Annotated in this window: 38 protein-coding genes, 1 tRNA gene and 1 other RNA gene; 19 read left to right on the top strand and 21 right to left on the bottom strand. The window is 65.1% G+C overall.

The genetic code is table 11. The annotated features are described in order from the left end of the window. Positions 1-58: 58 nt before the first annotated feature. The 12 genes from lapB to gyrA all read right to left on the bottom strand — a co-directional run bounded on the left by lapB (position 59) and on the right by gyrA (position 14,587). Complete coding sequence (gene lapB / locus U5782_RS27590) at positions 59-1,234, bottom strand: lipopolysaccharide assembly protein LapB (protein ID WP_322047058.1); 1,176 nt, start codon at positions 1,232-1,234, stop codon at positions 59-61. 65 nt (positions 1,235-1,299) lie between these two features. Beyond that, a complete protein-coding gene (locus tag U5782_RS27585) occupies positions 1,300-1,593 on the bottom strand; it encodes a LapA family protein (protein ID WP_322047057.1) in 294 nt (97 codons plus the stop codon). Between the two features lie 357 nt (positions 1,594-1,950). Further along, positions 1,951-2,274, bottom strand: a complete 324-nt coding sequence (locus U5782_RS27580) for an integration host factor subunit beta (protein WP_028226806.1) — start codon at positions 2,272-2,274, stop codon at positions 1,951-1,953. Between the two features lie 25 nt (positions 2,275-2,299). After that, entirely contained in the window at positions 2,300-4,030 is a 1,731-nt protein-coding gene (gene rpsA, locus U5782_RS27575; RefSeq protein WP_027817383.1) for a 30S ribosomal protein S1, read from the bottom strand. 182 nt (positions 4,031-4,212) lie between these two features. Continuing rightward, positions 4,213-4,935 carry a (d)CMP kinase gene (gene cmk, locus U5782_RS27570; RefSeq protein WP_322047056.1) on the bottom strand — a complete coding sequence of 241 codons (723 nt, stop codon included), beginning with the start codon at positions 4,933-4,935 and terminating at the stop codon, positions 4,213-4,215. Between the two features lie 28 nt (positions 4,936-4,963). Continuing rightward, positions 4,964-6,268: a 3-phosphoshikimate 1-carboxyvinyltransferase gene (gene aroA / locus U5782_RS27565; RefSeq protein ID WP_322047055.1), complete on the bottom strand. Its 1,305-nt coding sequence runs from the start codon at positions 6,266-6,268 to the stop codon at positions 4,964-4,966. Positions 6,269-6,350: 82 nt separating this feature from the next. Next, positions 6,351-7,310 (bottom strand): prephenate dehydrogenase, encoded by a 960-nt coding sequence (locus tag U5782_RS27560; protein ID WP_322047054.1) that lies wholly within the window; start codon positions 7,308-7,310, stop codon positions 6,351-6,353. Positions 7,311-7,340: 30 nt separating this feature from the next. Further along, on the bottom strand, positions 7,341-8,453 hold the full coding sequence (gene hisC / locus U5782_RS27555; protein ID WP_322047053.1) for a histidinol-phosphate transaminase: 1,113 nt from the start codon (positions 8,451-8,453) through the stop codon (positions 7,341-7,343). 171 nt (positions 8,454-8,624) lie between these two features. Beyond that, on the bottom strand, positions 8,625-9,707 hold the full coding sequence (gene pheA, locus U5782_RS27550) for a prephenate dehydratase (RefSeq protein WP_322047052.1): 1,083 nt from the start codon (positions 9,705-9,707) through the stop codon (positions 8,625-8,627). 54 nt (positions 9,708-9,761) lie between these two features. Further along, positions 9,762-10,844 carry a 3-phosphoserine/phosphohydroxythreonine transaminase gene (gene serC, locus U5782_RS27545; RefSeq protein ID WP_322047051.1) on the bottom strand — a complete coding sequence of 361 codons (1,083 nt, stop codon included), beginning with the start codon at positions 10,842-10,844 and terminating at the stop codon, positions 9,762-9,764. Positions 10,845-11,074: 230 nt separating this feature from the next. Next, on the bottom strand, positions 11,075-11,680 hold the full coding sequence (locus U5782_RS27540) for a DUF2059 domain-containing protein (protein WP_322047063.1): 606 nt from the start codon (positions 11,678-11,680) through the stop codon (positions 11,075-11,077). A 303-nt stretch (positions 11,681-11,983) separates the two neighbouring features. After that, complete coding sequence (gene gyrA, locus U5782_RS27535; RefSeq protein ID WP_322047050.1) at positions 11,984-14,587, bottom strand: DNA gyrase subunit A; 2,604 nt, start codon at positions 14,585-14,587, stop codon at positions 11,984-11,986. A gap of 599 nt (positions 14,588-15,186) precedes the next feature. Between gyrA and ompA the strand changes: the two genes are divergently transcribed. The 4 genes from ompA (at position 15,187) to ssrA (ending at position 17,969) form a co-directional block, all read left to right on the top strand. Next, positions 15,187-15,831 (top strand): outer membrane protein OmpA, encoded by a 645-nt coding sequence (gene ompA / locus U5782_RS27530; protein ID WP_322047049.1) that lies wholly within the window; start codon positions 15,187-15,189, stop codon positions 15,829-15,831. 239 nt (positions 15,832-16,070) lie between these two features. Beyond that, positions 16,071-16,769, top strand: coding sequence for a bifunctional 2-polyprenyl-6-hydroxyphenol methylase/3-demethylubiquinol 3-O-methyltransferase UbiG (gene ubiG / locus U5782_RS27525; RefSeq protein WP_322047048.1), 699 nt, complete (start codon positions 16,071-16,073; stop codon positions 16,767-16,769). Positions 16,770-16,801: 32 nt separating this feature from the next. Further along, positions 16,802-17,527, top strand: coding sequence for a phosphoglycolate phosphatase (gene gph, locus U5782_RS27520; RefSeq protein WP_322047047.1), 726 nt, complete (start codon positions 16,802-16,804; stop codon positions 17,525-17,527). A 72-nt stretch (positions 17,528-17,599) separates the two neighbouring features. After that, positions 17,600-17,969, top strand: a transfer-messenger RNA (tmRNA) gene (gene ssrA / locus U5782_RS27515). Positions 17,970-18,127: 158 nt separating this feature from the next. Here the strand turns inward: ssrA and U5782_RS27510 are convergent. Both U5782_RS27510 and U5782_RS27505 read right to left on the bottom strand, forming a co-directional pair. Next, entirely contained in the window at positions 18,128-18,394 is a 267-nt protein-coding gene (locus U5782_RS27510) for a hypothetical protein (protein WP_322047046.1), read from the bottom strand. Positions 18,395-18,537: 143 nt separating this feature from the next. Further along, on the bottom strand, positions 18,538-19,623 hold the full coding sequence (locus U5782_RS27505; protein ID WP_322047045.1) for a substrate-binding domain-containing protein: 1,086 nt from the start codon (positions 19,621-19,623) through the stop codon (positions 18,538-18,540). A gap of 131 nt (positions 19,624-19,754) precedes the next feature. Between U5782_RS27505 and U5782_RS27500 the strand changes: the two genes are divergently transcribed. Genes U5782_RS27500 through U5782_RS27485 form a run of 4 tightly spaced genes read left to right on the top strand, consistent with a single transcriptional unit; the run spans position 19,755 to position 25,029 of the window. Next, entirely contained in the window at positions 19,755-20,267 is a 513-nt protein-coding gene (locus U5782_RS27500) for an NAD(P)H-dependent oxidoreductase subunit E (protein ID WP_322047044.1), read from the top strand. Continuing rightward, positions 20,264-21,823, top strand: a complete 1,560-nt coding sequence (locus U5782_RS27495; protein ID WP_322047043.1) for a formate dehydrogenase beta subunit — start codon at positions 20,264-20,266, stop codon at positions 21,821-21,823. The genes U5782_RS27500 and U5782_RS27495 overlap by 4 nt, the downstream gene beginning before the upstream one ends. Before the next feature lie 13 nt (positions 21,824-21,836). After that, positions 21,837-24,773 (top strand): formate dehydrogenase subunit alpha, encoded by a 2,937-nt coding sequence (gene fdhF / locus U5782_RS27490; protein ID WP_322047042.1) that lies wholly within the window; start codon positions 21,837-21,839, stop codon positions 24,771-24,773. Between the two features lie 4 nt (positions 24,774-24,777). Further along, positions 24,778-25,029, top strand: coding sequence for a formate dehydrogenase subunit delta (locus tag U5782_RS27485; protein WP_322047041.1), 252 nt, complete (start codon positions 24,778-24,780; stop codon positions 25,027-25,029). A 17-nt stretch (positions 25,030-25,046) separates the two neighbouring features. Here U5782_RS27485 and U5782_RS27480 read toward each other — a convergent pair whose 3' ends face one another. Next, positions 25,047-26,786: an FAD-dependent monooxygenase gene (locus tag U5782_RS27480; RefSeq protein WP_322047040.1), complete on the bottom strand. Its 1,740-nt coding sequence runs from the start codon at positions 26,784-26,786 to the stop codon at positions 25,047-25,049. 335 nt (positions 26,787-27,121) lie between these two features. Between U5782_RS27480 and U5782_RS27475 the strand changes: the two genes are divergently transcribed. Beyond that, entirely contained in the window at positions 27,122-29,044 is a 1,923-nt protein-coding gene (locus U5782_RS27475; protein ID WP_322047039.1) for a tetratricopeptide repeat protein, read from the top strand. An 87-nt stretch (positions 29,045-29,131) separates the two neighbouring features. Here the strand turns inward: U5782_RS27475 and U5782_RS27470 are convergent, their stop codons facing one another. Then, positions 29,132-30,427, bottom strand: a complete 1,296-nt coding sequence (locus tag U5782_RS27470) for an MFS transporter (RefSeq protein WP_322047038.1) — start codon at positions 30,425-30,427, stop codon at positions 29,132-29,134. A gap of 380 nt (positions 30,428-30,807) precedes the next feature. Between U5782_RS27470 and U5782_RS27465 the strand changes: the two genes are divergently transcribed. Next, the gene (locus U5782_RS27465) at positions 30,808-31,350 is read left to right on the top strand and encodes a GNAT family N-acetyltransferase (RefSeq protein ID WP_322047037.1); all 543 of its coding nucleotides are present in this window, start codon (positions 30,808-30,810) and stop codon (positions 31,348-31,350) included. A 250-nt stretch (positions 31,351-31,600) separates the two neighbouring features. After that, entirely contained in the window at positions 31,601-32,929 is a 1,329-nt protein-coding gene (locus U5782_RS27460; RefSeq protein WP_322047036.1) for a hypothetical protein, read from the top strand. A gap of 184 nt (positions 32,930-33,113) precedes the next feature. Here the strand turns inward: U5782_RS27460 and U5782_RS27455 are convergent, their stop codons facing one another. The 3 genes from U5782_RS27455 to U5782_RS27445 form a co-directional block, all read right to left on the bottom strand. Beyond that, positions 33,114-33,836, bottom strand: coding sequence for a DUF2968 domain-containing protein (locus tag U5782_RS27455; protein ID WP_322047035.1), 723 nt, complete (start codon positions 33,834-33,836; stop codon positions 33,114-33,116). Positions 33,837-34,046: 210 nt separating this feature from the next. After that, on the bottom strand, positions 34,047-35,579 hold the full coding sequence (locus tag U5782_RS27450) for a gamma-glutamyl-gamma-aminobutyrate hydrolase family protein (protein WP_322047034.1): 1,533 nt from the start codon (positions 35,577-35,579) through the stop codon (positions 34,047-34,049). A gap of 147 nt (positions 35,580-35,726) precedes the next feature. Then, a complete protein-coding gene (locus U5782_RS27445; protein WP_322047033.1) occupies positions 35,727-37,484 on the bottom strand; it encodes a cation:proton antiporter in 1,758 nt (585 codons plus the stop codon). Positions 37,485-37,669: 185 nt separating this feature from the next. On the opposite strand from U5782_RS27445, the gene U5782_RS27440 reads away from it, so the two are divergent. From U5782_RS27440 to guaD, 5 genes are all read left to right on the top strand, one after another. After that, complete coding sequence (locus U5782_RS27440; protein WP_415914416.1) at positions 37,670-39,073, top strand: amidase; 1,404 nt, start codon at positions 37,670-37,672, stop codon at positions 39,071-39,073. A 154-nt stretch (positions 39,074-39,227) separates the two neighbouring features. Continuing rightward, complete coding sequence (locus U5782_RS27435; RefSeq protein ID WP_322047032.1) at positions 39,228-39,758, top strand: disulfide bond formation protein B; 531 nt, start codon at positions 39,228-39,230, stop codon at positions 39,756-39,758. A 507-nt stretch (positions 39,759-40,265) separates the two neighbouring features. Beyond that, a complete protein-coding gene (xdhC, locus tag U5782_RS27430; RefSeq protein ID WP_322047031.1) occupies positions 40,266-41,378 on the top strand; it encodes a xanthine dehydrogenase accessory protein XdhC in 1,113 nt (370 codons plus the stop codon). Positions 41,379-41,411: 33 nt separating this feature from the next. Next, complete coding sequence (locus tag U5782_RS27425) at positions 41,412-42,467, top strand: adenosine deaminase (protein ID WP_322047030.1); 1,056 nt, start codon at positions 41,412-41,414, stop codon at positions 42,465-42,467. Between the two features lie 194 nt (positions 42,468-42,661). After that, positions 42,662-43,969: a guanine deaminase gene (gene guaD / locus U5782_RS27420; protein ID WP_322047029.1), complete on the top strand. Its 1,308-nt coding sequence runs from the start codon at positions 42,662-42,664 to the stop codon at positions 43,967-43,969. Between the two features lie 106 nt (positions 43,970-44,075). Here guaD and U5782_RS27415 read toward each other — a convergent pair whose 3' ends face one another. Next, positions 44,076-44,786: a DUF4136 domain-containing protein gene (locus tag U5782_RS27415; protein WP_322047028.1), complete on the bottom strand. Its 711-nt coding sequence runs from the start codon at positions 44,784-44,786 to the stop codon at positions 44,076-44,078. Positions 44,787-45,234: 448 nt separating this feature from the next. Here U5782_RS27415 and pepN point away from each other — a divergent pair, with 448 nt between their 5' ends. The 3 genes from pepN (at position 45,235) to U5782_RS27400 (ending at position 49,332) form a co-directional block, all read left to right on the top strand. Continuing rightward, positions 45,235-47,925, top strand: coding sequence for an aminopeptidase N (gene pepN, locus U5782_RS27410; RefSeq protein ID WP_322047027.1), 2,691 nt, complete (start codon positions 45,235-45,237; stop codon positions 47,923-47,925). Positions 47,926-48,174: 249 nt separating this feature from the next. Beyond that, positions 48,175-49,191, top strand: coding sequence for a class 1 fructose-bisphosphatase (locus tag U5782_RS27405; protein WP_322047026.1), 1,017 nt, complete (start codon positions 48,175-48,177; stop codon positions 49,189-49,191). A gap of 65 nt (positions 49,192-49,256) precedes the next feature. Beyond that, a tRNA-Thr gene (locus U5782_RS27400) sits at positions 49,257-49,332 on the top strand. A gap of 103 nt (positions 49,333-49,435) precedes the next feature. Here U5782_RS27400 and U5782_RS27395 read toward each other — a convergent pair. Next, positions 49,436-51,262, bottom strand: a complete 1,827-nt coding sequence (locus tag U5782_RS27395; protein ID WP_322047025.1) for a tetratricopeptide repeat protein — start codon at positions 51,260-51,262, stop codon at positions 49,436-49,438. Between the last annotated feature and the right edge of the window lie 472 nt (positions 51,263-51,734).

Raw genomic sequence — 51,734 nt, 5'->3', positions numbered from 1 at the left:
ACGCGCTCCGGTGACAGATTCGGATGTTGATGTTGCATGGGCGCAGCGCTAGCGCCCCTCAGCTCGAAGCCGGAATGGGCTCGACGCGGCGCGGCGCGTAGGTTTCCCAACCGCTGCAGCCGGGGCATTGCCAGTAGAAGAGGCGTGCCCGGAAACCGCAGTTCTGGCAGGTGTAGCGCGGCAGATTCTTGGTGCGCTGCTGGATCAGCTTGCGCATGAGTTCCAGTTCGCTGCGCCGAGGCTCTTCGGCGCTGGCCTGCTGCGCTTCGAGCAGACGCGTCATGCCGGCGAGATTCGGCGACTTCTGCATCTGTGTGCGCGCAAGCGTGTGGGCGGCCTCCGGGCCGTTGAGCTCGGCTACATATTTATAGGCCACATCGAGCAGATCGTTCGACGAATGACGATCGACCCACTCGGTCATCAGTTGCGCGCCTTCGGGCGCGCGGCCCAGCGCGTCATAGGCCTTCATGACCTTTTCCGCGACGAGCGGCAGATAGGCGGGATTCTGCGCCTCGACACGCTTCCACTGGACGAGCGCGGCCTGCGCGTCGCTGCTCGCGGCGTCGACATCGCCCGCGAGGATCGTGGCGCGCACGTTCTGCGGATTCGCCTTGAGCGCGAGCGCGAGCTGGCGACGCGCCTCGTCCGGGTTCTTGCGCTGGAGCGCTTCCTGCGCGAGCTCACAATGGAACTGGGCGATTTCGAGGTCGAGCGACGGTGCGCCCATCGTTTCGAGCAGGCGCGCGGTTTCGATCGAACGATTCCAGTCCTTCTCGATCTCGTAGATCGTCAGCAGCGCGCGCTGCGCGCCTTGTGCATAGTCACCCGACTTGAGCGTGCCGAAGGTTTCCTCGGCGCGATCGAGCATGCCCGCTTTCAGGAAGTCCTGGCCCAGTTCGAAGAGCGCGTGGTCGCGCTCGTTCACCGGCAGGTCGGCGCGCGAGAGCAGATTCTGATGCACGCGGATCGCACGGTCGGTTTCGCCACGACGGCGGAACAGGTTGCCGAGCGCGAAGTGCAATTCGACCGTTTCCGGGTCGAGCTTGGCGACTTCGATGAACGCATCGATCGCCTTGTCCGGCTGCTCGTTGAGCAGGAAGTTCAGACCGCGGAAATAGGAACGCGGCAGGTTGGCGCTCTCGGAGAGCAGCGCCTTGAGGTCGTAGCGCGACGCCATCCAGCCGAGCGCGAAAGCGACGGGAATGACGAGGAGCCACCAGAAATCGAGATCCATGCGAGCGATGGTGAGAAGTATTCAGGCCGTGCGCCCAGCCAGGCGCGCGCGGCGGGCAATTCGAATCAAATGAGCGGCGGCAGCGGCGGCTCGGCGGGCACCACGGGCGTTTCGCGCGCCGTGCGCAGGTCTCGCTTGAGGCGGCCGTTCTCCATGCGCAGCCGGAAAATCGCCGGCAACGCCGAAAGCAGACCGGCCAGCAGCCCGACCACGAAGAACGCCAGCCCGATCAGAATGAGCGGGGCCTGCCACGCATAGCCGGCCAGAAAGTTCAGCGTCGTGGTTTGCGTGTTGGCCAGTGCGAGCACGAGCAGCAGCACGAACACCAGCACACGGATCACCCAGGCGATCAATCTCATGAAGGATTCTCTTGGCAGTTGCGGGAAAGCGCCGGCGCGACCGGCTTGCTGCACCGCAGCATCGAACGCGCCGAAGTGTCCCGTATTGTAATGGAACGGCTCACGCCCCGGCACGTGCGCGAAGCTACGCTGTAAGCCGATCAATGAGGGCCGACAAGGAGACCTTACACGGCCTCACCTTGCCTCACACCGCGAAAGAAACCGGCGCACAAGCGCTGCCCTGCACGCGGTCGTCAAAAAATGTAGACGAAAAAAAAGCGCCGGGTTTCGAAAAACCCTGCGCTTTCTTCGGTCCATGCACTGGCCATCTGGCATTGACCGCCAACGGCTGTAACCGCTGCAGCAACCCTGCGGCGCTTACAGATCGTCGTCCGGCTCGTCCGCCTTCAGCGGTTCGCCCGAACGACGGTCCACGCGCTCGCGCAACTCCTTGCCCGGCTTGAAATGCGGCACGAACTTCTCTGGCACCAGCACTTTTTCACCCGACTTGGGATTGCGTCCGACACGTGACGGCCGGCGATTCAGTCCGAAACTGCCGAAGCCGCGAATTTCGATGCGATGGCCCTTGGCAAGCGCCTCGGACATCGCATCGAGCATCGTTTTGACCGCGAAATCCGCATCCTTGAGGACAAGTTGCGGAAATCGCGTAGCCAGCTGCGCGACCAATTCAGATTTGGTCATACTTCAGCTTGCCCCCGTTTGAGGCTTACTGGTTCTGGCCGTCGAGCTTGGCCTTCAGCAGCGCGCCGAGGTTGGTCGTGCCGGTGGCAGCCGCACCCGTGTCCGACGACATGCTGCGCAGGGCTTCCTGCGTCTCAGCCGAATCCTTGGCCTTGATCGACAGGTTGATGCCACGCGACTTGCGATCGATGTTGATGATCATCGCGTTGACCTTGTCGCCTTCCTTCAGCACGTTGCGAGCATCTTCCACGCGGTCTTGCGCGATTTCCGAAGCACGCAGGTAGCCTTCGACGTCAGCGTTCAGGGTGATAACTGCACCCTTTGCGTCGACCGACTTGACCACGCCGTCGACCGTCGAACCCTTGTCGTTGACAGCAACGAAGTTGCTGAACGGGTCGCCTTCGAGCTGCTTGATACCCAGCGAGATGCGTTCCTTCTCGACGTCGATGCCCAGAACCACAGCTTCGACTTCGTCGCCCTTCTTGTACTTGCGAACAGCTTCTTCGCCCGTTTCCGACCACGACAGGTCCGACAGGTGAACCAGACCGTCGATGCCGCCAGGCAGACCGATGAAGACGCCGAAGTCGGTGATCGACTTGATTGCGCCTTGCAGCTTGTCGCCCTTCTTGAAGTTGCGGCTGAAGTCATCCCACGGATTCGGCTTGCATTGCTTCATGCCGAGCGAGATGCGGCGGCGGTCTTCGTCGATCTCGAGGACCATGACTTCGACTTCGTCGCCCAGCTGGACAACCTTCGACGGAGCAACGTTCTTGTTGGTCCAGTCCATTTCCGACACGTGAACCAGGCCTTCGATGCCCGATTCGACTTCGACGAACGCGCCGTAGTCGGTGATGTTGGTGACCTTACCGAACAGGCGCGTGCCCGACGGGTAACGGCGCGAGATGCCTTCCCACGGATCGTCGCCCAGTTGCTTGATACCGAGCGAAACGCGGTTCTTCTCTTGGTCGAACTTGAGGATCTTTGCCGTGACTTCCTGGCCAACCGACAGCACTTCCGACGGGTGACGCACGCGACGCCATGCGATGTCGGTGATGTGCAGCAGGCCGTCGATGCCGCCGAGGTCCACGAACGCGCCGTAGTCGGTGATGTTCTTGACCACGCCGTTGACGATCGCGCCTTCCTTCAGCGTTTCGAGCAGCTTTGCGCGCTCTTCGCCTTGGGTCGCTTCGATCACAGCGCGGCGCGACAGCACGACGTTGTTACGCTTGCGGTCGAGCTTGATGACGCGGAATTCGAGCGTCTTGCCTTCGTACGGCGTCGTGTCCTTGACCGGACGCGTGTCAACCAGCGAACCCGGCAGGAACGCGCGGATGCCGTTGACCATGACGGTCATGCCGCCCTTGACCTTGCCCGTGATCGTGCCGGTCACGAGTTCGTTGTTGTCGAGGGCCTTTTCCAGCGACAGCCACGAAGCGAGACGCTTCGCCTTGTCGCGCGACAGGATCGTGTCGCCGTAGCCGTTTTCCAGCGCGTCGATCGCGACGGAAACGAAATCGCCCGCCTGAACCTCCACTTCGCCCTGGTCGTTCAGGAATTCCTCGAGGGGAATGTAAGCCTCGGACTTCAGGCCAGCGTTGACGACCACGAAGTTGTGGTCGACGCGCACGACTTCAGCGGAGATGACTTCGCCGGCGCGCATGTCCTGGCGGGTCAGCGACTCTTCAAACAGAGCCGCGAAAGATTCGGTATTGGGGGTGGAGGTTTGCAGGTCGGACATAAAAATCTGGATTTGCATGGTTTTCGCTGCTCCGCCAGCCAGTTTTGACCGGTCGGGCGTTGAGGCCGGAGCGCTTACGTTCGCGGCACAGATGCAAAAGCCATACTAGGTTAAGGGGTTTAACACACGCCCCGCGATCTTCGCGAGGGCACCTTCAAGGTACAACTCATGCACAACTACTACGACTGCTCTTTATTGCGTCACTGAGTTTTGCCGTGACCATCGGGATGGCGCACCGCCTTCAGTTGATTCAGCTCCTGGTGCCACTGCACAACCTGCTCGACCGCCTGGTCGATAGATAGCGCCGAGGTATCCAGCAGCTTCGCATCCGCTGCGGGCTTGAGCGGCGCGGCCGCGCGATTGCTATCGCGCGCGTCACGTTCACGCAAATCCCGGAGCAAGTCATCCATATTAGCAGAAAAACCTTTTTGGATCAATTGCTTATACCGGCGGGCCGCGCGGGCCTCCACGCTGGCCGTCAGGAACACCTTCAGACCGGCATCCGGGAAGATCACCGTGCCCATGTCGCGGCCGTCTGCGACAAGGCCCGGCAGCTTGCGGAAGGCCCGCTGACGGGCCACCAGGGCCGCGCGCACCGACGGGTGCGCGGCGATCATCGAAGCGCGGTTGCCCACTTCCTCGGCGCGGATTTCGTTCGAAACGTCCGCGCCGTCGAGCTGGGCCAGGCCTTCGCGGAACGTGATGTGGAGATCGTCGATGAGCTTTGCAAGGCCGTCGGCGTCGTCGGCGGCGATCGTGTAGCGCAGGCTCGCGAGCGCGGCGAGGCGGTACAGCGCGCCGCTGTCGAGCAAGTGGAAGCCGAGATGCGCGGCGACCAGCGTGGCCACCGTGCCCTTGCCGGAGGCAGTCGGGCCATCGATCGCGATAACGGGCGTCGGGTAAAAGGGACGGGTCGATTTCATGCGGCGAAGATACTCGGCTGCGAAAGAATCAGGGTTGCGCGAGCGCCAGGAAGCGCTCGAAATAATCGGGGAACGTCTTGCCGACGCACTTCGGGTCGTTGATGCGCACCGGCACGCCGCCCAGGCTTACGAGCGAAAAGCACATGGCCATGCGGTGGTCGTCATAGGTGTCGATCGCGGCGTTCGGCGTGAGCTTCTCGGGCGGGCGCACGATCAGGTAGTCGGGGCCCTCTTCCACGTCGGCGCCCACTTTGCGCAACTCGGTCGCCATCGCCGCAATGCGGTCGGTTTCCTTCACGCGCCAGCTCGCGATGTTACGCAGCGTGGTCGCGCCGTCGGCGAACAGCGCCGCCACGGCGATCGTCATGGCCGCATCGGGAATCAGGTTGAAGTCCATGTCGATGGGGTCGAGCTTGCCGTGATCGTTGCCGATGCCGCGCACCTCGATCCAGTCGTCGGCCACCGTCACGTTCGCGCCCATGCGCATCAGTGCCGCCGCGAAGGCGACGTCGCCCTGGATGCTCGAACGGCCTACGCCCTCCACGCGCAACGGACCGCCGCCGATGGCGCCCGCCGCGAGGAAATACGACGCCGACGACGCATCGCCTTCGACCATGATCTTGCCGGGCGACTGGTAGCGCACGCCCGCCGGAATCTCGAAGCGATGCCAGCCGTGGCGCTCCACCTTCACGCCGAAGCGCTCCATCAGCTTGATCGTGATTTCGATGTAGGGCTTCGAGATCAGTTCGCCATCGACCTCGACGATGGTCACACCGCCTTCGGCGCGCACGAGCGGCAGCGTCATGAGCAGCGACGTGAGGAACTGGCTCGACACATCGCCGCGCACCTTGATGGGCGCGGTGACGTCGATCTGCGCCGGACGAATGCGCAGCGGCGGATAGCCCTCGTTCTCTTCGTAATCGATCTTCGCGCCGATCTGGCGCAGCCCGTCGACGAGATCGCCGATCGGCCGTTCATGCATGCGCGGCACGCCGTGGATGCGATAGTCGCCGCCGTTGACCGCGAGCGCCGCCGTCAGCGGGCGAACCGCCGTGCCGGCATTGCCGAGAAAGAGATCCGCGCGCACCGCCGTGAAGGCGCCGCGCGTGCCCTGCACGACGCAGGTGTCGTCGTCGCGCTTGAGCTTGACGCCGAGCGTTTCGAGCGCGTCGAGCATCACGCGCGTGTCGTCGGAATCGAGCAGATTCGTAATCGTCGTTTCGCCTTCGGCGAGCGCGGCGAGCAGCAGCACGCGGTTCGAGATGCTCTTCGAGCCGGGCAGACGGATCGTGCCGGACGCACGGGTGAACGGTCCGAGATCGAGGTGTTCCATGAGCGTGTCCTGATGGTGCGACATGAGGCTGAAATACAACGTGCAATGCGGCGAGTCCAGCGCCCTGCCGCATGACTGATGCTTACTTGTCGGGTCCTGCTTGCGACGGTGACGGCGCCGGCGCGGCATGCTTGCCGCCGCGCTCCTGCCACGCCTCGCGCGCCGCGCGCGAGCGCGCGAACACGGTTTCGAGCGCCGCGCCGTCACCGGCGTCGATCGCTGTGCGCAGCTTCGCCAGCACTTCAGTGTAGGCGTCGAGTTCCGCGAGCAGCGCCGTGCGGTTCGCAAGGCAAACGTCGCGCCACATTTCGGGGCTCGACGCGGCAATGCGCGTGAAGTCGCGGAAACCGCCCGCCGCGAACGAGAATTTCAGTTCGGCGTCGGGCGTGGCGAGAATCTGGTCCACCAGCGCGAACGACAGCACGTGCGGAAGATGGCTCACCGAAGCGAACACGCGGTCGTGCTGCTGAGCGCTCATCTGGCCGATCACGGCGCCCGTGGCGCGCCACATTTGCGCGATGCGCTCGACGTCGGCCGCTGCGTTTTCGGGCAGCGGGCACAGCACCACGTTGCGGCCCACGTAGAGATCGGGCAGCGCCGCTTCCACGCCGCTCGACTCACGGCCCGCGATCGGATGGCCCGGCACGAACTGGCCGATGCGCTCACCGAGCGCCGCGCGCGCGGCCGCGATCACGTCGCTCTTGGTGCTGCCCGCGTCGGTGATGATGGTCTGCGGCTGCAGATGCGGCGCGATGCGTTCGAGCAGCATCTGCGTCTGTGCAACGGGGGCGGCGATCAGCACGAGATCCGCGCCGTCGAGCGCCTTCGCCAGCGCCGCGTCATCGTCGAAGGTCGCGACGGCGTCGACGACGCCCAGCTCCAGCGCGCGCGCCACCGAATGCGCACGACGGCCTACGCCAATCACCTCGCCGACCGCATTGCCCGCCCCGCTCGCGCCACGTTCACGCAGCCCGCGCGCGAGCGATCCGCCGATCAGGCCGACGCCGAAAATCACCAGCTTCTTGAAAGAGAACGCGCTCACGCCATCACCAGAATAAGAAAGTTTGCACGCTCACGCCGTCGCGAGCGCACGTTCGAGCGCCGCGATGAAGGCCGCGTTTTCCTCGGCCAGACCGATGGTCACACGCAGCCACTGCGGCAAGCCATAACCGCCGACCGGGCGCACGATCACGCCCTGCTTGAGCAGCTCAAGATTCACGCGCTCACCCGCGCCATCTTCCTTGCCCACGCGCACGAGCACGAAGTTGCCGTCCGACGGCACGTATTCGAGGCCCATGCGCTCGAACGCGGCCGTGAGCGTGCGATAGCCTTCGGCATTCAGTGCGGCGCTCTGTTCGAGAAACTCCGAGTCGCCGAGCGCCGCAATCGCCGCGGCCTGTGCGAGCGTGTTCACATTGAAAGGCTGGCGCAGACGGTTGAGCAGATCGGTCAACGCCGGCTGCGCGATCGCGAAACCAATGCGCAGACCCGCGAGCCCATACGCCTTCGAAAACGTGCGCGACACCACCAGGTTCGGATAGCGCCGCACCCACGCGATCGAGTCGTAGCGCTTGTCTGCCGCGAGGTACTCGGTATAGGCCTCGTCGAGCACCACCACGACGTGATGCGGCACCTTCGCGATAAACGCTTCGAGCGCGGCGCCGTCGATGAACGTACCGGTCGGGTTATTCGGATTGGCGACGAAAATCAGGCGCGTGTCGTCGGCAATCGCCGCGAGCATCGCGTCGAGATCGTGGCCGTACTGCACCGCCGGCGTCACGATGTGTCGCGCGCCCAGGCCCTGAGTCGCCAGCGCATAAACCGCGAACGAATACTGCGAATAGACGATCGACTGGCCTCGCTCCACGCACGCGTGCGCCGCGATTTCGAGGATGTCATTGCTACCGTTGCCGAGCGTGACCCATTCGGGCGGCACGTCGTAGCGCGCAGCCAGCGCGGCCTTCAACTCGAACGCGTTCGAGTCCGGATAGCGACCCAGTTCGCTCGCCGCCTGGGCGATCGCGCGTTGCGCCGACGCAGGCATGCCAAGCGGATTCTCGTTCGACGCGAGCTTCACGATGCGCGCTTCGTCGAGACCGAACTCGCGCGCGACTTCGGAAATCGGCTTGCCAGCGACATACGGCGCGATCGCGCGAACGTAGGAAGGGCCGAATGGCGTGGTCATGCGTATCTCTCCAGTGCCGGCCAGAACAGGCGCTTGCGCGCCCCGCCCTGACCTCATGCAGGAAGCTGCGGGCCGACCGCGCCGCGCAACCTCATGGCGCGCGGTGCGGCGTGATCGAAGTGAAAAGCAACGAACGAAACGAAATGCGCCCGGGCAGGCCAGGCGTGCCGCTCAGCGCGAACGCGGATACGAACCGAGGATCTTCAGGAAAGCGGCCTTCTTGCCGAGTTCGTCGAGCGCGGCGGCCACAGCCGGGTCGTCGCGATGGCCTTCGAAGTCGATATAGAAGTAGTACTCCCACGTGCCGACGCGTGCCGGACGCGACTCGAAGCGCGTCATCGACACGCCGTGGCGCGCGAGCGGCTCAAGCAGCTTATAGACCGCACCCGGTTCGTTCTTCACCGACACGATCATCGAGGTCTGGTCATGGCCCGACACGCCCGCCGGCTGCTTGCCGATCATCACGAAGCGCGTGCGGTTATGCGGATCGTCCTGGATCAGCGCATTGGCGATCAGAAGACCGTAGTGCGTGGCCGCGCGATCGCCCGCGATGGCCGCGACCGTCGGATCTTCCGATGCGAGACGCGCGGCCTCGGCATTGCTCGACACGGCCTGGCGCTCGAGCTGCGGCGCATTCGCCGTGAGCCAGTGCTGGCACTGCGCAAGCGCCTGCGGATGCGCGCACACGCGCGTCACGCCCGCGAGCTTGCCGCTTTGCGTCATCAGGTTGTGCTGGATCGGCAGCGCGATTTCGCCGCCGATCACGAGCTGCGTCTGCAGGAACAGATCGAGCGTGCGCGACACCGCGCCTTCCGCCGAATTCTCGACCGGCACCACGCCGAATTCGGAAGCGCCCGACTCGACTGCGCGGAACACTTCGTCGATCGACGGGCACGGCAGGCCTTCGATCGACTGACCGAAGTACGCGAACATCGCCTGCTCGCTATACGTGCCCACCGGCCCGAGAAACGCGGCCGTGATGGTCTTTTCGAGCGAGCGGCTCGCGGCCATGATCTCGCGCCAGATCGCGCTGATGTGATCGTTGCCGAGCGGGCCGTCGCTCAGGTTCTGCAGGCGCTCGATCACCTGGAGCTCGCGCTCCGGGCGAAACACGGGCGCATTGAAGTGCTTCTTGACTTCGCCCACTTCGAGCGCGACCGAGGCGCGCTGGTTCAGGAGCGCGATGAGCTGCGCGTCGATGGCGTCGATGCGCTCGCGCAACGGCTTGAGTTGGGAATTAAGTTCGTCGTCCATGCGTGAAACCGGCAATCAGAAAGGATACGTGCGAGGCACTACGCGGCGCCTGTATCAGGCGCGCGTTGCCTCGAATTCCTTCATGTACTCGACCAGTGCCTGAACTGCTTCGAGCGGCACCGCGTTGTAAATCGACGCCCGCATGCCGCCGACGGACTTGTGGCCCTTCAGCTGCAGAAGCCCGCGCGCCTTCGCGCCGGCCAGGAAATCATCGTTACGTGTCTCATCGGCGAGGAAGAACGGGACGTTCATCCGCGAGCGCGCGCGGCGCTCCACCTTGTTGAGGTAGAAGCTGCTCGCGTCGATCGTGTCGTAGAGCAGCTGCGCTTTTTCGATATTGCGCGCTTCGATGGCTTCGAGGCCACCCTGGCGCTTCAACCACTTGAACACCAGCCCGGCGATATAGATCGCATAGGTGGGCGGCGTGTTGAACATGGAGTTGTTGGCGGCGACCGTCTTCCATTCGAACGCCGACGGGCAGATGGGCATCGCGCGGTCGAGCAGGTCTTCGCGCACGATCACCACGGTCACACCCGCCATGCCGATATTCTTCTGCGCGCCGCCGTAGAGCACGCCGTACTTGGCGATGTCCATCGGGCGCGAAAGGATGTGCGACGACGCATCCGCCACGAGCGGAATGTCGCCCAGATCGGGGATCTCGAAGGTCTCGACGCCGTCGATCGTCTCGTTGGTGCACAGATGCACGTAGGCGGGATCGTCGGAGAGCTGCCACTCGCTTACTGCCGGCGAATGCGTGAAGCCGGCCTCGGTGCGGCCCGTTGCAGCGATGTGCGAGGCGCCGTACTTGAGCGCTTCCTTCTGCGACTTCTGCGACCACGAACCCGTGATGACGAAATCCGCACGCGGCTTCGCGCCGAACAGGTTCAACGGCACGATGGCGTTTTCGCCGATACCGCCGCCTTGCAGGAACAGGATCTGGTGGCTCGCGGGCACCTGCATCAGGTCACGCAGATCGAGCAGCGCCTCGCTGTGGATGCGCATGAATTCCGGGCCGCGATGGCTCATTTCCATCACGCTCATACCGCTGCCATGCCAGTCGAGCATTTCGTCGGCGGCCTGACGGAGGACCTCTTCGGGCAATGCTGCCGGTCCGGCGGAGAAGTTGAAGACGCGCATCGTTTTGGGGATCCCCGAGGCGGGCGCTGCGGCAGTGGACGCCGGGACGCGCCGAAAAAAGAAAATGGCCGTCTGCGCTTATCGCGCAAACGGCCATTATCGCATTGTCGCCGGGAACCCGCCAACGCGCGGTTCCGGGCAAGGCGCCGCGATCTGGCCCGCGTTTTACCGGATTGCTCCGGCAAACGCGTGCCTGCGGGCGCCCTTTTACGATGCGTGTTACCTCGGTATTACTTTGCCGGCTTGACCGACGCGACTTCCTTGTCAGCCTGGTCGCGCGTTGCCTTGATCGATTGCGGCATGTACTTCTGCATCAGGCCGTTGACCACATCGCGGCCAACCTGGTCCTGAACCTGGATGAACTTGCGGCCGGTCGGGCTGCGGTAGAACGTCGACAGATCCTTGATTTCCTGCGTGCTGTAGTACTTTGCGTAGGCTTCGTACTGGGCTTCCATCGCATCTTGCTTGAAGCCGTCCGTGTTGAAGACCTGACCTGCCGAGTCAACCAGCTTCGGCACGGCGTTCTTTTGCAGCGTCGGGACGGAAGCCTGCTTCTGCTTGTCCGTCATCGTCTTGTTTTCCGACAGTGCGTCCGAGAGGATCGCCGGCACGAGTTGCTTGGCTTGCATCTGTGCGCTGTTGCCGATTGCGCCGACGAGCTTCTGCGCGTCGATTGCGTCCAGCAGGTCCTTGATCGCGGCTTGCTTGGCCGGATCGATCGGTGCTGCGGCAGCAGCCGGAGCCGTCGCGGGCGCCTGGTTCTGGAGCGCCTGAGCCATCGCGAACGTCGGCACGAGAGCGGCCAGCAACATAACCTGCTTGAATCGTTTTTGCATCATTACTCCCTCTGTGAAATTAATCGAATTGCCTGCCGTGCGGACTGCGGGGCGCGCCTGATTCGGCCTGGCCACGGACTGTTCCGCGACCCTTGCGCCCACTGCCCGATCCGCCCGGCACCATTCAGAACCTGCGGTGTCGTGCAGCTTGCATGAGCCACTGCGACACCCCCGGCGATCAACCTGCAAACAGCCCGCGAACCGCCTGCGAGCAAGCTGCAAATGCCCGACTACCAACAGACTACAAACGCCTGACACGACTCGGCCCGCTCGCGCGGGCCGTTCAATCCAGCGGGCGTAGCCTTACTCTTCGCTTTCGCCCTCGTCTTCAGCGATGTCACCTTCGGCATCTGCCTCCGCAACCTGCTGCAGGCCCGAGAGCTTCGTGCCTTCGTCAAGGCTGATGAGTGTAACACCTTGCGTTGCGCGGCCCATTTCGCGGATCTCCGAGACACGCGTGCGGATCAGCACACCCGTGGTCGTGATCAGCATGATCTGCGCTTCGGGGTCCACCAGCGTGGCCGCCACCACCTTGCCGTTGCGCTCCGACGTCTGGATCGCAATCATGCCCTTGGTGCCGCGGCCGTGACGTGTGTACTCGGTGATCGGCGTGCGCTTGCCGTAGCCGTTTTCGGTGGCGGTCAGCACGGACTGCTGTTCGTCGCCGGCCACCAGCAGGGCAATGACCTGCTGGCCGTCGTCGAGCTGCATGCCGCGCACGCCGCGTGCCTCACGGCCCATCGGACGCACGTCGTTCTCGTCGAAGCGCACGGCCTTGCCGGCGTCGGAGAACAGCATGACGTCGTGTTCGCCGTCAGTGATGGCCGCGCCGATCAGGTAATCGCCGTCGTCAAGGCCGACCGCAATAATACCCTTGCGCAACGGGCGGCTGAAGGCTTCAAGCGGGGTCTTCTTGACCGTACCCAGGGCCGTCGCCATAAAGACGAACTTGTCGGCCGAGAATTCCTTCACCGGCAGCACGACCGTGATCTTCTCGCCGTCCTGCAGCGGGAACATGTTCACGATCGGACGGCCGCGCGAGTTGCGCGAACCTTGCGGAACCTCATAGACCTTGACCCAGTACACGCGGCCGCGGTTCGAGAAGCACAGGATATGGTCGTGCGTGTTCGCGATAAAGAGCGTGTCGATCCAGTCGTCGTCCTTCATCGACGTCGCCTGCTTGCCGCGACCGCCGCGCTTCTGGGCGCGATATTCGGACAACGGCTGCGATTTCACGTAACCCGCGTGCGACATGGTCACCACCATGTCCTGCGGCGTGATCAGATCTTCTGTGTTGAGCTCGGTCGCGTTCATCTCGATCTTCGAGCGGCGGGCATCGCCGAATTCGCTCTTGATCGAGATCAGTTCCTCGGAAATCATCGTCGTTACGCGCTCGGGGCGCGCAAGGATGTCGAGCAGGTCGGCGATCTGCGCCATCACTTCGCGGTACTCGCCAATGATCTTGTCCTGCTCCAGCCCCGTCAGGCGCTGCAAACGCATTTGCAGGATTTCCTGCGCCTGCGTGTCGGACAGACGGTAGAGACCATCGCCCTGCATACCATATAGCGGGTTGAGGCCTTCCGGACGATAGGCTTCGCGACCACCCGCCGCAGCGTTGTCCTGCTCGGCGCGCTGAAGCATTTCGCGCACCAGCGACGAATCCCACGACTTGTTCATCAACTCCTGCTTCGCGATCGGCGGCGTGGGCGCAGCCTTGATGATGGCGATGAAGTCGTCGATGTTCGCGAGCGCGACGGCGAGGCCTTCGAGCACGTGACCGCGTTCGCGCGCCTTGCGCAGCTCGTATACAGTGCGCCGCGTGAGCACTTCGCGGCGGTGCGACAGGAAATGATCGAGCATTTCCTTCAGGTTCAGCAGCTTCGGCTGGTTGTCCACCAGCGCGACCATGTTCATGCCGAACGTGTCCTGCAGCTGCGTCGCCTTGTAAAGGTTGTTGAGAATGACCTCCGGCACTTCACCGCGCTTGAGCTCGATCACGACACGCATGCCGCTCTTGTCGGACTCGTCGCGGATGTCGGAAATGCCTTCGAGCTTCTTCTCGTTGACCAGCTCGGCGATGCGCTCGAGCAGCGAACGCTTGTTCACCTGATACGGCAGTTCATCGACGATGATCGCCATGCGCTGACCGCGGTCGATCTCTTCGAAGTGCGTGGCGGCACGCATCACGACGCGACCGCGCCCCGTGCGATAGCCGTCGCGCACGCCCGCGACGCCGTAGATGATGCCGGCGGTCGGGAAATCGGGGGCGGGAATGATCTCGATCAACTCGTCGATCGTGGCCTGGGGATTTTTCAGCAGGTGCTGGCAGGCATCGACAACTTCGTTGAGATTGTGCGGCGGGATGTTCGTGGCCATGCCGACCGCAATCCCCGACGAGCCGTTGATCAGCAGGTTCGGGATGCGTGCGGGCAGGATCAGCGGCTCGCTTTCGCTGCCGTCGTAGTTCGGCCCGAAGTCGACCGTTTCCTTGTCGATGTCGGCCAGCAGTTCGTGGCCGATCTTCGCCATGCGGATTTCGGTGTAACGCATGGCCGCGGCGTTGTCGCCGTCGATCGAGCCGAAGTTGCCCTGGCCGTCGACCAGCATGTAGCGCAGCGAGAAGTTCTGCGCCATCCGGACGATGGTGTCGTAGACAGCCGTGTCGCCGTGCGGATGGTATTTACCGATCACGTCGCCGACAATACGCGCCGACTTCTTGTAGGCACGGTTCCAGTCGTTATTCAACTCGTGCATCGCGTACAGCACGCGCCGGTGCACGGGCTTGAGGCCGTCGCGCACATCCGGAAGCGCCCGCCCGACGATCACGCTCATCGCGTAATCGAGATACGAGCGGCGCATTTCCTCCTCGAGGGAGATAGGCAGAGTCTCTTTGGCGAATTGATCCATTATCGATGTCGTTGTCAGGCACGCGCGATGCTTGCGGCATAAGCCGCCGGAAGCATCGCGACACACCCTGCTGTCGCATGGACGCCGCAGACGCAGCGCAATCTTCCGATTCTATCATGCGCGGCACCCCCGCCCGCCGCCTGGGCGCGATGCACGTATACCTATTAGAGGGATGACCACGAGCGGCGCAGAAACGCGCAGAACGACATTCACGCGCGACGAATCATTGAGTCTCGAGAGTGTCCGGCGCGCGACAAGAAACGCGCATTTACCACCTGAATATGACAATGCGCAGATCGCAATGCGGGATGACTTGCGCTTGCCCAACTACCAGGCACACTACCAGGAGATCGAGCGGGAACTTTTTGTTGCGGGTGTACCACATTCGACAAGCCCCTCAGAAAAGGGGCGGATTTTTTTTATCGTCGGAAGGGAACGATATGGCAAAATGCCAACGCACAAAGAGTTAGACACCGCTCGAAGTCTACACAAGACGTGCCCCACAACGCGCCAATGTTATACTTCGAGCAATGTATGACTTGTCTTCGTCATATGGCTCGCAGTAAACCTGCGGTAATCTCAATTTCGAGAGGAGAAATATGAATAAACTTTCAAAGCTCGCGTTCATTGCAGCTACCGCAGTAGTCGCTGCAACCGCCCAGGCACAATCGGTGCCGGCGTCGCGACAAGCCGTCAATGACAACTGGGTGAATGGTACCGGCGAATACGTGTGGATGAACGGCACGAACGAACTGTGCTGGCGCGATGCATTCTGGACGCCGGCCACGGCCAACGCCAAGTGCGATGGCGCACTGGTCGCCCAGGCACCGACGCCGCCGGTCGCTCCGGTTGCTCCGGCTATCACGAGCCAGAAGATCACCTATCAAGCTGACGCCCTGTTCGACTTCGACAAGGCTATCCTGAAGCCGGCTGGCAAGGAAAAGCTGGACGATCTGGCAAGCAAGATTCAAGCGCTGAACCTCGAAGTCGTCGTCGCGACCGGCTACACGGACCGCATCGGCTCGGCTGCCTACAACGACCGTCTGTCGCTGCGCCGTGCGCAAGCAGTCAAGTCGTACCTGGTCAGCAAGGGCGTTCCGGCAGAGCGTATCTACACGGAAGGCAAGGGCAAGCGCAACCCGGTTACGACTGGTTGCAACCAGAAGAACCACAAGCAACTCATCGCCTGCCTCGCACCGGATCGCCGCGTGGAAGTCGAAGTCGTCGGCACGCAAAAGCAGTAAGCTGCTCGCTGCGACAGCAAGTCTCAAAGCCCCGCTTCGGCGGGGCTTTTTTTATGCGGCGATTGAATTGAATCGCGCAGGCTTTTGCATGCATCAGGCGATCAACACGCCTGAAGCCGCCCGGGCATGCGAACTGCGGCCGCTCATGCAGACTTGGCGCGCATTTTGCCGCCATCGCCCCCCGCCCTTATACTCTGGGCTTGTTCCACCCTCACTGGCGCGCTTCACGCCAATCCGACATGACGAATGCCGATCCCCACGAACTTCAGAAATTCAGCGATCTCGCTCATCGCTGGTGGGACCCGAACGCGGAGTTCAAGCCGCTGCACGAGCTGAACCCCATCCGTCTCGGCTGGATCGACAGCCATGCTCAACTGACGGGCAAGCGCGTACTCGACATCGGTTGCGGCGGCGGCATCCTGTCGGAATCGATGGCGGGACTGGGCGCGAATGTGAAAGGCATCGACCTGTCCAGCGAAGCGCTGGGTGTGGCCGACCTGCATAGCCTCGAAAGCGGCATCACGGTGGACTACGAGGAGATCGCGGCCGAAGCGATCGCGGCGCGCGAGCCCGCCTCGTTCGACGTGGTCACCTGCATGGAAATGCTGGAGCACGTGCCCGAGCCGCTGAGCGTGGTGAAAGCTTGTGCAACGCTTGTGAAGCCGGGCGGCTGGGTGTTCTTCTCGACGCTCAACCGCAACGTGAAGTCCTATCTGCTGGCCGTGATCGGCGCCGAATACATCGCGCAGATGCTGCCCAAGGGCACCCACGACTACGCGCGCTTCATCCGTCCTTCTGAGCTTGCGGGCTTTGTGCGCCAGGCGGGTCTGACGGCAGCCGAGATCAAGGGCATCACCTACAATCCGCTCACGCGTCGCTTCGCGCTGTCGAACGACTCCAGCGTCAATTACATGATCGCCTGCCGGCGCGGCGCCTGAACCGGCGCGCCCTCTTCTCCGTCTTCCCTGACATGACCCAGAACACGTCTGAAAGCGCGTCAGCCTCGGCGGACGGCGCTGCGCTCCTTGCCTGCGACGCCGTCTTGTTCGACTTCGACGGCACGCTCGCCGATACGGCGCCCGACCTCGCGGCCGCCGTCAACCAGATGCGCCATGCGCGCGGCCTCGCGCCCGCGCCCTACGAGAAACTGCGCCCGCTCGCCTCGGCAGGCGCGCGCGGCCTGATCGGCGGCGCCTTCGGCATTGGCCCCGACGACCGCGAGTTCGCCGCGATGCGCGAGGAGTTTCTCGCCAACTACGCGGCCAACCTGCGCGTGGAGACGGCCTTGTTCCCGGGCATCGACGCCGTACTCGACGACCTCGACGCCCGTGGCGTGCGCTGGGGCATCGTGACCAACAAGGTCGCGCGCCTGACCGATCCGCTCGTGAAGCTCATGCACCTCGACACGCGCGCAGCCTGCGTGGTGAGCGGCGACACGACACCCTATTCGAAGCCCCACCCCGCGCCGCTGCTGCACGCGGCGCAGGCGCTCGGCATCGACGCGACGCGCGTGGTCTATGTCGGCGACGACCTGCGCGACGTGCAGGCCGGCCACGCGGCCGGCATGGCGACGATCGCCGCGGCCTACGGCTACTGTGGCAATGTCGAGCCGCCCGAGCAGTGGAACGCCGACTTCGTGGCCGACACGGCCGAAGCGCTGTTCGCCCTGCTCCAGCACGTGCGACCGCGCACCTGAGGCCGCCGCGCCCCTTGAAAAGGGCACGGTTCGCCTCATCTGCCGAACTATGGGATAATTGATCCTTCCTCTGGGGCCGACCTGGTTTCGACAGGGGTTATGAAGTAGGCAGGGCATGCCGAGGACCCGTCACCTCGTTAATCAATGGGAAAAACGTAACTGCAAACGACGATACGTTCGCACTGGCAGCCTAAGGGCCGCCGTCCTCTGCCTAGCTCACTGACGGGCTAGCGTCGCAAGACCGGTAGCAATACCGCCAGAGGTCATATACGTCAGTTAAGCTCTGTCGGCGTCACGACGCCAGGGTCGAAAATTTAGTGAATCGCCGTAGCGCAGCGTGTTCGTCCGCGACGCTCCGGTTAAATCAAATGACAGAACTACGCATGTAGAACTGTTTATGGACTGCTTCTGGACGCGGGTTCGATTCCCGCCGGCTCCACCAGAATTTGTTGCAGAAAAATAAAAACCCGCGAAAGCTTTTAAAGCTCTCGCGGGTTTTTTGTTTTTGCGGTGCAATAAATTCGTAAAAATCTGCAAAGGAATTTACAAAAAACAAAAGGCGACGCAAACACGCCGCCTTTCATTATCAATACCGCAAAGTTAATTATCCTGCGGGCATTGCAGATTACAGCCATTCGGATCGCCGAGATCGCCTTTCTTGCGCATGGCGGACGCTTTACCGTGCTGATATTTGCTGGACGGCGCGGACGCCGCGAACTGCATCTGCGGATGTTCCTGGAGGCGGAACTCGTCGGTCAGGATGCCGCCCGGGACGCCGGGCGAGTTCTGCGCGAAAGCGATGTTGACGGTGGCAAACAGCGCGCCCGCGGTTGCGGCGGCTGCACAAACATTGAGCAAATATTTCATGGTCGATCGGCGCGGACTGCGCGCATCTGGAACGGGGGAGCGGTTACAGATCGAAAGTATCACAAAAAGCCGCCCACTCTGCAGCGCAGACCGACGCTCATGTTGCTCCGCATTACAACGCACGCGCGCTCCGGCAACACGGCTCAGGCAGCGAACGCCCGCCCCGACCAGCCCTCGCCGAGCGGCACGACCGTGCCGCACGCGCCCGGATCATAGCCCTCGAGCCGCGCCACCGCCTCGCGGAACGGCGCACCGCGCAGCAGTTCGAGCACAGCGGCCAGCGGTTCGCGCTCGAGCTGGCCGCGCTCGCAGGCAAAGTAATAGTCCTCGTCGGCGATCGGGATGAAGTCGAGCCCAAAGTGATGCGCGGCCGGCTCGACGCCGAAGCCCACATCGGCCATGCCGCTCGCGACGAATGCCGCGATCGCCGAGTGCGTGAGTTCCGACGAGGCATACCCATTCACGCGATCCGGATCGACGCCGATGCGCGTGAGCAGCAGGTCGATCAACAAGCGCGTGCCCGAGCCCGGCTGACGGTTCACGAAACGGATATCCCCGCGCGCGAGATCGGCGAGCCCCGCAATCTGGCGCGGGTTGCCCCGTTCGACGAAGAGACCTTGCTTGCGGCGTGTGAGGTGGATCAGCACATGGCGCTGCGGATCGAGCCAGTTGCGGTAGGCGTCGGCGCAGGCCGAGCGAAACTCGCCACGCGGCAGATGGAAGCCCGCGAGATCGCACTCGCCGCGCGCGAGCGCGGTGATGGCATCGGCGCTATCGCGGTACTTGATGTCGACCGGCACCTGATCGCCGACCAGGGCCGTCACCAGCGCCGCCACCGCATAGCCGTGCGAGGCATGGATGCGCAGATCCTGCACGTCGGGCGCGAGCCAGCGGTTGAGGTCGCTCGCCACTTCGCTCGCGAGCGCCTGGAGGTTGCCCTGCAAACGCTCGGTGCACAGACGCTGCGAGCGCAGAACCGCCTCGCCCAGTTCGGAGAGCACCGAGCCGCGGCCGCGCGCCTTGGCGATCAGCGCGCCGCCCAGGCGCTCCTCGACATCGCGCAACAATCCCCACGCGTGGCGATAGGACAAACCCTTACGCTGTGCGGCCTGCGCAATGCTGCCTTCCTGCGCGACGAGCGCGAGCAGCGGCACCACGTCCGTCAGGCTTGCCTCGCGGCCTTCCACGTCGCGCACGACCAGTTGCGCCTGGCAATCGACCTTGATCATTATGAAGTCTTCCTTCCTATTGCATCGGCCATTCTACGGGCCTATTGTTCGTCCATACAACAAGACAACCCCAGCATAGATGCACACTTTATGAATAACAAGTGCATATATGCCCCTGGAGGAGCCTCACAATGGATGAGACAAATCCGCAGTCCGCGGAACTGGCCGAGGCGCTCGTACAGCGTCACGCACGACCAGCCCGCACCCTGCTCGCGATCCTGCACGCGATTCAGGACGAACTCGGCTTCGTGCCGCCCGCCACGGTGGCGCCGCTCGCGAAGTCGTTGAATCTCTCGCGCGCCGAAGTCCACGGCGTGCTCACCTACTACCACCATTTCCGCACCGCACCGCCCGCGCCCGTGGTCGTGCAGCTTTGCCGTGCGGAGGCCTGCCGCAGCATGGGCAGCGAGGCGCTGGCGCAGCACGCCGAGTCGCATACGGGCTGCCGCTTCGGCGGCCACGCTCACGACGGCGCGCCGCAGGACACCGTTGCGCTCGAATCGGTCTACTGCCTCGGTCAATGCGCGCTGTCGCCCGCCATGACGATTAACGGCACGCTGCACGCAAAAGTGACCCCGCAGAAGTTCGACGCGCTGCTCGCGAAAGCGCTCGCCGCCGTCGTGCCCACCGAGGAGGCCGCATGACGCGCATCTATGTTCCCCGCGATTCGTCCGCCTTGGCGCTCGGCGCCGATGACATCGCCGCCGCAATCGAGCGCGAAGCCGCCACGCGAGGCGCGACGATCGAACTCGTGCGCAACGGTTCGCGCGGCCTGCTCTATCTCGAGCCGCTCGTCGAAGTCGAGACGCCCGATGGCCGCGTGGGCTACGCAAACGTCGACGAAACCGATGTGAGCGCGCTCTTCGACGCCGGTTTCCTGCACGGCGGCCAGCACGCGCGCAGCGTGGGCCTCGTCGAGCAGATTCCGTATCTGCGCAAGCAACAGCGCCTGACCTTCGCGCGCATCGGCATCACCGATCCGCTCTCGACCGACGACTACGTCGCGCACGGCGGCCTCGAAGGCTTGCGCGCAGCCCTCCAGCTGACGGGCGCGCAAGCCTGCGAAGCGCTGATCGAATCGGGCCTGCGCGGGCGCGGCGGCGCGGCCTTCCCTGCTGGCATCAAGTGGCGCACGGTCATGCAGGCGCACGCCGACCAGAAGTACATCGTCTGCAATGCCGACGAAGGCGATTCGGGCACGTTCTCCGATCGCCTCGTCATGGAGAGCGACCCGTACATGCTGATCGAAGGCATGACGATCGCGGGCGTGAGCGTCGGCGCCACCGTCGGCCATATCTACGTGCGCAGCGAGTATCCGCATTCGATCGCGGCGCTGGAGGAAGCGATCAGCCGCGCCCGCGCCGCGGGCTGGCTCGGCGACGACGTTCTCGGCAGCGGCAAGCGCTTCGATCTGTTCGTCGCCAAAGGCGCGGGCGCCTACGTGTGCGGCGAGGAAACGGCGCTGCTCGAATCGCTCGAAGGCAAGCGCGGCATCGTGCGCGCGAAGCCGCCGCTGCCGGCGCTCGCGGGCCTCTACGGCAAGCCCACGGTCATCAACAATGTCATCACGCTCGCCACGGTGCCGATCATCTTTGCGAAGGGCGCGGCGTTCTACAAGGACTTCGGCATGGGCCGCTCGCGCGGCACGCTGCCCTTCCAGCTTGCAGGCAATATCGCGTGCGGCGGACTCGTCGAACTCGCCTTCGGCGTGACGCTGCGCGAACTGATGTTCGACTACGGCGGCGGCACCGCCAGCGGTCGGCCCGCGCGCGCGGTGCAAGTGGGCGGCCCGCTCGGCACCTATCTGCCCGAGCGCCAGTGGGACATTCCGATGGACTACGAAGCGTATGCCGCAGTCGGCGCGGTCGTCGGTCATGGCGGCATCGTGGTGCACGACGACAGCTCGAATCTCGCAGAACTTGCGCAGTACGCGATGCAGTTCTGCACGCTCGAATCGTGCGGCAAGTGCACGCCATGCCGCATCGGCTCCACGCGCGGCGTCGAGGTGATCGCGAAGATCCGCCAGGGCGACACCTCGGAAAAGCAGGTCACGTTGCTGCGCGATCTGTGCGACACGATGGTGTCCGGCTCGCTCTGCGCGATGGGCGGCATGACGCCCTACCCCGTGCTCTCCGCGCTCGATCATTTTCCCGAAGATTTCGGTCTCGAACCCGCTGTTCAACCGACGGCCGCCGCCTGAACGAGGAACCACCATGTCCGACATGAACGCGTCTCAAGCCGGCGGTTGCGGTTCCGGTAACTGCGCCTGCAAATCGGCGGCACTGCAAAAACGCTCCCCCTTCGACGACACCGACTTCGGCACGCCGCTGCGTCACGCCGATGTCGATGTCACGCTCGACATCGACGGTCAAAGCGTGACGGTGCCCGCGGGCACCTCCGTCATGCGCGCCTCGATCGAAGCTGGCATCAACGTGCCCAAGCTCTGCGCGACCGACTCGCTCGAACCGTTCGGCTCGTGCCGTCTGTGCCTCGTGGAGATCGAAGGTCGGCGCGGCTATCCGGCTTCGTGCACGACGCCCGTCGAAGCGGGCATGAAGGTGCGCACCCAGACCGACCGCCTCCAGAAACTGCGCCGCAACGTGATGGAGCTTTACATCTCCGATCACCCGCTCGACTGCCTCACCTGCCCCGCTAACGGCGACTGCGAACTGCAGGACATGGCGGGCGTGACGGGCCTGCGCGAAGTGCGCTACGGCTTCGACGGCGCCAACCATCTGAAGAACCAGAAAGACGAGTCGAACCCGTACTTCACCTACGATCCGTCGAAGTGCATCGTCTGCAATCGCTGCGTGCGCGCCTGCGAGGAAACGCAAGGCACCTTCGCGCTGACCATCGCCGCGCGCGGCTTCGAATCGCGCGTGGCGGCAGGCGCGAACGAGCCGTTCATGGAATCGGAGTGCGTCTCCTGCGGCGCCTGCGTGGCGGCGTGTCCCACCGCGACGCTGCAGGAAAAGAGCGTCGTGATGCTGGGCCAGGCCGAGCATTCCGTGGTGACGACCTGCGCGTATTGCGGCGTCGGCTGCTCGTTCAAGGCCGAGATGAAGGGCAACGAGGTCGTGCGCATGGTGCCGCACAAGAACGGTCAGGCGAACGAAGGTCACGCCTGCGTGAAGGGCCGCTTCGCATGGGGCTACGCCACGCACAAGGACCGCATCAAGAAGCCGATGATCCGCGCGAAGATCACCGACCCGTGGCGCGAAGTCAGTTGGGAAGAAGCCATCGACTATGCGGCGAGCGAATTCCGCCGCATCCAGACGAAGCACGGGCGCGACTCGATTGGCGGCATTACGTCCTCACGCTGCACGAACGAAGAGACCTATCTCGTGCAGAAGCTCGTGCGCGCTGCATTCGGCAACAACAACGTCGATACCTGCGCGCGCGTGTGCCACTCGCCCACGGGCTACGGCCTGAAGACCACGCTCGGCGAATCGGCGGGCACGCAGACGTTCGCGTCGGTCGATCATTCGGACGTGATCATGGTGATCGGCGCGAATCCGACCGACGGTCATCCGGTGTTCGGCTCGCGTCTGAAGCGCCGCGTGCGTCAGGGCGCGAAGCTGATCGTCGTCGATCCGCGCCGCATCGATATCGTCGATACCGCGCACGTGAAGGCCGAGCAGCATCTGCAACTGCGCCCGGGCACCAACGTGGCGATGATCAACGCGCTCGCGCACGTGATCGTCACCGAAGGTCTGGTGAACGAAGCTTTCGTGGCCGAGCGCTGCGAAACGCGCGCGTTCGAGCAATGGCGCGATTTCGTCGCGCTGCCCGAGAACTCGCCCGAGGCCATGGAGGCGCTCACGGGTGTGCCCGCGCAACAGGTGCGCGAGGCCGCGCGGCTCTATGCGCGCCGTGGCAACTCGGCGATCTACTACGGCCTGGGCGTGACGGAACATGCACAAGGCTCGACGATGGTGATGGGCATCGCCAACCTCGCGATGGCGACGGGCAACATCGGCCGCGAAGGCGTCGGCGTCAATCCGCTGCGCGGCCAGAACAACGTGCAAGGGTCGTGCGACATGGGTTCGTTCCCGCACGAGCTGCCCGGCTATCGTCACGTGGGCGACGCGACGACGCGCGCGCTCTTCGAAGACGCCTGGCAGGTCGCGCTGCAAAGCGAGCCGGGCCTGCGCATTCCGAACATGTTCGAAGCGGCGCTCGACGGCACCTTCATGGGCCTCTATTGCCAGGGCGAGGACATCGTCCAGTCCGATCCGAACACACAGCATGTGGCGGCGGCGCTCTCGTCGATGGAATGCATCGTCGTGCAGGATATTTTCCTGAATGAGACGGCGAAGTATGCGCACGTGCTGCTGCCGGGTTCCTCGTTCCTCGAAAAGGACGGCACCTTCACCAACGCCGAGCGCCGCATCTCGCGCGTACGCAAGGTGATGCCGCCGATCGCCGGTTACGCCGACTGGGAAGTGACGATCCTGCTGGCCCGCGCGCTCGGCTACGAGATGGGCTACACGCATCCGTCGCAGATCATGGACGAGATCGCGCGCCTCACGCCCACCTTCCACGGCGTCTCGTACGCGAAGCTCGACGCCGTGGGCAGCGTCCAGTGGCCGTGCAACGACGACGCGCCCGATGGCACGCCGATCATGCACATCGACGGCTTCGCGCGCGGCAAGGGCAAGTTCGTCATCACGAAGTTCATCGCCTCGCCCGAAAAGGTCACGCGGCGCTTCCCGCTGCTGCTCACGACGGGCCGCATCCTCTCGCAGTACAACGTGGGCGCGCAGACGCGCCGCACCGAGAACTCGCGCTGGCACGAAGAGGACCGGCTGGAGATCCATCCCGTCGATGCCGAGGATCGCGGCATTCGGGACGGTGACTGGGTGGGCATCGAATCGCGCGCCGGACAGACGGTGCTGCGCGCGAAGGTCAGCACGCGCATGCAGCCGGGCGTGGTCTACACGACGTTCCACTTCCCCGAATCGGGCGCCAACGTCATCACGACCGATGCCTCCGACTGGGCCACCAATTGCCCCGAGTACAAGGTGACGGCCGTGCAGGTGAGCCACGTGCAGCAGCCTTCGGAATGGCAGCGCGAGTACTCGCGCTTCAATGCGACGCAGCTCGATCTGCTGGGCAAGCGCGAAGCGTTCTCGACCTCGGGGAAATGAAGCGATGAAAACCGACCACCTGATTGAAATGGCCAACCAGATCGGCATGTTCTTCGACTCGCTGCCCGATCGCGAGGAAGCGCTCACGGGCATCGCCGATCACATTCGCCGCTTCTGGGAACCGCGCATGCGCCGCGCGCTGCTGGCAGCGCTCGACGGCACGCACGACGACGCGGGCGATGCGGGCTTTAGCGAGATCGTGCGCGCCGCGCTGGTACGGTATCGCGAAGCGCTAACGCCTGCCGCGCAGACCTGAGCCAGCGTCGCGCGACATCACTGCGCGGACGGCCTGGGCGATGGCGTCGGTGCGAACCACGTCTCGCAGTGGCGCAGCAGCCCATGCAGGTCCGAGCCCGTGCGACCGCGCGCGCAGATATAGCCGTCGGGCCGCACGAGGTAGAACGCGGGCCGCGTGCGGCCGTAAGCATCGCCAAGCGTTGGCGCGCCCTCGCCCGCAAGCGGCGCGTCGCCCTCCTCCAGTTCCGCGAGCCACCAGACCCGCACCGCCTGCGGCAAGACGCGTTCGACCGATTCGGCGAAATGGCGCAACGCTTCGGGTCCGTTGCCCGTCGCGCCATTCACCGCGGCTGATGGTGCAGCGGCATCCGCGCCGCCCTTTTCATCCGCGTGTTCCGCCGCGCGCAGCGCGTCCTCGTCCACCAGCAGGAAGAGCGAAAAGCTCGCGGGGTCGTGCAGATCGAACAGCCTCCCCTTGCCCGGCGCCTTGCCGAGCGGTCCGTCGATCACGCGCACGCAGGCATCGGGCGCGCGCTCGCCCGCACGCGGCCCGCCGTCGAGTACACGCTCCAGCGTGAGCGCGCTGCGCCGGTACTGGATCGACAGCTCGCTCACCGCCTGGCGCGCCGCATCGCGCAGCGGTCCCAGCGCCACGAGCGCCGGCATCACGCGTTCGCGCAGCAGCTTGAGCGGCCCGTGATCGGCCTCGACGAGTTGCGTCATGAAGCTCGTCTGACGCAACACGATGCGCTCGATCGGATAACGCTCGGCGTGGTAGGTGTCGAGCAGGCGGTCGGGCGCGCCGCCCAGCACACGCGCGAGCTTCCAGCCCAGATTGAAGGCCTCCTGAATGCCCGTGTTCATGCCTTGCGCCCCCGCCGGACTGTGCACGTGCGCAGCATCGCCCACGAAGAACACGCGCTCCATGCGCAGGAATCGCACCATGCGGCTGTTCACGCGGAAGTAAGATGCCCAGCTCATGTCGGCGATCGAGACCGGGTGATGCACGCGCCGCTCGACGATCGAGCGGCACTCGTCGAGCGTCGGCACGGGGATCGTGCCTTCGGGCGCGGCGGGCAACATGGACTTGTGATCGGCGATCAGACGATAACGGCCACGCCCGTAGGGAAACAAGGCGGCCAGGCCGTCGCCCGAAGCAAACACGTGGAACTCGTCGTCGGACCAGGGCGTGCTCGCGTCGATATCGGCGAGCAGGAACGACTGCGGCAGCGTCTCACCCTCGAACTGCATGCCCAGGTGATGACGCACGGTGCTGTGCGCGCCGTCGGCGGCGATCAGGTACGCGCAGCGCAGCGCCTCCACCCGGCCACCGGCGTGGCGCACATCGACGCTCACGCCCGCCGCGCCCTGATTGCACTCGAGCAGCTCGCAGCCACGCTCGACCTCGACGCCGAAGCTCGCGAGGTGCTCCGTGAGAATGCGCTCCGTCTCGGTCTGATCGAGGAAAAGCAGATACGGATAGCGCGTGAACAGCGGATCGAAATCGAGCTGCGCGCGGCGCTGTCCGTTCGAGTAGAGATTGGCGACGTGTGCGCGATGACCGCGCGCGAGAAAGGACTCGACGATGCGATGCTGCTCGAACAGTTCGAGCGTGCGCGCCTGGATGCCGATGGCGCGCGAATGACGTCCGGGCTCGGGCGCGCGATCGATCAGACGGACCGGAATGCGCGCGCGGGCGAGACTCAGGGCAGCGGCGAGACCGGTCGGTCCCGCGCCGACGATGAGCACGGACGGCTGGGAGAAAACCTCGGTCATGCAGACCTCCATGCGGCCAACATGAACCGTAGTGTACGCCCGCTGTCAGCGCCGCCGTGCGCGTAAAGGCATCGCATCCGGGTCAACGATGACGGCCGTGCGCAACGCGGGTGTGGTCGTAAGCGCCGCGTGGGGGGCGTCGCCTGACGCGCCGTCGTGCGGGTGATCGGCGCTCGCCCCATCACTTCCGGCAAGCAAAACGGCGGCGCTTGCGCGCACGAATCGCCGGGTTGCGGCAACGCGCCAGGTCAAGATCCCTGGTCCGGATCGCGGAACGCTGGCGCGAGTGTGGGAAAATGCCGCCTTTGCATCTCCAACGTATTTGCCTTTCGGTCATGGAACAGGTTTTTGTCCGCGCGTTCGCCGCACATCGCGACGGCCGGCTGGATGACGCCGAGCGCGGTTACCGCGCGACGCTCGCCGCCGATCCCGTGCACGTCGATGCGCTGCACATGCTCGGCGTGCTGCGGCATCAGCAGGGCCAGCACGCCGAAGCCGCGGACCTCGTGCGCCGGGCGGTCGACCTGCGGCCCGAGGACGCCGCGCTCCAGCTCAACCTCGGCAATGCGCTGAAGGCGCTGGGCGAGCTCGACAATGCGATCGAGCGCTTTCGCAATGCGCTCACGCTCGCGCCCACCTTCGCGCTCGCGCACTACAACCTCGGCAACGCCTACGCGGCGATCGGCCGCCACGAGGACGCGATGTACGCGTTCGGCCACGCCGTGCGCCTGCAACCGGGCGACGCCTCGTCGCAGAACAATCTCGGCAACGCGCTGCACGCGCTCGGCCGCCACGCCGAAGCCGCCGATGCGTTCCGCCGTGCGCTCAAGATCCGTCCGGGCCACGCTGGCGCGCACAACAACCTCGGTATGGCCCTCAATGCGCTCGGCGATAGCGCGGGCGCGGTCGAGCATTTCCAGAAGGCACTGCGCGTGGAGCCGCGCTTTGTCGCCGCGCACTTCAACCTGGCGAACACGCTCGACGCCACGGGGTATCACTCGCACGCCGTATCCGGCTACGAGGCCGCGCTGGCGTTGCAACCCCAATTTCCGCCAGCGCTCTTCGGTCTGGGCAACGCGCTCGCGGCGCTGGGCCGTTACAACGAAGCGATCACGGCCTACGAGCGCGCAATCGGCCTCGATCCGAAGTTCTCGCTCGCCTGGCTTGCGCTGGGCACGGCGCAGCATGCGCTCGGCCGTCATGCCGCCGCGCTGCGTGCGTTCGACGAAGCGCTGCGCGCGCGCCCCGACCTCGCCGCCGCGCACCTGAACCGCGCGCTCACGTGGCTCACGCTCGGCGACTTCCGGCGCGGCCTGCCCGAGTACGAATGGCGGCTCGATCCGGCTGCGCGCGACGAAGGATTCGGCGCGCTGCGTCCCCTCGGTGCGTTCGGCACCGCCGTCGCGAACCCGCAGCCCGCCTGCCCGCAAACCGTGCCGCGCTGGCGCGGCGAGCCGCTCGGCGAGCGCACACTGCTGATCCACGCCGAACAGGGGTTCGGCGACACGCTCCAGTTCATCCGCTTCGTGCCGTCCGTGCTCGCGCTGGCGCAGGCCGGCACCCGCATCGTGCTCGAAGTGCAGGCGCCGCTCGTGCCGCTCATCGCACCCGCTGCCCACACCGCGCGTATCACGCTGATCACGCAGGGCGCGCCGCGCCCGAACGCCGATCTGCAATGCCCGCTGCTGTCGCTGCCGCTCGCGCTCGGCACGACCTTCGACGCCCTGCCCGCGCCCATGCCCTATCTCGCCGCGCCCAGCGCCTACCGCCGCAAATGGCGCGGTTCGCTCGGCGGTCAGGCCAAGCGCAAGATCGGCATTGCGTGGTCGGGCCGCATCCACCGGCACGAAAACCGCAGCATGCCCCTTGCGGCGCTCGAACCGCTCTTCGCACTCGACGGCATCGACTGGATCGTCCTGCAACCCCAACTGAGCGAGGCCGAGCACGCGGCGCTCGACACGCATCCATGCGCACGCTCGATCCATCGGCTCGGCGACAAGCTCGCTGATTTCGCGGATACCGCCGCCGTGATCGAACGGCTCGACGCCGTGGTCTCGATCGACACGTCGATTGCCCACCTGGCCGGCGCGCTCGACGCGAAGCTCTGGCTGATGCTGCCCTTCGCCGCCGACTGGCGCTGGTTCACGGGCACCGACGCGAGCCCCTGGTATCCGCGCGCGCGGCTCGTGCGCCAGCCGCGGCCCGGCGCGTGGGACGAGGTCGTCGCGCAGGTCGCCCAGGCCTTGCGCGAAGGCTGACCGACTGGCGGCACGCGCGCGCTGGGCGTAAAAAAACCCGCATCGCTGCGGGTTTTTTTATCGCTGCGCAAGTCGCGATCCGGCGCGTCAGACCGTCTTGTACTGGTTGCGCGCCTCGGCCGTGCGGTAGAGCACGAGCGTGGCGACCAGCCCGCAGATGCCCGCGACGCCCATCCATGCGCCCGGCGCCGCCTTGTTGCCGCTGATATGGATCAGGTAGGTCGAAATGGCCGGCGTGAAACCGCCAATCGTCGTCGCGAGACTGTAGGCCAGCGAAAAACCGGCCGTGCGCACGTCGGCGGGCATGACTTCGGTAAGCGCCACGACCATCGCACCGTTGTAGCAGCCATAGAGGAACGAGAGCCACAGTTCGACCACCAGGAGACGGGCGAACGACGGATCGGCCACCAGCCACTGCACGGCCGGATAGGCGGTCAGGATCGTGAGCACCGTGAAGGTGAGCAACACGGGACGGCGGCCGATGCGGTCCGAGATCGCGCCCGCGACCGGCAGCCAGAACAGGTTGGACAGACCGATGCAGACCGTCACGATGAGCGTGTCGATCTCGCCCATCTTGAGCACTTCCTTGCCGAAGGTCGGCGTGTAGGCCGTGATCATGTAGAACGACACCGTCGTCATGATGACCATGCCCATGCCGCCGATGACGATGCCCCAGTTCTGCACCATCGACGTCATGATTTCGCCGATCGACGGACGATGCTTTTTCTTCGCGAACTCTTCGGTCTCCTGCAACGAGCGGCGAATGATGAACAGGAACGGCACGATGCAGCAGCCGATGATGAACGGCACGCGCCAGCCCCAGGACGTCATTTCCTCGACTGGCAGGAGACGGTGCAGCAGCACGCCGAGCAGCGCCGCGAACACCACGGCCACCTGCTGGCTGCCCGACTGCCAGGACACGTAGAAGCCCTTGTTGCCCTTGGTCGCGATTTCCGAGAGGTAGACGGAGACACCGCCCAGCTCCACGCCCGCCGAGAAGCCCTGCAACAGGCGCCCCAGCAGCACGAGCGCCGGTGCGAGCACGCCGATCGTGGCGTAGCCCGGCACGACCGCGACGGTAAGCGTGCCGAGCGCCATCAGGCCAAGCGTGAGGATGAGGCCCTTGCGCCGTCCGTGGTGGTCGATATACGCGCCGAGAATGATTGCCCCGAGCGGCCGCACGAGGAAGCCGGCGCCGAACACGGACAGCGCGAGCATCAGCGAGGCGAAAGCGTTGTTGCTCGGGAAGTAGGTCCTGGCGATCGCGGAAGCGTAGTAGCCATAGACCATGAAGTCGTACATTTCCAGGAAGTTGCCGCTGACGACGCGGAACACCGTGCGGAACTTCGATTCGCTGGAAGGAGCGTGGGTCGCTGTGGACATGACAGTCTCTGAAGGGGGTGTCGGCCAACCGATGCAGGCGAATGCCCACTCCTGGATGGTTCGACAGGGAAACACGAAACACCGCCGCGGCGCCGCGCACCCCGGCCCCGCGCGCGCCCGCGCGGGCGCCTATTATGCTGCGTCCCCCTATGCCCTGAAATCCGGGTAAGACCTGGCAAGCGTTAGCTAACTCACGCCAGGTTCGCTCATTTCTTTCTATTTGCCTTCTTTTATTTCAATTATCTTTCGCGAAGGTGGAATTCCGCCGCGCGTCGCGCGACGCTACCTATCATGCACAATAGCGCATCGATGCGGCCTGTTCCGGCGATTTCGCCGGGATCGTGACAGACCGCACCTTTTCGACCTCGCCGATGCCCAGCATGTCCACCGCCGCCATCCTGTCGTTGCGCCCGGCCACGGCTGCCGACGCCCCACTCCTCGCCGCCATGCACGCCGCCAGCTGGCAGGCCACCTATCGTCAACTGCTGCCGGCGGACTTTCTCGAACGCGACGTGACTGCCGAGCGCGCGGCCTACTGGCGTGCACGCATGCAAGCGCCGGGCGAGGAGCGCCGCCTCGTGCTGATCGCCGAACTCGAGGTGCAGCCGGACGGCCGCGAGCCTGTCGGCTTCGTGTGCGTCGAGCGCCAGCCCGAATCACCGTGGGGCGTGCTGCTGGACAATCTCCATGCGCTGCCGGCGCATCAGGGTATCGGCGTAGGCAAGCGGCTCATGGAGGCCGCACAGGCGTGGGCGCGTGAGCAAGGCGAGGCGCAACTCTATTTGTATGTGCTCGACGGCAATACGCCGGCCATCGCCTTTTACGAGCGTCAGGGCTGGAAGTACTCGGGCGCCGAGCCCGATCACATGGGCGGCATCGACATCACGGCGCTGCGCTACGTCTACCGGCTCGACGCGCGCTAACCTCCGGATTTCGCGCAAGACACCGCGCTGCGCGCCATACCCGGCACGCAGACGTGCCCTCGTGTGCATTCTGTCTACAATTGCAGTCAAATTTTCAGATGTTTCCGATGGATTGCCGGGTGTCGGAATCGCATGATTCAGGGTCAATCAGTCGATTCCCCGAATAGCGCGCTGCTGCGCTGGCTTATGGCGCGCCTTTCGAACTCCCCCATGTTCTGGTGCCCCGCCACAACAAGGCAGCGAGAAATCCATGTCAATTTTTCCGTTAGTTCAGGTGGAAGGCGCACTCGCGATGCCGCACATGCGCCCGCTCAACCGCGTCCCCCCGCCATTTGGCCGTGAATGGTCACTCATGCCGTCGCATTTCAGCCTGCGCACCGAACTGCACGCGCTGTATGCGGCGTTCCTGCGCACGATCTGCCTGAGCGCGGATGCCTTCCGTCAGACGTATCGCTGGGATCGCCAGCCCCGCCCCCGGGTGGCGCCCGAAGCGCCTCGGCCCGCCGCGGCGCCAATTGGCGCCGCGCTGAACGCCGCTCAGGCCTTGCAGGCCGCCGCCCAGGCGCTGGGCGGGCGCAAGGCCCGATCCGCGCAGTCCGCAGGGACCAATGGGGCCGCGCAATCGGGCCAACCGGCACACACCGTGCGCGCTGCACGGATCGAGCGCACGCCGCCGTCTTCGCACAAACTCGCGGCCAGCGCAGTGGCCATCGGCGGCGCGGCACTGCTTACGTGGATCGTCGCCAGCCATACGCAATTCGGCGTCGACAAACAAGCCCCGAACGCCCCCACCCTGCGCGAGGCTGCGGGCCCGGCATCGAAGGCCGGCGTGCAATCATCGGCACGTCTGGCCGACGAACGTGAGCAACACGACCGCTCGGTTTCGGGGGCCATCGATACTCCACAGACCATTGCCACGCCGGTTGCCAGCCATGAGAGCGGCGTAGCGGTCGGTTCCACGGTCGTCGCACAACGGGCTTCAACACCCGCGCCTGAGGTCGCGCAGCCGCAACGTGCGAACACCGCAGCGAACGGTGCCACGGTCGCTGCTGTGGCCCCTGCGACGCCCACCGTTGTGCCACAGGCTCAGTCCGCGCCCGCACTGGCCGTCTCGCCCCCATCGGCCGCCGCGCAGCCCGCCCCGGCTGCCGCCGCGGCGCGCCCAGACTTCGCAATGCGCGCGCAGGCGACGACACCCGTGCGCGCCACGCTTGCGTCGAAGGCCGCAAGCGAGCAACGCGCAAGCACGGTGAAGCGCCGCCCGGTCGCTACGTCAGGCGCGAAAGCAACTCGTGGCGCAAGTCAGCGCCACGCGGCACACGAATTCGCGCCGCAACGCAGCGCTGCGCCCGTCACTACCCACCGCACACGTGGTATGTACTCGGAAGCCGCCGAGTATTCGCCGCATCAGTTCGCGGCCAACTCCGGTGACGAATATTCATCGCTCACGACCTACGCCGCCACGGCCGCCGCATCGCGCCCCGCAAGCCGCGCCACGGTAGCCGCAGACAGCACGGAATGGGTCAATCACGTCGCGCAACGGCGCGTGACCGAGGTACCCGATCGCTTCGCGAAGTAATACCGCCCGCTAGCGCGCGCGATTCGCGAACAACAAAAAGCCCGGCCAGTTTGGCCGGGCTTTTTGTTGTTCGCTGCGCTGCGTTTGGTGGGCTTTCGCTCCGCCTCCCGCATAAGCCGCCTGCACTCGTCATCCAGATCCACCACGCCGCCCGCAGGCGGCGCGATGCGCAAGCGCCTCCCCGCTAACGTCGAGACCCCGGGAGTCCTTGTTCTGTTTCACGCTGAAGCTGATCGACCTGATTCTGCAAATCACGCAATTGCGCTTGCGCCTGGATCTTTTGGGCATTGAGCGCAGCGGCGTTGCCCTGGGCCTGGCGCTGGTAGTCATCGACGCGCGCCTGCTGTGTGCGCGCTACGTCAATATCGGCCTGTAGACGGCGAGCGCGATCCTCGTTGATAGCAATCACACGCTCGATGAAGGCCTTCTGCGCCTCGATCTGCATGCGGCGGATTTCGACTTCCGCAAGCCGCTGGGTCTGCTGCACGAAGTTTGCATAGATCGACTCCGCGCGCGCGTCGTCCTGCGATCGGATCACGCGCCAGAAGTGCTTGTCCTGGAACAGCACCACGTAATACGTCATCTCGGGCGGATAGAAGAACAGGCTCGCCCCGTAGCTGGCGTTATAGGTCGTACGCAGCTCGACCAGTTGTGCGTCGTGAATGAGCTGCATCAACGTGGCAACGTCGCCCTGCGATGCGCCTGCCGTCGACTGATCGTCGATTATCCCGGCGGGCGGCTGCGCGTTCGCGGGCTGTGGCGTCAGACTGCCGAGCGCCGGGCGGCTGCCGGCCACCGGCGCAGCCTCGCTTGCGGGCGCGCCGGCCCACGCGGGCACGCCGTGCTGCAAGAGTGTGACGACCGCGGCGCTCAACAGGGCGCGCCGCAGCGGAGTGGATTGCTTCATGACTGCCTGTTCCGTTCTGGATTCCGAGTAACCGCTTATTATCGCCGCCCGAAAATCTCATAAACGTCGATTAATTTCGGATAACAAACGAACCTGCTATTCGCTTGTCCGAAATCACCTACTTAATCTTAGGAATGTCAGACTAGTCGTAGTGAAAAATAAAAAAGGGGCTGTCGCCCCTTTTTGCTGCGGTTTTCGTGGTCGCTTGCGTCAGAAGCGCGTCTCGCGCGCGGAGCGCAAAAAGCTATCGAGCAGCGGCGTGCAGTCGAGCATTTCGGGGCCGCCCGCGCGATGGAATTCCGGGTGCCACTGCACGCCCACCACGAACGGCGCACGCCGATATCGCACGGCTTCGATCAGACCGTCGCCCGCCGACACCGCCTCGACGGTGAGATCGCGGCCCAGCGTCTTGACCGCCTGGTGGTGAATCGAATTGACGATGGCCTCGCGCCGCCCCGGGAACATGCTCGCGAGCGACGAGCCTTCCGGGAAGGTGATGGCGTGGCGGTGCTGGTCATAATGTTCGCTGACGTGCACGCCGGCCGTGGGCACATCACTGGCGATGTCCTGATAAAGCGAGCCGCCGAACGCGACGTTGATGAGCTGGCAGCCGCGACACACGCCGAGCACCGGCTTGCCCGACTCGACGAACTCATGCAGCAGTTCCAGCTCGTACATATCGCGCACGCGGTCGCCCGGCCATTCGGGTCGTGGCGCGACTTCCGCGTAAGTTTGCGGCGAGACGTCGGCGCCGCCTTGCAGCAGCAGGCCGTCGAGATGCTTCGCGTAATCGCGCAGGCGGATGTTGCTCGGATGCAGCATGCCCTGATGACCGACCGTCGGAATCATGAAGACGATCACGTCGCGCGACATGACCCAGTGGGCGATCGACTCTTCGAGATATTGCAGCGTTTTGCCGCGCAACCCCTGCGCGCCCGGCTCCGGGTGAAAGATGCGCGCCGACACGCCAATGCGCAGCGTACGCTGGGTGATGCGCTGGCCCGCGCGATCGAACAGCTGACGCGCGCGCGCCGCGATAATGCGCCCGAGCACCGACCAGGCCGAATCACTGGGCCGCAGATAGCGCGGCGAATCGGGCGGCAGTGCGCCCGGCGGCGGCGGATTCTGCGCGGTGAAATCGGGGGCCTGGCCAAAGCCCGCAGGCGCGGAACCCGGACGCGGCGCCGCTTCGGTCTGCGGCGGCATGGCCTGCGTGGCGGCTTCGGATGCGCCAGCCTGCGTCGCAGCTTGCGTGGGAGCCGGCACGTCCCTCGCCGCTTCGCTCGCTACTTCGATCGGCACCTGCGGCGTACCCGCACGCGTCGACGCCGCGGCGGCCTCGGCTTGCTGACGCGCAACGGCTCGCGCTGCCTCTTCGCGGGCCTGCGCGGCCTCGGTGGCGGGCTGACTCTGGGTCGGCGTCTCAGAAGGCGCGGCCCTGGGCGCCACCGGCTCCTCGTCGGTGCCGCCGCCGGAACTGTCCGCGCCCGCTGTGTCGGGTGTCACGGTCGAAGCGCTCTCGGGTGCATCGGTCGATGCACGCCGCGCGGCCTCGCCAGAGGGCGCGCCGCCAGAGGGCGCGCCGCCAGAGGGCGCACCGCCGGAGGGCGCACCGCCGGAGGGCGCATGCGCCTGGGCAGCATCGGGAGTCGCGGAAGAAGAAGCGGGAGAAGCAGCGCCGGTATCGGCGGGACGGTCAGCGCCGTCGGGAACCTCGGGGCGATCGGTCTTGTTTTCGCTCATGACGTGGGGTCGGGCGCGCTGCATCGTCGCAGGCGCAAACGAATGAACAGGGTTCCGATTATGCGTCCCACGGCATGACGCCGCCACCCATTTGCACAATTGCTCACATTCCGACACACAAACGCCGCCGCGCGCCCTGCGCCCCGATCAGGAATCCTGGCGTTCGTCGAAGGTCTCGCGCAGCGCGATCTGCATGCTCGCGTGGATTTTCACGCACCAGCGCCACAGCAGCATCGTGAGCAGCGCCGCGCACACCAGCACGCCAATCAGGAAGCCCGTGGGCGGCAGGATCGTGCCCGAGAGCGCGGCCACCAGCACGAACACGCCGATCATCGACACCGCCGGCACGAGTTCCGCGATCGCATGGCGCAGCGCGCGCGTGAAACGCCCCGCCTTCTCGGGCTGCACGCTCACCTCGGCGAGCAGCAGCGCGAGCGACTGGGTCTTGCGCCACACGGCCACGAGGAACGGCATCGCGAAGAGCAGCGCCGCGCTCCACAGCACCACGCGCTGAATACGCTCATCGGGCACCCAGCTCGCAATGAGCGGCGACGCGTAGCGCGCGCCATACGACATGCCGATAAAAATCGCCGACACCAGCGCGAGATTCACCGCGATCTGCAACACGATGCGCTTCGTGAGCGAAAAGAGCGTCGGGCCGTTCGAGCGCGGCATCAGGCAGCGCAGCCACTGGCTGTACATGCCGAACACGTTGGACACCGCTGGCGGCATCGCGCGCGCGAGGCGCTGCGAAAGCGGATCGGCCACGCGGATCAGATAAGGCGTGGTGAGCGTCGTGATCGCGGAGACCGTCACCGCGATCGGATAGAGAAAGCCGCTCGTGACCTTCAGCGTGAGACCTAGCGAAGCGATGATGAACGAGAACTCGCCGATCTGCGACACCGTCATGCCCACGCGCATCGCCGTGCGGCCGTCGCGTCCCGCGAGGAAGGTGCCGAGACCGCACGACACCAGCTTGCCGAACACCACGGCGAGCGAGATCACGGCGATCGGCCACGCGTAATCGACCAGCACGAGCGGGTTGAGCATCAGCCCGATGGTCACGAAAAAGATGGCCGAAAACGCATCGCGCAACGGCGCCACCAGATGCTCGATGCGCTCCAGATGCCGCGACTCGGCCATCACCGCGCCGATCAGGAACGCGCCCAGCGCGATCGAGTAATCGAGCTTCACGACCAGCAGACAGAACCCGAAGCAGAAGCCGAGTACCGACACGAGCAGCATCTCGTCGCTGCCCACGCGCGCCACGTAGCCAAGCACGCGCGGCACGACCAGAATGCCCGCCAGCAGCGAGACCAGCATGAAGAGCAGCAGCTTGCCGAGCGTGATGAGCGCGATGCCCGGCGACAGCTCGCCCGTTTGCGCGATACCGCTGAGCAGCACCAGCATGGCGATGCCCAGAATGTCCTCGACGATCAGGATGCCGAACACGAGTTGCGCGAACGGCTCGCGCTTGACGCCCAGATCCGAGAGCGCCTTGACGATGATGGTGGTCGAGGAGATCGCTAGGATCGCGCCGAGAAAGAGCGAATCCATCGCCGCCCAGCCGAAGGCACGGCCGATCTCGTAGCCGAGCCAGAGCATGACCACGATCTCGGACAGCGCCGCGACAATCGCCGTTGCGCCCACCTGGAACAGCTTGCGCAGACTGAATTCGAGGCCGAGCGAGAACATCAGGAACACCACGCCGAGTTCGCCCATCGTCTGGATGGTCTGCTCGTCGTGGATCAGCTGGAACGGCGGCGTGTACGGCCCGATGATCACGCCCGCCGCGATATAGCCGAGCACCACCGGCTGCTTCAGGCGATGAAACAGCACGGTGACGATCCCCGCGATCGCCATCACGACTGCCAGATCCTGAATGAAGCCGATTCCCTGGTGCATAAGCTCAAATCCTTACAAAATGCTATCGAATAGCTGAATGTTACCCGATGAACGCGCTGCGCCAAATCGCCTGTTCAAGAAAAAAATCCACGCTCTACAATGATGTGTCCCTTGCGGCGCGCAGTGTGAACCGCCATCGCGCCGTCGCCCGAGTTCAACGAATCGCCTTCGATGCGCCCGCTGCCATGACCTCTTCCGCTACCCCCACACCCGTGCCCAGTCTTTCGCCGTTCCCGCCGCTCGCCCAGCTGGCGGCCGATCTGGCTGCGGGCCGCACCACCAGCCGCGCCCTCGCCGAAACCGCGCTGGAGCGCATCGAGGACCCGGGCGGCCAGGGCGCGAACGTCTTCACGCATGTCGATGCGGCTCGCGTGCGCGCCGCCGCCGATGCGCACGACCGCCTGCGCGAGTCGGGCACGGTGCTCTCGCCGCTCGCGGGCATTCCGGTGTCGGTCAAGGATCTGTTCGATGTGGCCGGCGAAATCACGCGCGCGGGTTCCACGGCGCTCGCCGGCGCCGCGCCCGCCCGCGCCGATGCGCCCGTCGTCGCGCGCCTGCGCCAGGCCGGCGCGGTGCTGGTCGGGCGCACCAATATGAGCGAATTCGCGTTTTCGGGCCTCGGGCTGAATCCGCACTTCGGCACCCCGCTTTCGCCGTGGCAACGCGACGTGCAAGGCGATGAGCGCGTCGCGGGCGGCTCGTCGTCGGGCGCGGCCGCGTCGGTTGCGGATGGCATGGCCGCCGTCGCGCTCGGCACCGACACTGGCGGCTCGATCCGCATTCCCGCGGCGTTCTGCGGCCTGACCGGCTTCAAACCCACCGCCGCGCGCATCCCCAAGGCAGGCGGCGTGCCGCTCTCGACCACGCTCGATTCGTTCGGGCCGATCGGCAACAGCGTGGCGTGCTGCGCGCTCGTCGACCGCCTGCTCGCCGGGCTCGCGCCGCACATTCCGGCGACGCGCCATCTCGAAGGCGTGCGCATCGGCGTGCTGACGAATTACGTGACCGACGGCGTCGACCCCGAAGTCGCCGAGACGATCGACACGGCGCTCAAGCACCTCGACGCTGCAGGCGCGATCGTCAATGAAGTGCGTTTTTCGGCGTTCGAGCGTTTCGCCGAGATCAACCGCATCGGCTTTGCGTCGATGGAGGCCTACGCGTGGCATCGCGCGCTGATCGCCCAGCATCGCGACCAGTACGATCCGCGCGTGCTCGTGCGCATCCTCAAGGGGGAACCTGCGAGCGCCGCCGATTATCTCGACCTGATCGCCGCGCGCGCCGCCGTGATGGCCGAGGCCCAGGCCACGCTCTGGTCGCGCTTCGACGCCGTGATTGCGCCGACCGTGCCGATCGCGCCGCCCGCCGTCGCCCCGCTCGCCGCCGACGACGAGGTGTTCACCCGCACCAACGCCCTCGTGCTGCGCAACCCGAGCGCCTTCAACTTTCTCGACGCCTGCGCACTTTCGCTGCCGGTTCACCGGCACGGCGCGGCGCCGGTCGGGCTGATGCTCGTGGGTGCGCCGTACGCCGACGACGCGCTGCTCTCGATCGGCCGCGGCGTGGAAGCCGTGCTCGCGCCGCTGCGCTGAGCAAGCCTGCGTGAGATGGCCAGGGCATGCGTCAAAGCGCGCCCTGGCCGTTCGCACGGTGCACTTTCTCGCGCCGCACACCCTTCGCGCTAGAATCCCGACACGCCGTTGCAGCCGCGCCGCTGCGCCATCCAACCCGAACAAAACCAACCTAATGAACGACGATAACGCGCTATTGCGCCGCGAGCGCGGCCTGCTGGTCCTTCTCGGTCTGATCTGTCTTGCGCTGCTGGGCGGCGCGCTCTACATGCAGTACGTCGAGCATCAAGACCCCTGCCCGTTGTGCATCCTGACGCGTTATTTCTTCATCCTGATCGCCGTCTTTGCGTTCCTCGGCGCGCGCTTCGCGAGCTGGCGCGGCGTGCGCGCACTCGAAGGGCTGATCGTGATTTCGGCGGTGGGCGGCCTCGTCGCCTCGGCGCGCCTTGCCTGGGTGCAGGCGTTTCCCAGCTTCAGCTGCGGCTTCGATACGTTGCAGCCGATCGTCGACGCCCTGCCGCCCGCGCACTGGCTGCCGGGCGTGTTCAAGGTTCAGGGACTGTGCGAAACCACCTACCCGCCGATCCTCGGCCTCACGCTGCCGATCTGGTCGGTACTGGCATTCGCCGTCGTGTTCATCGCGGTGCTCGTGAGCCTGTGGCGCAATCGTCGCCGCCAGGTCTCGTGGCCCGGCATCCGCCGCTAAGCCGCCAGGCCGCGCGCCGGTCTTCTTCTGCGCCGCTCCGATCGTGAGCGGCGCGCATTCCCTCCTCGCTTTTCCGGCGCTTTCCGCCACATTTCCAGCGCATTTTCGTCGAAAAGGGCCGGATCTTTCACCGTCCGGTCATTTGCGCCGTCACATAACCCCCATCATTCGCCGGGAATACTTTCCTGGCGCTGTCAGTGCTACAGTCCCAACTGGATGGCGATCTACGTGCGCGAGGCCGGCTTGGGCTCGCCCTGGCTCCCCTGCGTAACGCGCGCCTGATCCGCAATGTCTCCTGGGCTTCACATGACAACGCAAACCATCCGATTCGTCCTTCGTGGCGCCGTGCATGAACGGCATGACGCGCCTTGCGAACGCTCCATCAAGCGCACCGCGCTCGCGACCTCGCGCGCCCCGACTCCCCCCGCCCTCGCCCTGCGTGTGCGCCTGGCGCCCCGCGTCGCACGTGCTTTTGCCGTGCGGGTCGTTTCGTAGGAGCACGCTGCGATGCAAGCCTGGGTCACCGATCTTCAGCAACTACTCGCGCATGGCGATGCCGCCGTGCTAGTGACGGTCGCACGCGTCGAAGGCTCGGTGCCGCGCGAGGCCGGCACAAAGATGATCGTTACGCGCGAGGCTGCGCGCCACACCATCGGCGGCGGCCACCTGGAATGGAAGGCCATCGAGATCGCGCGCCAGGTGCTGCGCGACGGCATGCGCATGTCGCACGCGCGGCGTCTGGAGCGTCTCTCACTGGGCCCAAGCCTCGGCCAGTGCTGCGGCGGCGCGGTAGTGCTCGCCTTCGAGCGGCTCGATGTGGCCGATCTCGGCTGGCTCGCCACGCTCGGGCGCCGGCTCGCGGCGGGCGCATCGACCGTTCGTAGCGTATCATTCCGCTCCTCGCGGAACGGGGCGACCCAGACCGATAGCGATGTGGGCGCCGTGCTGCTCTCGGAGCCCGAACCGGGCGTCGAGTCCCCCGACTGTCTGCTCTGGGATACCGGGGCGCACACGGGTTCGCATGCAGGCGCAAACACGCACGCCAACGCGGACGAAACCACGCTGCTGCTGACCGAAACGATCGCGCCCAACGACTTTCCGGTCGTGCTGTTCGGCGCGGGCCATGTCGGCGCGGCGCTCGTACGCGTGCTCGGCACGCTACCGTGTCAGGTGCGCTGGGTTGACGCGCGCGACGCGGCGTTTCCCTCGCCGGAAGCGTTCGCGGCGCTCGGTGCGTCCAACGTCGCGATCGACGCCAACGACGCGCCCGACGAAGCGATCGACGCCGCGCCGCCCGGCACCAGTTTCATCGTGATGACGCACGATCATTCGCTCGATCTCGAACTCGCCGAGCGCATCCTGCGCCGTGGCGATTTCGTGTTCTTCGGCATGATCGGCTCACACAGCAAGCGCAAGCAGTTCGAGCACCGGCTCGCCGCGCGCGGCATCGATCCGTTGCAGATCGCGCGCATGAACTGCCCGCTCGGCGTCGATGGCATCGTCGATAAATCGCCCGAGGTGATCGCGATTTCGGCCGCTGCCCAGTTGCTCCAGGCGATCGAGGCCGCAGCGCATGCGCACGCGTCGCCCGTCCAGGCCGCCTTGCCCCATTCCGCGTGATGTCACCCATTGAACGAATTGACCGACCAAATCATGACGATCACGACCACCGCTAACCCGCTCGTCCAGAAGGCCGCCGGCGCACCCAAGTCCGAGCTGCACATTCATATCGAAGGCTCGCTCGAGCCCGAGCTGATCTTCGCGCTCGCCCAGCGCAACAACGTCAAGCTCGCCTACGCGTCGATCGACGCGCTGCGCGCGGCCTACGCGTTCACCGATCTGCAATCCTTCCTCGACATCTATTACGCGGGTGCGAGCGTGCTGCTGCATGAGCAGGACTTCTACGACATGACGATGGCCTACTGCGAGCGCGCGCTCGCGGACAACGTCGTGCACACCGAAATTTTCTTCGATCCGCAGACGCACACCGAACGCGGCGTGTCGATCGACACCGTAGTCGCGGGCATCGACCGCGCGCTCGCCGACGCCGAAAAGCGCGGCCTCACCAGCAAGCTGATCCTCTGCTTCCTGCGCCATCTGAGCGAAGCCGACGCACTCGCCACGTGGGACGCCGCACTGCCGGTGTTCGACCGCTATCCGCGCATGATCGGCGTGGGCCTCGACTCGTCCGAGCGCGGCCATCCGCCCTCCAAGTTCGAGCGCGTGTTCGAGAAGGCGCGCGCCAAGGGTCTCAAGCTCGTCGCGCACGCGGGCGAGGAAGGCCCGCCCGCCTACATCTACGAAGCGCTCGATCTGCTCAAGGTCGATCGCGTCGATCACGGCGTGCGCAGCATCGAGGACCCGGCGCTCGTCACGCGTCTGGCGGACTCGCGCGTCGCGCTCACCGTTTGCCCGCTCTCGAACACCAAACTCTGCGTGTTCGACGACATGACCCAGCACACGCTCAAGGCGCTGCTCGACAAGGGCGTCGCGGTGACCATCAATTCCGACGATCCCGCTTACTTTGGCGGCTACGTGAACGAGAACTACACCGCGATCATCGAAGCGCTGAAGCTCGACGATCAAGAGGTGTACACGATCCTGCGCAACGGTTTCGAGGCGTCGTTCGTGACGCCCGAGGAGCGCGCCGCGCTCGTGGCGAAGCTCGACCAATACTGGGGCCAAAGCGGGAGCGCCGCTGTGGCCTGACCCCCGCGCAGGACGCTTCAGCCCGGGCAATCCCCTCGTCGAGGCCCCGCGCGCAAGCGCCGGGCCGGGGGGCGGCTCGCGCCCATTTTTTGCGCGTCGCGTATTCAGGAGCGGCGCGTGTGCCGCGCGCCACCTCATGAAGCGCGCGCGCATCCTGCGCTTGCTTACCTGAAATTTTTGGAGACGATGTTCCCATGACTCAATCGGCTTTTCGCGCACAACTCCTGACGTTCACCGGCGACCCCGCGCAGTCGACCGACGCGGCCCAGCATCACGAAGACGGCGTCGTGATCGTCGAGAACGGCCGCGTGGCCGCATCCGGCGCATGGTCGGCGCTCAAGGACCGCGTGGGCGAAGGCGCGAGCGTGCACGATCTGCGCGACAAGCTGATCGTACCGGGCTTCATCGACACGCATATCCACTACCCGCAGACCGACATGATCGCGTCGCCCGCGCCGGGCCTGCTGCCGTGGCTCGAGACGTACACGTTCCCGACCGAGCGCGGCTTCGAGAACGAGGCCATCGCGCAGGATACGGCGCGCTTTTTCGTCGACGAACTGCTTGCGAGCGGCACCACCACGGCACTCGTTTATTGCACGGTGCACAAGCAGTCCGCCGATGCGCTCTTTACCGCGAGCGAAGCGAAAAATCTGCGCATGGTCGCGGGCAAGGTGCTGATGGACCGCCACTGCCCCGAGTTCCTGCGCGACACGCCGCAAAGCGGCTACGACGACAGTGCAGAGCTGATCGAGCGCTGGCACAACAAGGGCCGCCAGATGTACGCGCTCACGCCGCGCTTCGCACCGACCTCGACCGAAGCGCAGCTCGAAGCGTGCCAGGCGCTCGCGAAGGCGCACGGCGACATCTTCATCCAGAGCCACGTTGCGGAGAATCTCGACGAGGTGAAGTGGGTCAAGGAACTCTTCCCGCGCCAGCGCAGCTATCTGGACGTCTACGATCATTACGGACTCCTGCGTCGTCGCGCCGTCTATGGCCACTGCATCTGGCTCGACGACGAAGACCGCCGCCGCATGGCCGAAACCGGCTCGGTCGCGGCGCACTGCCCCACCTCGAATCTGTTCCTAGGCAGCGGCCTGTTCGATTTCGACAAGGCCAACGACACGCAGATGCCCGTTGCGCTCGCGACCGATGTGGGCGGCGGCACGTCGTTCTCGATGCTGCAAACCATGAACGAAGCACACAAGGTCGCGCGCATGGGCGGCCATCACCTGACGGCCACGCGCATGTTCTGGCTCGCGACGGCGGGCGCCGCGCAGGCGCTCGATCTCGCCGACAAGATCGGCACGCTCGCGCCGCAAACGGAAGCGGACTTCGTCGTGCTCGACCCGAAGGCGACGCCGCTGCTCGCGCGTCGCACGGCGCGCGCGGAATCGCTCGAAGAGTTGCTGTTCGCGTTCGCCCTGCTCGGCGACGACCGCGCCGTGTTCGAAACCTATGCGGCGGGCGCGCGCGTGCACAGCCGCGCTGACGCACAACGCTGACAAGACCGGCGCGCTTTGCGCGAAATACGACGCCTGAAAGCAAAACGCGCCGGACCTCGAAGGTCCGGCGCGTTTTCTTTTTCCCTGAGCGCTATTTGCCTGTCGCCTATTGCGCGGGCGCCGTTCCCGCCGCCGTAGCGGAGGCCGGCGGCATCGACGCCGCTGGCGCGGTCGGCACGACGGGCGCTTCGTTCGACGCCCCGCCGTTCTTGTCGACCGGCAACTTCACCTGCGTGACGGTGCCGTTTTGCATCGGGAAGTTTGCAAGCGCACTGCGCACCAGATAGGGCATCACGCGCACGAGCGAGGGATCGTCGCCCGAAGCGCGCGCGGAAACGTTATAGAGCTCCTTGCCCGTTGCCTTGTCGGTGATGCGGATGGCCAGCGCGTGCGAGTAGACCGGATACGACTGGTTCACATAGGCCGGACCATACGCGCCCCACGGGCCCCACGGATTGAACGGCCCCCAGTACGGGCCCGGCCACGGGTTGTAGAACACGGGCTGGGCGACCGTCACCGTATCCATGCGGCTGCCATAGGCGAGTCCCACGAGATAGCGCGCCTGCGGCTGCGGCACCTGGTGGAAGGCCTGCACCGCAAGGCCGTCGGCGACCAGGTTCTCATAGGTCGATTGTTCGATGCTGTGCTGCTGGTCGGGGTTGCGCGTGAACGCATAGGTGCGCGTGGCGTCGCTGCCGCCTTCCCACGCGGAGAACGCGGTCACCTGGCTCGTCACATAGGTGGTGCAGCCGGACAGCGTCACGGCTAGCGCGGCCAGCATCAGCAGGGCGCGGCGGGTCCATCGGTCGGGCATCATGGTCTTCTCTTGCAGTCTTGCCAGTGGTTGTGAAAGCGCAGTCGTGGGGACCACTCCTTTCGATACGTCCTGGTACGAATGGTACGTATGGGCCGCGGCGTTTATTCCATCGGGCGCGAATCGCTCAATCTTTGGCTCGCTCTTTGGCTCAATCTTTGCGGCGATTTTTCTGGGCGCGCCGAACGGTTGCGCGAAGTCGCCTGCGAGGCGATCCCGGTAAAGGCTCGCCACGGCGGGCACATGCGACGCAACACGGCAGGCCCGATCATACTGACTCGCGCGCGGGCGCGAAAGTTCGGCGCCCCGACGAGCGCAGACCGCCGCGCATCGGACAAGCCGCCCGAGCCTTTGTACAATGGGACGATAGTGGGACGACAGGCCGCCCTGGGGCGGTCTCCCTGTCCATTTCAATCCGCTCCGACGACCCGACGTTTCCCCGCACGAGACCATGTCCGATACCGCCACGCCTACCGTGATCCGCCGCGAAGACTACGCGCCTCCCGCCTTCCTGATCGATACCGTCGATCTCGAATTCGATCTCGTGCCCGAGCGCACCATCGTCAAGAGCACGCTCGCCGTGCGCCGCAATCCCGACGCAAGGCACTCAGCCGATCTCGAACTGATGGGCGAGCAGCTGGAGTTCATCGGCGCGGCCATCGACGGCCAGCCCTGGGAACAGGTGCGCGCGCACGAACATGGCCTGACGGTCGAAAACGTGCCCGATAGCTTCACGCTCACGCTCACGGGTGCGTGCGATCCGGCGGCCAACACCACGCTCTCGGGCCTCTATGTGTCGAGCGGCAACTTCTTCACGCAGTGCGAAGCCGAGGGCTTTCGCCGCATCACCTGGTTCCTCGACCGCCCGGACGTGATGGCCACCTTCACGGTGACGCTGCGCGCAGACAAGACCTCGTACCCCGTGCTGCTCTCGAACGGCAACCTGATCGCCGAAGGCGATCTGCCCGACGGCCGCCACTTCGCGAAATGGGAAGACCCGTTCCGCAAGCCGAGTTATCTGTTCGCGCTCGTCGCGGGCAAGCTCGTCGCGCTGGAAGAGCGCATCCAGTCCGGTTCGGGCAAGGAAAAGCTCTTGCAGGTCTGGGTCGAACCGCACGATCTCGACAAGACGCGCCACGCGATGGATTCGCTGATCCACTCGATCCGCTGGGACGAGCAGCGCTTCGGGCTCGAACTCGATCTCGACCGCTTCATGATCGTCGCCGTGAGCGACTTCAACATGGGCGCGATGGAGAACAAGGGGCTCAACATCTTCAACACGAAGTACGTGCTGGCGAACCCCGAAACGGCCACCGACGTCGACTTCGCCAATATCGAAGCTGTGGTCGGCCACGAGTACTTCCACAACTGGACCGGCAACCGCGTGACCTGCCGCGACTGGTTCCAGCTGAGCCTGAAGGAAGGCCTCACGGTGTTCCGCGACCAGGAATTCTCGGCGGCGATGTCGGGCGGCGACCAGAACGAAGCCGCCCGCGCGACCAAGCGCATCGAGGACGTGCGCGTGCTGCGCCAGATGCAGTTCGCCGAAGACGCGGGCCCGATGGCGCACCCGGTGCGCCCCGAAAGCTACGTCGAGATCAACAACTTCTACACGATGACCGTCTATGAGAAAGGCGCGGAAGTCGTGCGGATGTATCAGACGCTGTTCGGCCGCGACGGCTTCCGCAAGGGCATGGATCTCTACTTCCAGCGCCACGACGGCCAGGCCGTGACCTGCGACGACTTCCGCCATGCGATGGCCGACGCCAACGGCCGCGACCTCGCGCAATTCGAGCGCTGGTACAGCCAGGCGGGCACGCCGCGCGTGAGCGTCACGACCCGTTACGACGCCGCCACGCAGCGCTACAGCGTGACGCTCGCACAGGGTTACGCCAACGGCTCGCCCGCTGCGCGCGAAACGCAGAACGGGCCGCTGCTGATTCCGTTCGCGATCGGCCTGATCGGCCCGGACGGCCAGGATCTGCCGCTCAAGCTCGAAGGCGAGAGCGCGGCGGGCGCAACCACGCGTGTGCTCGAATTGACGCAGGCCCAGCAGACTTTCACCTTCGTCGATGTCGCGGCAAAGCCCCTGCCCTCGCTGCTGCGCAACTTCTCGGCACCCGTGATCGTCGAGTACGACTACGGCAACGATGAACTCGCGTTCCTGCTCGCGCACGACAGCGATCCGTTCAACCGCTGGGAAGCGGGCCAGCGCCTCGCCACGCGCGAGTTGCTCGCGCAGGCCGCGCGCGCTTCGGCGGGCCAGCCGCTCGAAGCCAACGACGCACTCGTGCAGGCGTTCAGCCGTGTCCTGACCGACACGTCGCTCTCGCCCTCGTTCCGCGAGCTCGCGCTGATGCTGCCGTCGGAAACCTATCTCGCGGAGCAGATGGCGGAATCGGACCCGGCCGCCGTCCACACGGCGCGCCAGTTCGTGCGCAAGCGTCTGGCCACGGCGCTCAAGGCCGAATGGATCGCCGCCTACCAGGCCAATCTCACGCCAGGCGCCTATGAGCCGACGCCGGAAGCCGCGGGACGCCGTGGGCTGAAGAATCTCGCGCTCTCGTACCTCTCCGAGCTCGACGATCCGGCCGATGCCGTGCGCCTTGCCACGGCGCAGTACGACGCCGCCAACAACATGACCGATCGTGCAGCGGCACTCGCGGCGCTGATGAATGCATCGGCGGCCACGGGCGGCGCCTTCGCGAAGCAGGCGCTCGAAGACTTCTACGTGCGCTTTGAAAAAGAGCCGCTCGTGATCGACAAATGGTTCTCGCTGCAAGCGACCCAGCGCGGCACGGCTCAGCGCCCGGTGATCGAAACGGTGCGCGCGCTGATGCGCCATTCGGCCTTCAATCTGAAGAATCCGAACCGCGCGCGCTCGCTGATCTTCAGCTTTTGCGCGGCGAACCCGGCGCAGTTCCACGCGGCCGACGGCTCGGGCTACGCATTCTGGGCCGAACAGGTGATCGCGCTCGACGCCATCAACCCGCAGGTGGCGGCGCGCCTCGCGCGTAATCTCGAACTGTGGCGCCGCTTCACGCCCGCGCTGCGCGACGCGATGCGCGCCGCGCTCGAGCAGGTCGCCGCGCGCGCGAAGTCGCGCGATGTGCGCGAGATCGTGGAGAAAGCACTGGCGTAACCTCCTGAGCACGCCGCACGCGCGTTCGCGCGCGTGCAACGGGCCGGCCACGGGAACCAGCAGGTTCGTCGATGGCCGGCTTTTTTTCGTGCATTTTTTCGCCAATTTTTCGTGATTATTTTCACGGCCTCGATGCCTGCGCGCGCCGCCAGGGCGGGCATTGGCGGCATTTTTGCATCGACGCGCACCGGACGGTCACACCCTAGCGGGTAGAATTGCGCTATTCCTCAAGCTCCCCGGAGTACTGCAATGGCATTGCAACGTCGCACCACCCTCACGAAGTATCTGATCGAGCAGCAACGCGAGCACAAGAACCTGCCCGCCGACCTGCGCCTTTTGATCGAAGTCGTCGCGCGCGCGTGCAAGGCGATCAGCTTCAACGTCAGCAAGGGCGCGCTTGGCGACGCGCTCGGCACCGCCGGCAGCGAGAACGTCCAGGGCGAAGTGCAGAAGAACCTCGACATCCTGTCGAACGAAATCCTGCTCGACGCCAACGAATGGGGCGGCAACCTCGCGGCGATGGCCTCCGAGGAAATGGAAACCTTCTTCCCGATCCCGGCGAATTATCCGAAGGGCGAATACCTGCTCGTGTTCGATCCGCTCGACGGCTCGTCGAACATCGACGTGAACGTGTCGATCGGCACGATCTTCTCGGTACTGCGTTGCCCGGACGGCGAGCAAGCCACCGAGGAATCGTTCCTGCAACCGGGCACGCAACAGGTCGCAGCCGGCTACGCGGTCTACGGCCCGCAAACGGTGCTCGTGCTCACGACCGGCAACGGCGTGAACTGCTTCACGCTCGACCGCGAACTCGGTTCGTGGGTGCTCACGCAGAGCAACATGCGCATTCCGGAAGACACGCGCGAATACGCGATCAACGCTTCGAACGCACGCCACTGGCATGAGCCGGTGCAGAAGTACATCGGCGAGCTCAATGAAGGTAAGGACGGCCCGCGCGGCGAGAACTTCAACATGCGCTGGATCGCCTCGATGGTCGCCGACGTGCACCGTATCCTGAACCGCGGCGGCATCTTCATGTACCCGGCCGACAAGCGCGACCCGTCGAAGCCGGGCAAGCTGCGTCTGATGTACGAAGCCAATCCGATGTCGCTCATCGTCGAACAGGCGGGCGGCGTGGCAACCAACGGCGAATCGCGCATCCTCGACATTCAGCCGACGAGCCTGCATGAGCGCGTCGCGGTGTTTCTCGGCTCGAAGAACGAGGTCGAGCGCGTCACGCGTTACCACCACGAAGCCAAAAAATAAAAAGATGAAGAAAGTGCTTGCATTGTTCGAGGCACTTTCCTATAATCTTCCTTCTCTGATGTGACGCCGGAATAGCTCAGACGGTAGAGCAGCGCATTCGTAATGCGAAGGTCGGGGGTTCGATTCCTCTTTCCGGCACCACCAAGTTTCAACAAAAAGCCCAGTCTTCGGACTGGGCTTTTTGCTTTGTGCCTGCGGTTTTGCCGCGCTCGCAGCGCGGTTCACGCGAGCGAGCAAATCCTTGTCAGCGTGAAGTCTTCCGGGCAACGGCCTCCAGCAACGCCTCCCCCACCTCATCCAGTACCGGCCCCCACTCGCCCAACTCGCGTTGTCTGAAAAGACGCATCGACGGATACCACGGGCTGTCTGAGCGCGCCGCCATCCAGCGCCAGTCGGTGCAGGCCGGCAGCAGCACCCAGACCGGCACGCCCGCCGCCGCCGCGAGATGCGCAACCGACGTATCCACGGTCACGACCAGATCGAGCGATTGCACGATCGCGAGCGTGTCCTCGAAAGTCTTGATCAGGGGGCCAAGCGGCGTCATGTCGATCTGCGCTGGCAACGCCTCCAGCGCACGCTGCGCATCGCCCTTCTGCAAGGCGAACCAGGCGACTCCCGGTTGTGCGAGCAAGGGGCGCAGCACCTCCAGCGTTGTCGAGCGATAGCGGTCGAATTCATATTGCGGATTGCCGGCCCAAACGAGCCCGGCGCGCAGGCGGCCCGGCTGCACGGGCGCTAACGCATCGAGTTGGACACGCCAGCGCGCGTTCTCCTGCTCGGGCGCACGTAGGTAAGGCATAGCCACAGGAAGATCGCTCAACGTGAGCTTCATGTGCTCGGGCATACGGAACATGCGGCACCAAAAGTCGTAGTCGCCGCGTGGCAAGGTGTCGAAGACCTGACGCACCCCGCTCGCGCAACGCGCCACGCCAACGAGCGCCGGATCGACCCAGACGTCGACCAGCGCGCCCGCCCGATGCAGCCAGGCGGCGCTACGCAGCAATTGAATCTGGTCGCCCAGCCCTTGCTCGCCGAGCAAAAGAAAGCGCTTGCCCGCAACCGGTTCGCCGTGCCATTCGGCAAACGGCGGCCGCGCCAGCGTGCTGTTGACGGGCAACCGCTCGTGCCAGGCGTAGTGCGCCCACCCCGCTTCGAACGCCCCCTCGCGCAACAGAGACACGGCCAGGTTGAACTGGATGGACGCGTCGTCGGGCATCAGGCGCGCCGCCGCTACGGTATGGCGATGCATCGCGGAAAAATCGCCGCGCATATGCGACGCGTAGGTCGCGTTGAGGTGCAACAACCCGAGCGACGAATCGACGGCAATACCCTGCTTCGCCACATCGAGCGCGGTTTCGAAACGATCGAGGCCATTCAACGTATAAGCAAGCTCCTTGAGCGCGTAGGCATCGGCGACGAATTCGGCACGCAATTGCCCGATCAAGGCATCGACCTGCGCTCGATGGCCAAGCCGTGAATGGAGCTTGAGCAAATCGAGTCCGTCGGTGAGCCGCGCGGCGCCAAGCCGCCACGCATGCTCGAGATAGCCGGCGGCATCGTCATCTTGACCCGCTTCAAGACTGAGATCGGCGAGTCGGCGCGCCGCGTGATGCAGATTCGGATCGAGTGCGAGTGCTTTCGTGTAATGCTCGCGCGCCTCATCGCAGCGGCCGGCGAGCTTCAGCACATCGGCAAGATTGCGATGCAAGGTGGGGGTGGCTCCCGCAAGCGTCAGCGCGCGATGGTAGGCCGCTTCCGCTATGACATACTCGCGCCGCGTCGCCGCCATCAGTCCTCGGTGCTCCCAGAGTTCGGCGTGAGCGGGCGCAGCCTGGATCGCACGGTCGAGATAGTCGAGTGCGTCATCCACGCGCCCCGCCCGCAAGCGGACCAGCGCAAGCCGATGCAAGGCGCCCGCATGCTGCGGCTCGCGCGCCAGCAAGTGCTCATAGCAAAGCGTGGCGTCGTCCGCGCGGCCGGCAGCAAGAAGCCGGTTGGCTAGCGCGAGCGTCTCAGGGGCGGATAGCTCGTCGGTCGCGGCTGGCAGCAGCGCGATATCGGGGTGGTTCATCGTCGGCTCGGCTGGGGTGGTAGGACGGAGGTGAATCGGCGCATGGCGTTGAATCGGCCACTCGCGATAATTTGAAGATAACGAAACACCGCTGCGGATCGAATCGGACGGTTCCGAAAAGCCACGCACATGAGAATGCAGTGCGTCGTGATGTGCGACGCGTTCTCATTTTCCTGCCCACTCTCACTTCGCTTCAGTCTCTATAGGAATACTTTCCAACGCTTTTAATCAGCGATTTAGAAAGAAACGCCCGCTTACATACTTTTAATTGTGATAACCGTTCGCCAGTCAACGATTGCGCATAATCATTCGTTCTACAGTCATAGCGAGGTTGCGGTCGTGATCGAACGCCAGTGCGATTGCGGCATAGGAAGGGGCGAATTACTACCGTGTGGCGGTGCGACACCGGCCGCTGCAGGCGGTGCGCGGCGGAAGGACTTTGCGGCAGTGCAGCGCTGCGAGAGACCCGCAT

The sequence above is a fragment of the Paraburkholderia sp. J67 genome (assembly GCF_905220265.1).
Classification (GTDB): domain Bacteria; phylum Pseudomonadota; class Gammaproteobacteria; order Burkholderiales; family Burkholderiaceae; genus Paraburkholderia.
This window is presented reverse-complemented; position numbering and strand designations above follow the sequence as displayed.

Excerpts from the sequence above, each read along its gene's own strand:
- U5782_RS27500 (WP_322047044.1), top strand. The coding sequence starts at position 19,755 with ATGGATGAGACAAATCCGCAGTCCGCGGAACTGGCCGAGGCGCTCGTA.
- xdhC (WP_322047031.1), top strand. The coding sequence starts at position 40,266 with ATGCAAGCCTGGGTCACCGATCTTCAGCAACTACTCGCGCATGGCGAT.
- U5782_RS27445 (WP_322047033.1), bottom strand. The coding sequence starts at position 37,484 with ATGCACCAGGGAATCGGCTTCATTCAGGATCTGGCAGTCGTGATGGCG.
- gyrA (WP_322047050.1), bottom strand. The coding sequence starts at position 14,587 with ATGGATCAATTCGCCAAAGAGACTCTGCCTATCTCCCTCGAGGAGGAA.
- guaD (WP_322047029.1), top strand. The coding sequence starts at position 42,662 with ATGACTCAATCGGCTTTTCGCGCACAACTCCTGACGTTCACCGGCGAC.
- U5782_RS27405 (WP_322047026.1), top strand. The coding sequence starts at position 48,175 with ATGGCATTGCAACGTCGCACCACCCTCACGAAGTATCTGATCGAGCAG.
- fdhF (WP_322047042.1), top strand. The coding sequence starts at position 21,837 with ATGTCCGACATGAACGCGTCTCAAGCCGGCGGTTGCGGTTCCGGTAAC.
- pheA (WP_322047052.1), bottom strand. The coding sequence starts at position 9,707 with ATGGACGACGAACTTAATTCCCAACTCAAGCCGTTGCGCGAGCGCATC.
- pepN (WP_322047027.1), top strand. The coding sequence starts at position 45,235 with ATGTCCGATACCGCCACGCCTACCGTGATCCGCCGCGAAGACTACGCG.
- U5782_RS27505 (WP_322047045.1), bottom strand. The coding sequence starts at position 19,623 with ATGATCAAGGTCGATTGCCAGGCGCAACTGGTCGTGCGCGACGTGGAA.
- U5782_RS27460 (WP_322047036.1), top strand. The coding sequence starts at position 31,601 with ATGTCAATTTTTCCGTTAGTTCAGGTGGAAGGCGCACTCGCGATGCCG.
- U5782_RS27425 (WP_322047030.1), top strand. The coding sequence starts at position 41,412 with ATGACGATCACGACCACCGCTAACCCGCTCGTCCAGAAGGCCGCCGGC.
- U5782_RS27435 (WP_322047032.1), top strand. The coding sequence starts at position 39,228 with ATGAACGACGATAACGCGCTATTGCGCCGCGAGCGCGGCCTGCTGGTC.
- U5782_RS27450 (WP_322047034.1), bottom strand. The coding sequence starts at position 35,579 with ATGAGCGAAAACAAGACCGATCGCCCCGAGGTTCCCGACGGCGCTGAC.
- U5782_RS27495 (WP_322047043.1), top strand. The coding sequence starts at position 20,264 with ATGACGCGCATCTATGTTCCCCGCGATTCGTCCGCCTTGGCGCTCGGC.
- U5782_RS27455 (WP_322047035.1), bottom strand. The coding sequence starts at position 33,836 with ATGAAGCAATCCACTCCGCTGCGGCGCGCCCTGTTGAGCGCCGCGGTC.
- gph (WP_322047047.1), top strand. The coding sequence starts at position 16,802 with ATGACCCAGAACACGTCTGAAAGCGCGTCAGCCTCGGCGGACGGCGCT.
- U5782_RS27395 (WP_322047025.1), bottom strand. The coding sequence starts at position 51,262 with ATGAACCACCCCGATATCGCGCTGCTGCCAGCCGCGACCGACGAGCTA.
- U5782_RS27470 (WP_322047038.1), bottom strand. The coding sequence starts at position 30,427 with ATGTCCACAGCGACCCACGCTCCTTCCAGCGAATCGAAGTTCCGCACG.
- aroA (WP_322047055.1), bottom strand. The coding sequence starts at position 6,268 with ATGGAACACCTCGATCTCGGACCGTTCACCCGTGCGTCCGGCACGATC.
- rpsA (WP_027817383.1), bottom strand. The coding sequence starts at position 4,030 with ATGCAAATCCAGATTTTTATGTCCGACCTGCAAACCTCCACCCCCAAT.
- U5782_RS27415 (WP_322047028.1), bottom strand. The coding sequence starts at position 44,786 with ATGATGCCCGACCGATGGACCCGCCGCGCCCTGCTGATGCTGGCCGCG.
- U5782_RS27580 (WP_028226806.1), bottom strand. The coding sequence starts at position 2,274 with ATGACCAAATCTGAATTGGTCGCGCAGCTGGCTACGCGATTTCCGCAA.
- U5782_RS27480 (WP_322047040.1), bottom strand. The coding sequence starts at position 26,786 with ATGACCGAGGTTTTCTCCCAGCCGTCCGTGCTCATCGTCGGCGCGGGA.
- U5782_RS27440 (WP_415914416.1), top strand. The coding sequence starts at position 37,670 with ATGACCTCTTCCGCTACCCCCACACCCGTGCCCAGTCTTTCGCCGTTC.
- ubiG (WP_322047048.1), top strand. The coding sequence starts at position 16,071 with ATGACGAATGCCGATCCCCACGAACTTCAGAAATTCAGCGATCTCGCT.
- U5782_RS27540 (WP_322047063.1), bottom strand. The coding sequence starts at position 11,680 with ATGCAAAAACGATTCAAGCAGGTTATGTTGCTGGCCGCTCTCGTGCCG.
- U5782_RS27510 (WP_322047046.1), bottom strand. The coding sequence starts at position 18,394 with ATGAAATATTTGCTCAATGTTTGTGCAGCCGCCGCAACCGCGGGCGCG.
- ompA (WP_322047049.1), top strand. The coding sequence starts at position 15,187 with ATGAATAAACTTTCAAAGCTCGCGTTCATTGCAGCTACCGCAGTAGTC.
- cmk (WP_322047056.1), bottom strand. The coding sequence starts at position 4,935 with ATGAAATCGACCCGTCCCTTTTACCCGACGCCCGTTATCGCGATCGAT.
- lapB (WP_322047058.1), bottom strand. The coding sequence starts at position 1,234 with ATGGATCTCGATTTCTGGTGGCTCCTCGTCATTCCCGTCGCTTTCGCG.
- U5782_RS27475 (WP_322047039.1), top strand. The coding sequence starts at position 27,122 with ATGGAACAGGTTTTTGTCCGCGCGTTCGCCGCACATCGCGACGGCCGG.
- U5782_RS27485 (WP_322047041.1), top strand. The coding sequence starts at position 24,778 with ATGAAAACCGACCACCTGATTGAAATGGCCAACCAGATCGGCATGTTC.
- hisC (WP_322047053.1), bottom strand. The coding sequence starts at position 8,453 with ATGACCACGCCATTCGGCCCTTCCTACGTTCGCGCGATCGCGCCGTAT.
- U5782_RS27585 (WP_322047057.1), bottom strand. The coding sequence starts at position 1,593 with ATGAGATTGATCGCCTGGGTGATCCGTGTGCTGGTGTTCGTGCTGCTG.
- U5782_RS27465 (WP_322047037.1), top strand. The coding sequence starts at position 30,808 with ATGTCCACCGCCGCCATCCTGTCGTTGCGCCCGGCCACGGCTGCCGAC.
- serC (WP_322047051.1), bottom strand. The coding sequence starts at position 10,844 with ATGCGCGTCTTCAACTTCTCCGCCGGACCGGCAGCATTGCCCGAAGAG.